General features: G+C 38.1%; 50 protein-coding genes (1 of these 50 running past the window's edge). 33 read left to right on the top strand and 17 right to left on the bottom strand.

The genetic code is table 11. From position 1 onward, the window contains the following. The 5 genes from IW22_RS15325 to IW22_RS15305 form a co-directional block, all read right to left on the bottom strand. A protein-coding gene (locus IW22_RS15325; RefSeq protein ID WP_034728032.1) for a glycoside hydrolase family 3 C-terminal domain-containing protein crosses the window boundary here: on the bottom strand, positions 1–407 show its 5' end (the start). Its footprint begins 1,855 nt before the window's first position; the window shows 407 of its 2,262 coding nt (coding positions 1–407); it begins with the start codon at positions 405–407; the stop codon falls past the left edge of the window. A gap of 370 nt (positions 408–777) precedes the next feature. After that, the gene (gene metQ, locus IW22_RS15320) at positions 778–1,596 is read right to left on the bottom strand and encodes a methionine ABC transporter substrate-binding lipoprotein MetQ (protein WP_034728030.1); all 819 of its coding nucleotides are present in this window, start codon (positions 1,594–1,596) and stop codon (positions 778–780) included. Between the two features lie 87 nt (positions 1,597–1,683). After that, positions 1,684–2,340: a methionine ABC transporter permease MetI gene (metI, locus tag IW22_RS15315; RefSeq protein WP_034728027.1), complete on the bottom strand. Its 657-nt coding sequence runs from the start codon at positions 2,338–2,340 to the stop codon at positions 1,684–1,686. After that, positions 2,333–3,361 (bottom strand): methionine ABC transporter ATP-binding protein, encoded by a 1,029-nt coding sequence (locus IW22_RS15310; protein ID WP_034728024.1) that lies wholly within the window; start codon positions 3,359–3,361, stop codon positions 2,333–2,335. Before IW22_RS15310 ends, metI begins: the two co-directional genes overlap by 8 nt. 21 nt (positions 3,362–3,382) lie before the next feature. Beyond that, positions 3,383–4,378 carry an EamA family transporter gene (locus IW22_RS15305; protein ID WP_051891259.1) on the bottom strand — a complete coding sequence of 332 codons (996 nt, stop codon included), beginning with the start codon at positions 4,376–4,378 and terminating at the stop codon, positions 3,383–3,385. A 544-nt stretch (positions 4,379–4,922) separates the two neighbouring features. Between IW22_RS15305 and IW22_RS15300 the strand changes: the two genes are divergently transcribed. The 7 genes from IW22_RS15300 (at position 4,923) to IW22_RS15270 (ending at position 12,511) form a co-directional block, all read left to right on the top strand. Next, on the top strand, positions 4,923–5,216 hold the full coding sequence (locus IW22_RS15300) for a GNAT family N-acetyltransferase (RefSeq protein WP_034728021.1): 294 nt from the start codon (positions 4,923–4,925) through the stop codon (positions 5,214–5,216). 231 nt (positions 5,217–5,447) lie between these two features. Beyond that, the gene (locus tag IW22_RS15295) at positions 5,448–7,058 is read left to right on the top strand and encodes a Na+/H+ antiporter (RefSeq protein WP_034728019.1); all 1,611 of its coding nucleotides are present in this window, start codon (positions 5,448–5,450) and stop codon (positions 7,056–7,058) included. Between the two features lie 40 nt (positions 7,059–7,098). Continuing rightward, entirely contained in the window at positions 7,099–7,410 is a 312-nt protein-coding gene (locus IW22_RS15290) for a hypothetical protein (protein ID WP_034728016.1), read from the top strand. 9 nt (positions 7,411–7,419) lie between these two features. Further along, positions 7,420–8,004: a Crp/Fnr family transcriptional regulator gene (locus IW22_RS15285; protein WP_034728013.1), complete on the top strand. Its 585-nt coding sequence runs from the start codon at positions 7,420–7,422 to the stop codon at positions 8,002–8,004. Positions 8,005–8,491: 487 nt separating this feature from the next. After that, the gene (locus IW22_RS15280) at positions 8,492–9,367 is read left to right on the top strand and encodes a pirin family protein (protein WP_034728011.1); all 876 of its coding nucleotides are present in this window, start codon (positions 8,492–8,494) and stop codon (positions 9,365–9,367) included. Positions 9,368–9,392: 25 nt separating this feature from the next. Beyond that, positions 9,393–10,091 carry a M17 family peptidase N-terminal domain-containing protein gene (locus IW22_RS15275; protein WP_034728008.1) on the top strand — a complete coding sequence of 233 codons (699 nt, stop codon included), beginning with the start codon at positions 9,393–9,395 and terminating at the stop codon, positions 10,089–10,091. A 293-nt stretch (positions 10,092–10,384) separates the two neighbouring features. Further along, positions 10,385–12,511, top strand: coding sequence for a type IA DNA topoisomerase (locus tag IW22_RS15270; protein ID WP_034728006.1), 2,127 nt, complete (start codon positions 10,385–10,387; stop codon positions 12,509–12,511). A 3-nt stretch (positions 12,512–12,514) separates the two neighbouring features. Here the strand turns inward: IW22_RS15270 and IW22_RS15265 are convergent, their stop codons facing one another. Beyond that, positions 12,515–12,958, bottom strand: coding sequence for a hypothetical protein (locus IW22_RS15265; protein ID WP_228384054.1), 444 nt, complete (start codon positions 12,956–12,958; stop codon positions 12,515–12,517). A gap of 537 nt (positions 12,959–13,495) precedes the next feature. Between IW22_RS15265 and IW22_RS15260 the strand changes: the two genes are divergently transcribed. Both IW22_RS15260 and IW22_RS15255 read left to right on the top strand, forming a co-directional pair. After that, the gene (locus tag IW22_RS15260) at positions 13,496–13,918 is read left to right on the top strand and encodes a PaaI family thioesterase (protein ID WP_034728002.1); all 423 of its coding nucleotides are present in this window, start codon (positions 13,496–13,498) and stop codon (positions 13,916–13,918) included. Between the two features lie 112 nt (positions 13,919–14,030). Beyond that, entirely contained in the window at positions 14,031–14,375 is a 345-nt protein-coding gene (locus IW22_RS15255; RefSeq protein ID WP_034728000.1) for a phage holin family protein, read from the top strand. A 56-nt stretch (positions 14,376–14,431) separates the two neighbouring features. On the opposite strand, the gene IW22_RS15250 is transcribed toward IW22_RS15255, so the two are convergent. Continuing rightward, a complete protein-coding gene (locus IW22_RS15250; protein WP_034727997.1) occupies positions 14,432–14,686 on the bottom strand; it encodes a hypothetical protein in 255 nt (84 codons plus the stop codon). A gap of 314 nt (positions 14,687–15,000) precedes the next feature. On the opposite strand from IW22_RS15250, the gene IW22_RS15245 reads away from it, so the two are divergent. Both IW22_RS15245 and IW22_RS15240 read left to right on the top strand, forming a co-directional pair. Next, positions 15,001–16,995 carry a S9 family peptidase gene (locus IW22_RS15245; protein WP_034727995.1) on the top strand — a complete coding sequence of 665 codons (1,995 nt, stop codon included), beginning with the start codon at positions 15,001–15,003 and terminating at the stop codon, positions 16,993–16,995. A 168-nt stretch (positions 16,996–17,163) separates the two neighbouring features. After that, positions 17,164–17,655, top strand: a complete 492-nt coding sequence (locus tag IW22_RS15240; RefSeq protein WP_034727994.1) for a DNA-deoxyinosine glycosylase — start codon at positions 17,164–17,166, stop codon at positions 17,653–17,655. Positions 17,656–17,878: 223 nt separating this feature from the next. On the opposite strand, the gene IW22_RS15235 is transcribed toward IW22_RS15240, so the two are convergent. From IW22_RS15235 to IW22_RS15220, 4 genes are all read right to left on the bottom strand, one after another. Next, positions 17,879–18,913: a phosphotransferase enzyme family protein gene (locus IW22_RS15235; RefSeq protein ID WP_051891258.1), complete on the bottom strand. Its 1,035-nt coding sequence runs from the start codon at positions 18,911–18,913 to the stop codon at positions 17,879–17,881. After that, positions 18,904–19,809, bottom strand: a complete 906-nt coding sequence (locus IW22_RS15230) for a sugar phosphate nucleotidyltransferase (RefSeq protein ID WP_034727991.1) — start codon at positions 19,807–19,809, stop codon at positions 18,904–18,906. Before IW22_RS15230 ends, IW22_RS15235 begins: the two co-directional genes overlap by 10 nt. Continuing rightward, positions 19,799–21,196 (bottom strand): Gfo/Idh/MocA family protein, encoded by a 1,398-nt coding sequence (locus IW22_RS15225; protein ID WP_034727988.1) that lies wholly within the window; start codon positions 21,194–21,196, stop codon positions 19,799–19,801. The genes IW22_RS15230 and IW22_RS15225 overlap by 11 nt, the downstream gene beginning before the upstream one ends. Before the next feature lie 184 nt (positions 21,197–21,380). Continuing rightward, a complete protein-coding gene (locus IW22_RS15220; protein ID WP_034727986.1) occupies positions 21,381–22,073 on the bottom strand; it encodes an AIM24 family protein in 693 nt (230 codons plus the stop codon). Between the two features lie 182 nt (positions 22,074–22,255). On the opposite strand from IW22_RS15220, the gene queA reads away from it, so the two are divergent. From queA to IW22_RS15195, 5 genes are all read left to right on the top strand, one after another. Next, a complete protein-coding gene (queA, locus tag IW22_RS15215) occupies positions 22,256–23,305 on the top strand; it encodes a tRNA preQ1(34) S-adenosylmethionine ribosyltransferase-isomerase QueA (RefSeq protein WP_034727984.1) in 1,050 nt (349 codons plus the stop codon). Between the two features lie 77 nt (positions 23,306–23,382). Further along, positions 23,383–24,417, top strand: a complete 1,035-nt coding sequence (gene rlmN, locus IW22_RS15210; protein WP_034727982.1) for a 23S rRNA (adenine(2503)-C(2))-methyltransferase RlmN — start codon at positions 23,383–23,385, stop codon at positions 24,415–24,417. A gap of 77 nt (positions 24,418–24,494) precedes the next feature. Continuing rightward, on the top strand, positions 24,495–25,433 hold the full coding sequence (locus IW22_RS15205) for a sterol desaturase family protein (RefSeq protein ID WP_117616588.1): 939 nt from the start codon (positions 24,495–24,497) through the stop codon (positions 25,431–25,433). A gap of 480 nt (positions 25,434–25,913) precedes the next feature. Continuing rightward, complete coding sequence (locus IW22_RS15200; protein ID WP_034727978.1) at positions 25,914–26,792, top strand: hypothetical protein; 879 nt, start codon at positions 25,914–25,916, stop codon at positions 26,790–26,792. Between the two features lie 73 nt (positions 26,793–26,865). Next, a complete protein-coding gene (locus tag IW22_RS15195) occupies positions 26,866–27,843 on the top strand; it encodes a polyprenyl synthetase family protein (RefSeq protein ID WP_034727975.1) in 978 nt (325 codons plus the stop codon). Between the two features lie 74 nt (positions 27,844–27,917). On the opposite strand, the gene IW22_RS23705 is transcribed toward IW22_RS15195, so the two are convergent. Beyond that, on the bottom strand, positions 27,918–28,706 hold the full coding sequence (locus tag IW22_RS23705; RefSeq protein ID WP_051891257.1) for a hypothetical protein: 789 nt from the start codon (positions 28,704–28,706) through the stop codon (positions 27,918–27,920). Positions 28,707–29,213: 507 nt separating this feature from the next. Next, positions 29,214–29,510: a hypothetical protein gene (locus IW22_RS15185; RefSeq protein ID WP_228384053.1), complete on the bottom strand. Its 297-nt coding sequence runs from the start codon at positions 29,508–29,510 to the stop codon at positions 29,214–29,216. A gap of 134 nt (positions 29,511–29,644) precedes the next feature. On the opposite strand from IW22_RS15185, the gene IW22_RS15180 reads away from it, so the two are divergent. Continuing rightward, positions 29,645–32,077, top strand: a complete 2,433-nt coding sequence (locus IW22_RS15180) for a thiamine pyrophosphate-dependent enzyme (protein ID WP_034727974.1) — start codon at positions 29,645–29,647, stop codon at positions 32,075–32,077. Between the two features lie 89 nt (positions 32,078–32,166). On the opposite strand, the gene IW22_RS15175 is transcribed toward IW22_RS15180, so the two are convergent. Then, positions 32,167–32,553: a winged helix-turn-helix transcriptional regulator gene (locus tag IW22_RS15175; protein WP_034727972.1), complete on the bottom strand. Its 387-nt coding sequence runs from the start codon at positions 32,551–32,553 to the stop codon at positions 32,167–32,169. 124 nt (positions 32,554–32,677) lie between these two features. On the opposite strand from IW22_RS15175, the gene IW22_RS15170 reads away from it, so the two are divergent. Beyond that, the gene (locus tag IW22_RS15170; protein WP_034727971.1) at positions 32,678–33,739 is read left to right on the top strand and encodes an NADH:flavin oxidoreductase; all 1,062 of its coding nucleotides are present in this window, start codon (positions 32,678–32,680) and stop codon (positions 33,737–33,739) included. Between the two features lie 211 nt (positions 33,740–33,950). Here the strand turns inward: IW22_RS15170 and IW22_RS24435 are convergent, their stop codons facing one another. The 3 genes from IW22_RS24435 to IW22_RS15165 all read right to left on the bottom strand — a co-directional run bounded on the left by IW22_RS24435 (position 33,951) and on the right by IW22_RS15165 (position 35,676). Continuing rightward, positions 33,951–34,112: a bacteriocin-like protein gene (locus IW22_RS24435; RefSeq protein ID WP_165571895.1), complete on the bottom strand. Its 162-nt coding sequence runs from the start codon at positions 34,110–34,112 to the stop codon at positions 33,951–33,953. Between the two features lie 28 nt (positions 34,113–34,140). Continuing rightward, complete coding sequence (locus IW22_RS24720) at positions 34,141–34,299, bottom strand: bacteriocin-like protein (RefSeq protein ID WP_410492856.1); 159 nt, start codon at positions 34,297–34,299, stop codon at positions 34,141–34,143. A gap of 174 nt (positions 34,300–34,473) precedes the next feature. Then, a complete protein-coding gene (locus IW22_RS15165; RefSeq protein WP_034727969.1) occupies positions 34,474–35,676 on the bottom strand; it encodes an aminopeptidase C in 1,203 nt (400 codons plus the stop codon). 221 nt (positions 35,677–35,897) lie between these two features. On the opposite strand from IW22_RS15165, the gene IW22_RS15160 reads away from it, so the two are divergent. The 15 genes from IW22_RS15160 (at position 35,898) to IW22_RS15085 (ending at position 57,207) form a co-directional block, all read left to right on the top strand. Beyond that, positions 35,898–36,416, top strand: coding sequence for an RNA polymerase sigma factor (locus IW22_RS15160; RefSeq protein WP_034727966.1), 519 nt, complete (start codon positions 35,898–35,900; stop codon positions 36,414–36,416). Between the two features lie 10 nt (positions 36,417–36,426). Continuing rightward, positions 36,427–38,706, top strand: a complete 2,280-nt coding sequence (locus IW22_RS23700; protein ID WP_051891256.1) for a TonB-dependent receptor plug domain-containing protein — start codon at positions 36,427–36,429, stop codon at positions 38,704–38,706. A 67-nt stretch (positions 38,707–38,773) separates the two neighbouring features. Further along, positions 38,774–41,545 (top strand): hypothetical protein, encoded by a 2,772-nt coding sequence (locus IW22_RS15145; RefSeq protein WP_034727963.1) that lies wholly within the window; start codon positions 38,774–38,776, stop codon positions 41,543–41,545. Between the two features lie 3 nt (positions 41,546–41,548). After that, positions 41,549–46,117 carry a TonB-dependent receptor plug domain-containing protein gene (locus IW22_RS15140; protein WP_034727960.1) on the top strand — a complete coding sequence of 1,523 codons (4,569 nt, stop codon included), beginning with the start codon at positions 41,549–41,551 and terminating at the stop codon, positions 46,115–46,117. A gap of 379 nt (positions 46,118–46,496) precedes the next feature. Beyond that, the gene (locus IW22_RS15135; protein ID WP_034727958.1) at positions 46,497–47,930 is read left to right on the top strand and encodes an MBOAT family O-acyltransferase; all 1,434 of its coding nucleotides are present in this window, start codon (positions 46,497–46,499) and stop codon (positions 47,928–47,930) included. Further along, entirely contained in the window at positions 47,930–48,850 is a 921-nt protein-coding gene (locus tag IW22_RS15130; RefSeq protein WP_034727955.1) for a hypothetical protein, read from the top strand. Before IW22_RS15135 ends, IW22_RS15130 begins: the two co-directional genes overlap by 1 nt. 151 nt (positions 48,851–49,001) lie before the next feature. Further along, complete coding sequence (locus IW22_RS15125; protein ID WP_034727952.1) at positions 49,002–49,505, top strand: GbsR/MarR family transcriptional regulator; 504 nt, start codon at positions 49,002–49,004, stop codon at positions 49,503–49,505. Between the two features lie 68 nt (positions 49,506–49,573). Next, a complete protein-coding gene (locus IW22_RS15120; protein ID WP_034727949.1) occupies positions 49,574–49,918 on the top strand; it encodes a hypothetical protein in 345 nt (114 codons plus the stop codon). Between the two features lie 7 nt (positions 49,919–49,925). After that, positions 49,926–50,327 carry a hypothetical protein gene (locus IW22_RS15115; RefSeq protein WP_034727946.1) on the top strand — a complete coding sequence of 134 codons (402 nt, stop codon included), beginning with the start codon at positions 49,926–49,928 and terminating at the stop codon, positions 50,325–50,327. A gap of 78 nt (positions 50,328–50,405) precedes the next feature. Continuing rightward, positions 50,406–50,765, top strand: a complete 360-nt coding sequence (locus tag IW22_RS15110; RefSeq protein WP_034727944.1) for a hypothetical protein — start codon at positions 50,406–50,408, stop codon at positions 50,763–50,765. 26 nt (positions 50,766–50,791) lie between these two features. Continuing rightward, positions 50,792–51,253 carry an SRPBCC family protein gene (locus IW22_RS15105; protein ID WP_034727941.1) on the top strand — a complete coding sequence of 154 codons (462 nt, stop codon included), beginning with the start codon at positions 50,792–50,794 and terminating at the stop codon, positions 51,251–51,253. Positions 51,254–51,423: 170 nt separating this feature from the next. Beyond that, entirely contained in the window at positions 51,424–52,128 is a 705-nt protein-coding gene (locus IW22_RS15100) for a YqjF family protein (RefSeq protein WP_034727939.1), read from the top strand. 577 nt (positions 52,129–52,705) lie between these two features. Beyond that, positions 52,706–54,148, top strand: coding sequence for an alpha-L-fucosidase (locus IW22_RS15095; RefSeq protein ID WP_034727937.1), 1,443 nt, complete (start codon positions 52,706–52,708; stop codon positions 54,146–54,148). Beyond that, on the top strand, positions 54,148–56,811 hold the full coding sequence (locus tag IW22_RS15090) for a glycoside hydrolase family 3 N-terminal domain-containing protein (RefSeq protein WP_034727936.1): 2,664 nt from the start codon (positions 54,148–54,150) through the stop codon (positions 56,809–56,811). The genes IW22_RS15095 and IW22_RS15090 overlap by 1 nt, the downstream gene beginning before the upstream one ends. A gap of 141 nt (positions 56,812–56,952) precedes the next feature. Next, on the top strand, positions 56,953–57,207 hold the full coding sequence (locus IW22_RS15085; RefSeq protein WP_034728262.1) for a hypothetical protein: 255 nt from the start codon (positions 56,953–56,955) through the stop codon (positions 57,205–57,207). Positions 57,208–57,671 lie beyond the last annotated feature (464 nt).

The following is a 57,671-nucleotide window of genomic DNA, read 5'->3' as shown; positions in this document are numbered from 1 at the left end:
TTTTTTCTGTATCGGGCTTCTTCGCCTAAAGCTTTTCCGTAATTCCAGGACATTTTTTTGTTCCATGTTGCAGAAAGTGCCGTCAGGGCAGGGTAGGCAATGATCGAATCATTCGTCCATCCGGCCTGGTCCCATTCATCCCACATCACTTCCGGACGTACCCCGTGAGGTCCGTCTGTAGTCCAGAATTCAGGAATTCCCAGTCTTGGAACGCCGGGCGAACTGAACTTGGACTGTGCATGCAGCATAGCCACTTTTTCTTCCACGGTCATTCTCGAAAGAGCATCCTGAATACGTTGCTCTACAGGTTTTGATTCATCTAAATAAACGGGTTGAGTATGAGTCTGAGCCATATACGAAGCAGCAATAAAAGTGAATAAACTTACAATGGCGGTTTTCTTGAACATAAAATGCCTTTTTATTGATTAACAACAAAAGTAAGTAAAATTTTTATTATCTCAAATTGAGAAAATAAATTTTAATCAATAAATAGTTGATCCCGAGTTCTGAAGTTTGAGAGTCGGAGAGTTTTAGGGTTTAAGCGTTGCGGAGTTTAAGTTCTGAGGTTAAATGTTTAAAGTAGTAAAGAGAGAAAAAACATTGAATGACAAATACCCTGGCGGCTGAGGCTCCCGAAGCCACCAGTCCTGTCTCTATATCTGAAAAAAGTAAATCTATATTATGGTATCTACCCCAAAACACGAAATTCGTACCCTGCAACAAACTCATCCCTTATCATTTATAACTCATTCCCTATTACTAATTGCTCATTACTTATTACTCATGCTCCTCCCATCCCTTCACCGCACCACCTTTGAAGATCTCTTCAGCTTTTTTAGCCACTTCATCAGATTGGTAGGCCTTTACAAAGTTTTTTACTTTGTCTGAATTTTTATTGTCATGGGTAGCAACAATGACGTTGACATATGGAGAATCTTTATCCTCACTGAAAACGCCTTGTTTAGCAGGATCCAATCCGGCCTGTGATGCAAAATTATTGTTGATAATAGCGATAACCACTTCTTTATCATCCAGAACTCGTGGAAGCTGTGGAGCCTCGATTTCGAGAATCTTCAACTGTTTTGGATTGTCAGTGATGTCGGTGACTTTTGGAAGAAGTCCGACACCTTCTTTTAATTTTAAAAGTCCGTTTTTCTGCAGGAGCAGGAGAGAACGTCCCTCATTGGTGGGATCATTCGGAATAACGATTGTGCTTCCATTCTGAAGCTGGCTGATTGTTCTGATCTTTTTTGAATAAGCAACGATAGGATAGACAAAAGTATTTCCTACCACGGCCAGTTTGTATCCTCTCTGCTTCGACTGTTCGTTCAGATAAGGAACGTGCTGGAAAGCATTGGCTTCAATATCTCCGTTGTTTAAAGCCTCATTAGGAACTACATAATCATTGAAGGGAATCAGTTCCACATCAAGATTGTATTTTTCTTTAGCTACTTTTTTGGCAGCTTCAGCAATTTCCAGTTCCGGACCGTAAGTAATTCCCACTACGATGTGATTTGGATCATCTTTCTTTCCTGAACATGCATTGAACAGGAGAAGTCCGGCTGCTAAAACGGCTATGGTTTTTATCTTTTTCATTAGAATTTTTTATGAGTAAAAGGTGACTTCGAGTGAATCAGCCACCTTTTTATTATTAGATTTATATATTAACTTTCTGTCTTTGACTTACCTGTGATCGAATTTCTTTGCTAATCTGTCGCCCGCAAACTGTATGATAAATACCAGTGCTACCAAAAGCACCAATACCACATTCATAATCACAGCATCATAGCCGATATAACCGTACTGGTAGCCAATCTGTCCCAATCCGCCGGCTCCAAGAGCTCCACCCATCGCAGAATACCCCACCAAAGTGATCAGAGTGATTGCAGCGTTATTGATCAGGGAAGGAAGTGCTTCCGGAAGCAGTACTTTCTGAATAATCTGTAAAGGAGATGCTCCCAAAGCTCTGGCTGTTTCTATCAAACCATGAGGAACCTCAAGAAGGCTGTTTTCCACCAGTCGGGCAATAAAAGGAGCTGCTCCGACACTTAACGGAACCAAAGCGGCATTCATACCGATGGACGTTCCAATGATTACCCTTGTGAAAGGAATCATCCAGACAATTAAAATAATAAAAGGAATAGACCTGAAAATATTAACTAAAATAGAAATAATCCTGTAATAAATTTTGTTTTCCAGCAGCTGTCCTTTTCTTGTTAAAAACAGTAAAATTCCTACCGGAAGACCTAAAACAAATCCAAAAAATCCTGAAACAAACGTCATGTAAACTGTTTCCCAAAGTCCCTTTCCCAAAAGAGCAATTACCGAGTCACTAAGCATATCCTTTTACTGTATTTTGAATTTTATTCTGGTTTAAATAATAGATCGCCTTCTGGTTTTCCTCGGTTTCGCCTTGCAAATGAAGCAGAAGTTTCCCGAAGTTGGAATTGCCGAGATATTCTACATCAGCTTTCAGAAGTCGGTAAGGGATTTTATATTGGTCATAAAGCGTTGAAAGCAGTTTTTCAACACTGATATGTTCATTGAGTTCTATTTCAACCAGCGGAAATAAACCAGCCTGTGGCTCTTTCTGCAGTTTTTTATTGAGTTCCTGGGGAATCGTCATGATATCTGAATTTATAAATTGTCGGATCACCGGATTTTCTTTATCCGAGATGATCTCGCTTAATGTTCCTTTTGCTAATAATTTTCCTTTGTCGATAACAGCCACGTGATTGCAGACTGCCTTGATGACTTCCATTTCATGCGTGATCAGCAGAATAGTAATCCCAAGTCTTTGATTGATATCCCTTAAAAGCTGCAGAATGGATTGTGTCGTCGCAGGATCCAGTGCGCTGGTAGCTTCGTCGCAGAGAAGGAGATACGGATCATTGGCCAGTGCCCTTGCAATCGCTACTCTCTGTTTTTGACCTCCGGAAAGACTTCTGGGATAATCGTTGGCTTTATCTTCCAGTCCTACAATTTTAAGCAGTTCATTGACTTTTCTGTTGATCTCATCTTTACTGACATGATCCAGTTCCAATGAAAGCGCGACATTATCAAAAACCGTTCTCGATGAAAGCAGATTGAAATGCTGGAAGATCATCCCGATTTTTTTTCGTTCGACAGCAAGCTGTTTTGAACTTAACTGAATAAAATCCTTTCCGTTGATAATGATCTGGCCTTCATCAGGTCTTTCGAGAAGATTTACGGTACGGATCAGGGTACTTTTTCCAGCTCCGGAAAATCCTATGATCCCCACAATATCTCCTTTCTCAATACTGAGACTCACCTGATCCAGTGCTTTGAAAGACTGCTTTTTCTGATGAAATGTCTTTGAAATGTTTTTGATCTCTATCATTTTTAATGTATAGTTTTAATTTTAAATAGGCTGATACGGTCGTACCGTCTTATTGACCAATCGCTTCAGTCTTCTTATTTTTACTTTTGAGCGTTTCGAAAGTCTGAAATATTTGGTGACGTTGGTTAATAAAACGCCCAATAGTATCACAGATAATCCATACAGCTGGCTTCCGTTAATGGTTTGTCCTGCTACGATCCAGCCTGCAAAGACTGTAACAATGGGGTTGATGTAGGTATGTGTACTTACCAAAGCCGCAGGTTTTACAGAAAGCAGCCATATATAAGATAAATAAGCGACGATCGATCCGAAGAACACCAGAAACAGTACACCAGCCCATGCCGATACAGGAACATTGGAGAATGAAAAACCGTGCCATTCCTGTCTGAATGATGCAATAATAAATGCAGCGACCCCCGCTGTGATCAGCTGTTGTGCAATATTCATAAAGGTAGACTGTGAAGCCGGATTTTTCTTTGAATATAAAGATCCCAACACCCAGGCCACTGAACTTAATGCCAGTACAATGAAGGCTGTGATTCTCAGGTTTCCATCTACTGCCGTGTGATGTGCGCTGGAAACACTTCCGTTCAGGAATAATATTAAACCTACAAAACCTATGATTAATCCAATTGGAATAAATTTATCTGAGAAATAATACTTCCAGTTTTTCTTATCAATCGCAATGAACCAGAACGGACCTGTTGCAATGGCAATTGCCGCTTCAGAAGCTGATACATACTGTTCTCCCCAGGCTACCAAACCCGTTCCACCAGTAAGAATTAATATTCCCGTGATGGCATTCTTTTTCCAATTGATTAGGGAATTGGCTTTTTCACCCTTAGCCAGCAGCCATCCGATCATCATCAGTCCAGCCGCCAGAAAACGGAATCCGGAAAGGATAAAAGGTGGAAATCCTTTCAGACCAAATGAAATGGCGAGGAATGTAATTCCCCAAATGACGTAAATATTGATAAATGCCACCGGCAGCAGCCAGCTGTTTTTAGAAGTGCTCATTCTGTATGTTTTTTGTGTGATGGGTAAAATAAAAAGGCCCTACAACGTGGTAAGGCCTCTGAAATATGTGATATAAAAGTAAGGTCAGCCACGGAATTTCTGATGCATAGGCATACAGTTGCACATCATCATAGTTTTGATGTTTTGTTTCTTAATGGATTGATGTTTAGATCCTTGTTTCATTTTATTTTCTTTTCCTGAATACGGTTGCAAATATAGGGCATATATTTTTATTAGTCCACTAAAAAGATAGACTTTTTAATATTTTTTATTTAAAAACTGTTTAATATATTGTTTTTCAGTTGGTTAATTTTAGTTGATTAATGACAGGAATAGATCTGATTACATTATTCACAAAGAATAAAATCACGAAAAATTGAATTTTGTTATTTTAAATCTGATATTACTAAAGAAAGAAGATTGTAAATTGTCAATAGAATTTCAGAATGATAAAATAACAAAGCTTTACCGAAATTATCATAGATCATTACTCAGTTTTACTAAAGAACCTAATTTTGAAATATTAATTTAAAAGAATAAAAAAATGGAAAGAACAGAAATAGTTTTAGGAAATGTAAGAGGAGAAATCCAGCTTTTCTCAGACGACCAGAAAGCAGGGAAAATGGACATTTCAGTGATCGGAAAAAAATTAACCGTTTACCATACGGAAGTTAATCCTGAACACGAAGGAAAAGGTTTTGCCAAAATATTGCTGGAAAGACTGGTTTCCTATGCAAGAGAAAATGATTTGAAAATCGTACCGCTTTGTCCATATGTTCACCTACAGTTCAAGCGTCATCCGGATGAATACAATGATGTCTGGCTGAAAGAAGATTAAGAAATTGTATAGTTTATTTTGCGTACAGTTAAAAATAGAATTGTATTTATACCAAAATATTAGCCGTATTAACCAAAAAATAAGATAAATATTCAATAGGAGCGGGCTTCAGCCCGCTTAAATTAGCCCAGCAATAAATCGGCTTTAGCCAAAACCAGGCGGCACCCCAAATATATCAAATGCCAACAAGCTCTAACTTCTAACATCTAACTTCTAATATCTAAACAAAAAATGCACGAACACCTCCTTTTAATACTTGGACTCCTACTCGTCGTCATGCTTCTGGTTATGCTGGCACAGCGCATCAAAATTGCCTATCCTATATTTCTGGTATTGGCTGGGTTGGGAATCAGTTTTATTCCTGGAGTTCCTGTTTTAAAATTAGATCCGGAAATTATCTTCCTGATATTTTTACCACCTCTTTTATATGAAGCGGCGTGGTACACTTCCTGGAATGATTTCTGGAAATGGAAACGGACCATTTCATTAATGGCTTTCGGATTGGTATTTTTGACCTCTATTGTTGTAGCTTTTGCTGCTCAGTCTATCATTCCGGGGTTCACACTAGCTTTAGGATTTTTGTTAGGTGGAATTGTTTCTCCACCCGATGCCGTTGCCGCAACTACGGTTTTAAAAGGTTTAAAAGTTCCGAAAAGAACCATTGCTATGCTGGAAGGAGAAAGTCTGATCAATGATGCTTCATCACTGATTGTTTTCAGATTTGCTTTAGCGGCGGTGATGACGGGCGTTTTTTCCATGCAGGAAGCTACAGGACAGTTTTTTCTTGTTGCGGGAATGGGAGTTGTGGTAGGTATCGTGGGCGCTCATATTTTTTACGCCATCCATCGGTTTCTACCGACTACCCCGGCGATTGATGCGGCATTGACTGTGATGACGCCCTATATTTTATTTTTGGGAGCGGAGCATTTTCACTTTTCCGGAGTAATGGCAGTAGTGAGCGGAGGATTATTTATGTCTTTCCGTGCCCATGAAATTTTTAAAACGGGAACCACGAGAATCAATATGACAGGAGTCTGGAACACATTGATTTTCGTGATGAATGCTTTGGTGTTTGTCTTAATCGGATTGGAACTTCCCGATATTATCAATGGTCTGGGTGAAACTTCTTTGATGGACGGTATAAAGTATGGTTTAATCATCAGTTTAATCGTGATTGTTGTCCGTTTGCTTTGGATTTATCCAGTGGCTCATATTCCGAGATGGCTGAGTAAAAAAGTACGCCAGGACCCAAGCCCGGGCTGGAAAAACCCTTTGATCATCGGTTGGGCAGGGATGCGAGGTGTAGTTTCATTAGCTACAGCGCTGTCAATTCCGGTAATGATGAATGACCAGGCTGAGTTTCCGTTAAGAAACTTAATTATTTTCATTACGTTCGTGGTTATTTTTGTGACATTGGTTTTTCAGGGTTTAACGCTTCCTTTGATTATTAAATTAACCAAAATTGGAGAGATTGATCCTATTTTACCGTCTCATGAGCAGCAGACAGGAATTCAGATCAGACTGGATCATTTGGCTGTTGACAGATTGAATGAAAAATATGAAAAAAGCTTAACCGGCAACAGTTTGGTCGGGAATTTAAAAGAAAACCTGCAAAATGATATCAAGCTTCATGAGAGCCACCTAAGTTCTCTGGAAATGTGTACCAACAGGCAGAATGACCTTAAAGAATATCATGAGATCATGTTGGATATTTTTGCCATACAACGGAAAGAACTGTTCAGGCTGAAAAGAGAAAAACTATTCAGTGATGATGAGATCCGAAAAGCAGAATCTCAATTGGATTTAAATGAATTAAAGATAACAGGAAACAGGCATCTTTAATTCTAAAGCTTAATACTCTTCACTTTTAATACAGAATACAATGAAAACATTACAATTTTTAGTCATTGGAAAGAATCAGGAAATTCTTGAAACCTTGAAAAGAATCATCGAAAATAATGAAGGCTGGAAAGCTGAAATCCAAAACGATGAAACCGCTTCCTACGATTATATCAGAGAAAATCAGGTTGATATTGTGCTTCTAAGTTCAGGTTTGGAAGAACAGTTCGAAAAAGACATTAAAATATTTTGCGAAAATTTAGATAAAGAGACTAAAGTAATCGATCATTACGGTGGCGGAAGCGGACTTTTAAAGAATGAAGTTTACAGCCTTTTCCCTAATTTGCAGCGATAAACTTTATAAATGTTTGAAAATATCATCCGGAACGTCAGCCGATTTATAGATCTTACCGAAGAAGAACAGAAAACCTTTACCGGTTTATTGAGCTGCCAGACATTTTCTAAAAAGGCCGTTTTGTTAAGGGAAGGAGAGATTTGCCAGTTTGAGGGATATATCCAGAAAGGCTGCGTAAGGCTGTACTGTCTGGATGATAACGGTACAGAAGTTACCCTTTTATTTGCCATTGAGGACTGGTGGATCAGTGATATTGCTTCATTTCAGGAACAGAAGCCTTCAAAAGTATACATTGAAGCCCTGGAAGATTCCGAAATCTATGTCCTGACTCCGGCTACTAAAGAAAAATTACTGCAAGAAATTCCAAAATTCGAAAGAGTTTTCAGAATGTTGGTGCAAAGAAATCTATCCACTCTTAAAAATCGTCTGGTGGATACCATTTCCAAAACGGCAACAGACCGTTATCTTGAATTCATTAAAATATATCCTTCCATTCCACAAAGAGTGGCCCAGTATTATATTGCTTCCTATCTTGGAGTATCGAAGGAATTTGTGAGCACCATAAGAAAGCGTCTTGCTTCCAAAGAAAAATAGATTTTGTCATGTGACTTTTTGTTTGATAGGCTGTTGAAAACTATTCTTTTAGTAATTTTTTTAACGCAAAGATTGATCATAAAGCCGTTTATTTAAGTCTGCAAAGGTGAGATCAATCTTCGATTGACCCGACTAAGCGCAAGTTTATCCATTCAGCTTCATCAACGATGCGGACAGGTCCATTTGCTTCCCTCAAAATATCCAATAGAATAAAAATATGCGTAATGATCTGTGTCAATCTGTGAAATCAGTGGTTAGAAATGTAACCTCTCGCAGATCCCACAGATTACGCTGATTATAGTCGTGTTATTTGTGAACTTATTTGTGAAATTTGTGTTTAAAAGCGAAATATTTCCCTGAAAAATAATTACACCTTATTCCCCTCAATTTTTTAATAAAAAAAGCAATTTATTAAACTAGTTAAATGCACAGCGATTTCAGTCTCCCTAAATTTGTTCTATCAAAATCAAACAAATAACGACAAGATATGGACAGAAAAGATTTTTTAAAGAAAGGTTTATTGGGAACCGGGATGTTTGTAGCATCTGCTTCTCTCGGAAATACCATGAAAAATGAGATCGATGAGATTGAGCCTTTAGAACCCATCGGATACAATCACTTACCCAATCCTGAGTCGAAAATTAAAGGTAATTCCGTGATTCATAAGGCGGATTCAAGAGGAAAGGCAGATCATGGTTGGCTGCTGAGCCAGCATACATTCAGTTTTGCCAATTATCACAATCCTGAAAGAATGCATTTTGGAGTGCTGAGAGTTTTAAATGATGACAGAGTAGAGGCGGGCAGGGGCTTTGGAACGCATCCTCATGATAATATGGAAATCATCAGTATCCCGCTGGATGGCGATCTTGAGCACAAAGACAATATGGGGAATACTACCGTGATCAAAAGTGGAGATATCCAGGTGATGAGCGCTGGAACAGGGGTAATGCACAGCGAATTTAATAAGAACAGCAATAAACTTGTCAAATTTCTGCAGATCTGGGTATATCCGAATAAGAGAAATGTAACGCCAAGATACGACCAGATCACCTTAGACAAAACAAAAAGCCACAATGCGTTTCAGCAAATCCTCTCTCCAAATGCTGATGATGAAGGCGTGTGGATTCATCAGGATGCCTGGTTTCATTTGGGACGGTTTGAAAACGGTGTGGAAACCAGTTACCAGATCAAAAAAAGTGGAAATGGAGTGTATGCTTTTATCCTTAAAGGAAGCGCAGAAATTGAAGGTCAGAAATTGGAAGAACGGGATGGATTCGGAGTCTGGGATATTAAAAACCTGAATATGAAATCTACCGCAGAACATACGGAAATCCTGCTAATGGAAGTTCCGATGGCCATGTAATCACGAACGGAAAAGATTTGAAACCATGAAAAATTTTATGCTATCATTTGCAGCGGGTTTATTATCCTTAACACTGACTGCTCAAAATACAACCCCTGTTGGCACTTCGAAAAACTGGGGATCCGTAGACGGAATCTCAATGATCGGCTTGGTTCAGGGACCTTCATCTGCAGATGCCCAATTACAGGTGGCCTGTGTGTTTGAATACACGGAAAATGATATCCACAGTGCTCAGGCTTTACCCGCCAATCTGAACGGTTTAGTGCATTTGGATGATGCATTAAAAGGTGAATTTACAAAAATCAGACAGTCGGGACAGTTTAAAGGACATTCGTTGGAAACCATTTTAATCACACCGCCCACTGGTTCTATGTCTGCCAAAAAACTATTACTGATCGGGTTGGGTGATCGCAATAATTTCACTCCCGAACTGATGACTTCCGTAGGTGAAGTGGCCGCCCGTGAAGCAATGAGATTAGGTGTAACGAACTTCGCGTTTGCCAGTGATCTGAAAGACGCCGGAATAGATTCTCCAACCGCTTTGGTAGCCGGAAATGTAGTGAAAGGGATTGTACTGGCCAATCGTTCTGAAACCTATCTAAAAGACCATCAACTTTCCCATACAAAGAAATTGAAAAAAGTATACCTTCTGGCAGGCCGATCTTTCTTTGAAGTAGCAGGTGGCGGAATTCAAGCTGCAATTGCCGAAGTGAATAGAAAATAATGAACCCGTTTTCATTAATATTGTGAAGGCTCTCCTTTTTTAAGGGGAGTTTTTTGTTACAATTATTAGTATGAGTGGAACGCTCGTACCCGCAACTAAAGTCCATCCGCAACAGATCTGCTACCATTCATTTAACCTTAATCCTAAACATTTATATTAACACAATCAAACCTCTTCCGTAGGAATAAACGTCGATGCTCATACCTATAATTTTCAAACATCAACTCTCAACTAAATTAGCTTAATCCAAAAAAAATCCCGACTTTTGTCCCCCTTCAATAATTCCGAAATTCATGAAACTTTGTATTGCCGAAAAGCCCAGTGTTGCCAGAGATATCGCCAAAGTATTAGGTGCTACCACGCCTAAACAGGGCTATATGGAGGGCAACGGATACTGTGTGACATGGACGTTCGGACACCTTTGTACCTTAAAAGAGCCTCACGATTATGGACCTCAGTACAAATCCTGGAATTTGTTTTTACTGCCGATCATTCCTGCCAGTTTTGGGATCAAATTAATTCCAAATAAAGGCGTTGAAAATCAGTTTAAAGTGATTGAAAGATTGGTGGAGGAATGTGATGAGGTCATTAACTGTGGTGATGCCGGGCAGGAGGGAGAGCTGATCCAGCGATGGGTTTTACAGAAAGCAAAATGCAACAAACCTGTTCAGCGTTTATGGATTTCGTCCCTTACCGAAGAAGCAATCAAAGAAGGTTTTGAGAACCTGAAACCTGCTGAGGATTATAAAAATCTTTATCTGGCAGGAAATGCAAGAGCAATCGGTGATTGGCTGCTGGGAATCAATGCGACAAGATTATTCACCAAAAAATTTGGAGGAAACAAAGCGGTTCTTTCCATCGGAAGGGTACAGACGCCTACTTTGGCTATGCTGGTTCAGCGGCAGAAAGAAATCGATGCATTTAATACTGAGGAATATTGGGAACTTAAAACCAAATACCGTGACGTCATTTTCAATGCAGCGATTGACCGTTTAAAAACCTTAGACCGCGCTGAAAAAGGACTTGAATATCTTAAGCTCAACCCATTTGAAATTGTTTCTTTTGAGATTAAAGAAGGAAAAGAAAAAAACCTCAGACTTTTCGATTTGACAGGACTTCAGGTGGAGGCCAACAAGAAATATGGCTATTCCGCAGAAAATACCTTACATTATATCCAAAGTCTGTACGAGAAAAAGCATGTGACTTATCCGCGTGTAGATACCACTTATCTATCCGAAAGTTTGTATCCTAAAATTGAAGGCATTCTCCGAAAAATGCATTTTTATCAGGATCTGGTTGCTCCATTATTGGAAGCGCCTATTCCTAAATCCAAAGCCGTTTTCGATGATGCGAAAGTAACTGATCACCACGCGATTATCCCGACAGAAGTTCCGCCTTCTCAGAATCTGAGCAGGGAAGAAAAACTGATCTATGATCTGGTGGCCAAACGTTTTATTTCTGCTTTTTATCCGGAATGTAAGATTTCAAATACATTAGTGGAAGGAAAAGTGGGAACCATTCCTTTTAAAACAAGCGGAAGACAGGTTCTGGAACCGGGATGGAGAGCCGTTTATGCAAAAGAACCGAAAGAAGAATCAACAGATAAAGAAAAAGAAAAGGAGGAAGAACAGACCATTCCTGAATTTACCGTAGGAGAAAGCGGACCGCATGATCCAATGATTCACCAGGGAAAAACGACTCCACCAAAGCCTTACACGGAAGCAACGCTGCTGAGAGCCATGGAAACTGCCGGAAAACAGGTAGAAGACGACGAGCTTCGCGAATTGCTTAAAAATAACGGGATCGGAAGACCTTCCACCCGTGCGAATATTATTGAGACCCTTTTCAAAAGGAAGTATATCGAGAAGAAAAGAAAAAATCTTATCGCTACCCAAACCGGAATTCAACTAATTGATACCATTGAAGACGAACTTCTGAAAAGTCCGGAACTGACCGGAGAATGGGAACAGAAACTCCGTAAAATTGAAAAAGGCGAGTACGAAGCCAACCAGTTTAAAGAAGAACTCATCCAGATGGTTTCCGAACTTACCCGAAAAGTGGTGGACGGAAAAGGAAAAGTGATCATGCTGCAGGAAGAAGAAAAAGAAGAGGTCAAAGAAAAGAAAAAGCGTGAACCTGCCGTAAAAAAAGAACTTCAGTCTTGGGAAGAAACCCAATGTCCGAAATGTAAAGAACACAATCTGATCAAAGGAAAAACTGCAGTAGGTTGCTCCGATTTCAAGAACTGTGGTTTCAAAATTACATTTGATATTTTCGGGAAGAAGCTTTCTGATAAACAGCTTTTAGATTTGGTTTTAAAAGGGAAAACTTCAAAACTGAAAGGATTCACGACTCACTCAGAAGCTTTGACGGAAGGAGTTCTGACACTTGAAGAAGGTTTTCAGGTACAGCTTGCTTAAAATTTACCGGAATAATTGATCATACCATCCACCAAGATCTTTCTTGATGGCATCGTGATTTTTACATAAAATCTGCGCCAGTTGCAGCTGTGATCTTTCAGATTTGTAAGGATTTAAAGTCAGGTAGCCGAAAAAATTTCCATCCTGATCCAGAATTACGGGAGGATACGAAGCATAATCGCTCCAAGGTGAATAGGTACTGTATGAACTTCCATAGTTTCCGGAACCATTCCATATAGATTTTGAACTGAGCAGATTTCCATAATCACCGTAAGGATTCCAGATCGAGTTTTTATCAAAAGTATCACAATTGATGCAGCCCAGGTACTGGTCTTCATTGGAACCGCCGTACAGATGCAGTGTCTGCGCTTGAAAAATACAGCACAGAAGCAGGCTTAGGAATGTGAAAATCTTTTTCAGAGGCATATGGATGTTTGTTTCCTGCAAAGCTAGTATTTTTTGTAAGTATTTTTGGAGACCACACCTTCAAAAATACTTCGAATTTTTGCCGCCGCGCCGGAGGTTGAGAATAATTTCCACCAATGAACAATATCATCATTAAAATCAGATTGAGTTGCTTTTTAGGGTAAGCTTTTAAACCATTAAGATGAGTGAAGAAGATGAGGATAGTTAAGAAAAATCAAATGATTTTTTAAGCCATATCACTAAAAAAAAGCGAAGCTGCTCTTAATATTCTTAAGAACTTAAATGCTCTTAATGTTTCAATTATTTAATAAACAGATTGTACCACAACGAATAAAAATCTTTGATTTTTTTTTAAAAGTTAAGTGTACTCTTTTGCAGTATGAATTTAAACTTCAAAATAAACTAAAGTGTTCAAAAGCTTTTGCCTCTTTTGTGGTTAAAGACTAGCCGTATTATTTAAAATTTCAGCATCAGTAAGTAAACTTATTCCCAATTTTCTGGTATTTCTGAAAAACATTGGTGTACTTTGTATTTACATTCAGATTAAAATACATATTCATGACTCCGGAAAAAAAGAAACTCATGACGGACAGCTTCGGCCGTTCAGAAACATTAAAATTTTACAATGCCGAACTCTTGGAAGTAGACACCGATTTTGTCTCCATTAAAATTCCAAAAATGGAAATGATGACGCGGAAAGCAGGAATGTTCAATGGTGCTATGATTGCTTCGCTGGTGGATGTTTCTTCAGGATATGCTTCAGTAAGTCATTATAAAGACGATTGCTATGTAGTGACTGTTGAGCTGAAGGTCAATTATCTTCGTCCCGCACTTGGGGATGCCCTGATATCGAGGTCTTACGTGATCAAAGGCGGTGCAAAAATCATTGTGGTAAGAACTGAAATTTATGTCATTGATGAAAGTACCGGTTCGGAAAGTCATGTGGCGACTTCACTGGTCACCATGATGAGGATCAAATAAATAGAACTTCATCAATCAAAATATTCGGTAAATAGAGCGATTACGGGTCTTTTTCCGGATGAAATGGAACAGGATTTGCAACGTAAACACCATAACATTAAAAAATAATAATATGAACTTAATTATCAGGCTGTTCATTACAGCAATCGTTGCCTACCTTTTGACTAAGGTGCTTCCCGGTGTACATTTCGAAGGATTTTCTTCGGCTATTATTTTTGCCATCGTACTGGGGGTATTAAATATTTTTGTAAAACCTATTTTAGGACTTTTAGGGCTTCCGCTTACAATTATCACATTGGGATTATTTGCCTTGGTGATCAATGCTGTGATTATTCTGATTGCAGATTATTTTATAGACAGTATGGTAGTAAGTGGTTTCTGGTGGGCACTGATCTTTAGTGTACTGCTGTCCTTTGTAACTTCACTGGCGAATTCCATGTTTTCAGATGGAGAATAAATAACAACACATATCGCAAAATAAAAGAGGCTGTCCGGATAGGACAGCCTCTTGTTTTAACAGTATTTCTCAATCCATTTTATGCATTGTTCGTACGTCATTTTCTGATTGGGGGTAGTCATATAACGTGCATTGATGGGTTCGTTTTCGGCAATTTTTGCCATAATCTGTTCAAGGGTTTTGCCTGCAAAATTAACCCTTGTGTCAGTATCTTTACCATATTTTAAATGGTTCTCGTGGATGTGCCAAAGGTTAGGTGCGCCTGCATCTACCGATGTTCCTTTAAAATTTCCTGTTTCTGGTGTACTCATGATGTAAATTTTTAAATGGTTTTAATTAATATATGGGACGGTTGATTTGTTTCGATGGTAAAGATGTTATTTTGATGATTTCGTTGAAGTAAAATTCAGGTTTTGAGGGGTAAGAAAAAAGAGGGAAAGTACCCATCTTTAAAAAACAGGGGTTTTCCTGTAAGACAAATCCCGGCTTGTGAAATGGAATTTTCTTGTTAATTCTTTCGTTCATTGGTATTTTAAGTACTAACTTTGGGGATCTTTGAATTAAATAAAAGGAATTAATGAAATCGGCGTGATTTCATATTTCCGTTAAAAATGAATATCAACATATGAAGCTTAAGTACAGTCTGCTTGCTCTGGCAGCTCCTCTCTTAATGAATGCACAACAGTTAATGACACCTGAAATCCTCTGGACTTTGAAAAAAGTGGGAGTACAGGCAGTTTCACCGGATCAGTCTTCACTTATTTATAAAGTGGGACAGGTAGATCTGAAAACAGAAAAAACAAAAAGCGAGAACTACTTTCTCAATGTTCTTAATAACCAGTCTTCGAAAATAGATTTCGGTAAAAAAGCCCTTATTCAGTGGGATAAAAACGGAATTTATGCACAGGAAGGAGATAAAATCTACCTTTCAAAAGACAGCGGGAAAACCTGGTCTGAATTTTATACCATCGGGGAAGCTGATAATATCGTGATCTCTCCGGACGGTAAGAAAATCGCGTTCAGTAAGCAGGTTCTGGTAGAGAAATTGATGGGGAAAGACAAATACAGCGATACGCCTAAAACTACGGCTCAGGTGTATACTGATCTGAACCACAGACACTGGGACTATTTCAATGAAGGAAAATACAACCACGTATTTGTAGTCAATACCACAGACAAAGCAGAGTCTGCAAAAGATTTATTGGAAGGTAAAACTTGGGATTCTCCTCAAAGACCTTTCGGTGGAGCAGAAGACTTCATCTGGAGCCCGGATTCTACTCAGCTTTTATACGTTACAAAACCTAAAAGCGGAAAAGAATATTCCACAAGTACGAACACAGACATTTTTGCCTACGATCTTGCTTCAGGAACAACAAAAAATTTAACAGAATCCAATAAAGGATACGATGTTAATCCAAAATTCAGTCCTGACGGAAAATCCCTGATCTGGCAGAGTATGGCCAGAGACGGTTATGAAGCGGATAAAAATGATGTGAAAATCATGGATTGGAAGTCCGGTAAAACCACAAACCTTACGGCTGGCTGGGATGAAAGTGTTTCCGGAGATGTATTCTGGAGCGGAGATTCCAAAGCGATCTATTTTACAGCTGCGTTCAGAGGAACAAAACAGCTTTTCTCTTTAGATCCGAAAGCAGCAAAAGTTCAGCAGATCACAAAAGGTGATTTTGACGTTAATGAAATCTTTACGGATAATAAATCTTCACTTTTAGTAGGAAGAACAGACGTGAACCATGCAACGGAATTATTCTCTGTCAATGTGAAAAACGGAGAAATGAAGCAGGTAACCGAAGCCAACAAGGAAGCTTATGCTAAGCTGGCACAAGGGAAATCTGAACTGAAGATGGTGAAAACAACGGATGGAAAAGAAATGGGTGTATGGTTCCACTATCCACCAAACTTTGACCCGAATAAAAAATACCCTACACTGGTATACTGTCAGGGAGGACCACAATCTGCATTGACACAATTTTTCAGCACAAGATGGAACTTCTCTCTAATGGCAGCCAACGGATATATCGTAGTGGCTCCAAACAGAAGAGGAATGCCAGGCTGGGGAACAAAATGGAACGAAGAAATTTCCAAAGACTGGGGCGGACAGCCGATGAGAGACTATCTGGCTGCAACAGATTTTGCGAAAACATTACCTTATGTAGACGGAGAAAGAGTAGCGGCAGTAGGAGCAAGCTACGGAGGTTACAGTGTATTCATGTTAGCCGGAATCCACGAAAACAGATTCAAAACCTTCATCGCACACGATGGATTATTTGATATGAAATCATGGTACCTTACTACGGAAGAACTTTGGTTTGCCAATTGGGATCTGGGTTCTCCATGGGAAAAACCACTTCCGAAAGCATACACAGAATTCAACCCAAGTAATTTTGTTGAAAAATGGAACAAGCCGATTATGATTTTCCAGGGAGGGATTGATTTCCGTGTGCCTTACGAGCAGGGTCAGGAAGCTTTCCAGGCAGCTAAATTAAGAGGCCTGAAATCTAAATTAGTTTATTTCCCGAACGAAAACCACTGGGTACTTCATCCTCAAAACGGATTGGTATGGCAGAGAGAATTCTTCGATTGGCTAAAAGAAACTTTGTAAACTAAAAATGAATAATTAAAATGAATTGAATTTCTTTTAATTATTTCTGAAAATATCAATAGAAACGGGCTTTAGCCCGTTTTTTTATGCATTCATCCGAAGGCTTTAGCCTGACTTTTCTCAACCTCAATCTTAATCTCAGCCTCAACATTTTTTATATATTTGAGTATGCAAAACAGAATTTCCTCGTTTCCACCCTTAATTGATGCTCAGTCTGAAATCTTAATTTTGGGTTCAATTCCCGGTGTCAAATCTTTGGAGAAGCAACAGTATTACGCTCATCCGCAAAATAAATTCTGGACGATTATTTTCAATTTGTTCAGTGAAGAATTTACAGATGATTATACTCAACGTTTAGATATTTTAAAGAAACATCACATAGCAGTCTGGGACGTCATCGATTCCTGCGAAAGAAAAGGAAGTCTGGATTCTGAAATCAAAAATGAAGAAGCCAACCAGATCGCTGAACTTTTGGATGAGCATCCCAATATCAAAGCGGTTTTCTGTAATGGTGGAAAATCGTACAAAAACCTGCAAAAGCTTTTAGGGAAAAATTACAGGGTACCAATTGTTCAGCTTCCTTCTACCAGTCCTCTGCATACGGTATCTTTTGATGTCAAATTGGAAGAATGGAAGAAGATTATGGAATTCCTGGTGTAAGGGGAAAACTTAATTGTGGGTTTCGGGGCGGGAGCTTCGCTCCCCGCCCCGAAACTACCCCCCAGTCATTGCGAGCGTAGCGAAGCAATCTCCAGAAAGAGTTGCATTGTGTCTCTGCCATTAAAAACTTATGTTAATTGAGATTGCTTCGTCGCTGTGCTCCTCGCAATGACAGTATGGTGCTTATTTGTGAAAAATTAGTGTTATTTGTGTTTAAAAAAATCTAATCCACACGCAAATACTCTCTCAGACCTTTCAACAGCTCCAACTGATTCCTGGTTCTGTCCAGATTATGTTCAGCATATTTCGTAGAATAGTAAGTACTCCCATTCAGATAATCAGTCAGAAAACGAACCGCCTGAATATAAATCACAGTCTGTGCCGCATAATCAAGGTTTTCCAGTTCTTCAAAAGTCAGTTTTTTCTTTAAAGAGAGCAGAAATCCGTCTTTCACAGTTCTGTAAATCTGGGGGTTGAAATTATTGTCAGCATTTCCATTATCCTCATCCAGAGTATTGGTGTAGGACCTTGCCATATCGCCGAAGTCATAGAGAATGGTAGAAATGGTTACGGTGTCCAGATCGATCACAGCAAGGGGCCTTGAAGTTTGGTCAAAAAGAATATTTCTGACATTGGGATCTCCATGGATAATTCTTTTAGGTAAAACACCTTCCTTTTCCATCTCAATCCATTTTTCAGGAAGGGAGATGAGTTCGTTCATTGCTTCTATTTCCGGCTCAGCATTGTCCAGTAGATCCGGACTTGCAGATTGTAAAGAAATCTGATAATCCGAGATTCTTTTTTCAAAATTAATAAAATCAGGAATTGGAGCCTGAATGTAAGGAAGATATTCAGGATTGACTGTATTTAAAAAAGATCCGACAGCTTTTGCCGATTCATAGGCGGTTTTTATATCAGGGATTTTAAAGAAGGTTTTAGTGTCCTCAATAAAGCTGAGCATTCTCCAGGATGCTCCATTTTCATCTTTAATAATGAAATTTCCAGATAAAGTTTCCTTGGGTTTTACCAGCTCTAACGGATAATTCCCGTCTTCCAGCAACCTATTGATCAGAATGTGATTATTAGTGATAATCTCCGGAAACGGAAAAACCTGAGTGTTGATCTTTTGAAGGATAAATTTTTCATCAGCATCATAGTCCACCACCAGATAGGTTGTATTGATCAGCCCGTTGGTAATGGGAGTGATCGTGCAATTTTCAGTTCCGGTAAATCCGGTAACGATTGTTTTTAATTCCATAGATCCTCGGGATATCTGTTTTTTTTGATCTCTGATGTCAGGAAATCTTTTATACTGCTTTTGTCATCTGCATAGGTAACACCCATCCATTGTGATGGAGAGGCTTTCACCAACACCTTTACCTTTTTCTCGTCAATCATTCTTTGTACGGCAGAAGGAATATAAAATTCCTGCGATGGCTTCGGTTCCGATTGCAAGAAGTCATTAAAATACACTTCAAGCGCATCAAAAACGTTCGGATGAAAAATAAAGAAATTCATAGATACCAACGCATCAGAAGTAAGTTTAATATCATTTCCGTTCTCGGTATAAACAATTGAATCTCCTTTTTGGTGGATCGAAGTCTGTTCTTCTACTTTTATCAGATAATTTTCTGCATCTAAGGTACATATTCCGCGGGCAACATTTCCGTTTCCACTCAAAGTAGATCCTACGGGATAGGCAGCCATTCCAAACTGTGACCCTGAAATGTGAAGATCAATTTCTTCAGAAGCCAGTTGATATGCCTCTTTTCCATAAAAATCATCGGCATTGATCATGACAAAAGGCGCCTGTACGGCATTTTTTGCACAAAGGACAGCATGACCGGTTCCCCATGGTTTTTCACGTTGTGAGAAGTCGTAGTCCTTTGGTAGAAAGCTCTCCTTTTCCTGATATACCCAGTGAAGTTCAAAATTGTTTTCTTCGGATATAGCATTTAATCTTTCCATATAGCTTTGAGGAATCAACCTGTTTACAATGATGACAACCTTGGTGAAACCCGCTTCCAGTGCATCATAAATAGAGTATTCCAGAATCGGTGAACCGTTATCCAGAATTCCGTCTATCTGTTTCAGACCTTTGTAGCGGCTTCCCAAGCCTCCTGCTAATATGAGTAATGTTTTTTTAGAATTCATCCGTCATTCCAAATACAGGTTTACGGGTTTTCCATTTTCCGTTGGTGAAATCTGGGATATCTACCGCCTGACCGCCTTTAGCAATCGATTCTTCGCTTAATGGCGTGATAGAATACCACAAGGCCAGATCATACACATCCATCGGGAATTCTATATTTCGCTTGATACATTCGATGAAGGTATTCATGACAAAGAAATCCATCCCGCCGTGGCCTGCACCTGCAGCCGTACTTTCAAATTTCTTCCAGATAGGATGGTCATAATCTTTCATCCACTTTTCCGTATTTTCCCAACGGTGGGTGTGATTCATTGTTTTTTCAAAATAAATATGTCCCTGGTTAAAATCTCCCCAGCCGAAATCCTGCCACAGACCTTCCGTTCCCTGTACCCTGAATCCAAGATCATAAGGACGCTGCAAACTCGTATCATGGGTTAAAAGAATCGTCTCACCATTGGCACAGGCAATCTGTGTAGTGACTATATCTCCCTGATTGAATTTTACTTTGGCGTTAGGATGATTTTCCCCGCCCTTCGCATGTTCCACAATATATTTATGAAGTCCCACAGACTTTGATGACAATGATGAAAGCCTTGTCAGGCGGTTTCCACGGTTGATATCCATCATCACTGCTACCGGGCCTAATCCATGCGTAGGATAGAGCTCACCGTTGCGTTTTACGTAATGCTCCGTTCTCCAGTGCGCCTCACTGAATCCTTTTTCTCCGAACTCAGCACCTGAATTGTATGGTGTAACCCCATCATTGAACAGAACGCCTCTTAAATCATGCTGATAACCGCCTCTTCCATGAACCAGTTCTCCGAACATTCCTTTGCGGACCATATTCAGAACAGCCATGATATCTCTGCGGTAACACACATTCTCCATCATGAAAATAGGAACTTTGGTTTCCTCGTATACTTTCACAAATTCCCAGCAATCCTGCAGTTTTATGGCTCCGGAAACTTCCATCCCTACGATTTTTTTCGCACGCATAGCTTCTGTCCCCTGTGGAAGATGCCATTCCCATGGAGTAGCAATCACCACAGCGTCAATGGTTTTTAATTTTAAAAGATTCCGGTAATCATAATCTCCGTTTGAAAATTCCTGAGCGGCAGATTTATTATTGTCTTTCAGTATTTTTTGTGAGGCAGCCAGCATTCTTTTGTCCGGATCCGCAAAAGCCACAATCTCTACGTCATTACGCTTGGCCAGCAGTTTTACATGTTCCTGTCCGCGGAGTCCTACGCCGATAAAACCGACACGTACTTTTTTATCTGATTTGAAATCACTGGAATAGGCAAACAGGGAATTGGGTAGAACCAATGCACCAAAGCTTGCCAGGGCTGCAGTTTTAATGAAATTTCTGCGTGAAGAGGTGTTGTCCATCGAAATTTTTTCTTAAATATATTAAAAAGTTGCGAGATGAGGGGGGATAAGTACGGGTTTCGGAGTTTGAGAGTAGAAGGGTTTGGGGTACGGGATGCAGGGTTTAAGGTTTTGAACGGAAATAAAAAAAACGGCCGCCCCTGATAGGAAGAGCAGCCGTTTTACAATCATCTGTTTCTATATATTATTTTTCTGTAAAATATACTTCTTCGTAAGGTTGAATAAGTACCCATCCGTTTCCTGAGAATTTCATCTGAAATTCTTCACCGCTTCCTCTTCCGATTAAGCTTTTGAAAGAAACATTCGTCTTCAGATCCGGACTTAGATTTCCTGACCATGCTACTGTAGCATTAGGATCTGTGAAAACCGGACTGTCAGGAGTTACCATCAGGGTTAATGGTTCACCGTGAGTTGTTATCGCAATATGTCCCGTTCCGGAAAGTTTTACCTGGAAAAGACCGCCGGCCATCATACCTGCAACACTTTTAAGCATGGTGATATCACTTTTTACACTCTGCTCATGCGCCAATACATCATTTCCGTTGACACATACTGATTCATTGTTCAGATAAAGGATACGTACTTTCTTCCCGGAATCAGCTACATACAGTTTGCCGGTTCCTTCTGCTTTCATCAGTTTTGTTCCTTCACCACTGATGGCTTTCTTTAAAAGGTTACCAATACCTCCGGCCAGCATTCCCTGTCTTTCGAAGTTGATACCTCCTACATAGCCTACCATACTTCCTCTTTTAGTCCATACAGCCTGATTGTTAAGGTTGATTTCCAGAAGATGTGGAGTTTCCAGTTCAAAATAATCTCTTTGTTGTGGATTTTCTTTTGTTTCGTTGACGAAAGCTTCCAATGAATATTTGCTCATACGTGTAAAAATTATTAATTTTTTTCAAAAATAATCTTTTTTTCCTTCATAAATCACCGTAGAATCACGGTTTTAAATTTGATTTTAAATAATACTTGACAAAGGGGTGTTCAATGTCGTATATTTGCACTCCGAAAATTACACTAGTAATTTTTATAATTTTTAAACCGTAATTTAAAAAAATGAAAACATCAGATTTTAATTTTGATCTTCCTGCGGAATTATTGGCAGAACACCCATCTGAACACAGAGACGAAGCTAGATTAATGGTTCTAAACAGAAAAACAGAAACCATTGAGCATAAACTGTTTAAAGATGTTGTGGATTATTTCGATGAGAAAGATCTATTCATTTTCAACAATACTAAGGTTTTCCCTGCACGTCTTTACGGAAATAAAGAAAAAACAGGTGCTAAAATTGAAGTTTTCCTTTTAAGAGAGCTTGACAAAGAAACCAGAGTATGGGACGTTCTTGTAGATCCTGCAAGAAAAATCAGAATCGGTAACAAATTATTCTTTACTGAAGATGAATCTTTGGTAGCTGAAGTTATTGATAACACTACTTCGAGAGGAAGAACATTAAGATTCTTGTTCGACGGTTCTTATGACGAATTCAGAACAAAACTGAAAGAATTAGGAGAAACTCCACTTCCAAAATATATCAAAAGAGCAGTAGAACCGGAAGATGCAGAAAGATACCAGACGATCTATGCAAAAATTGAAGGAGCGGTAGCAGCCCCTACAGCAGGTCTTCACTTCTCTAAGCATTTGATGAAGAAACTGGAGATCAAAGGAATCGATTTTGCTGAAGTAACCCTTCACGTTGGTTTAGGAACTTTCAACCCGATTGAGGTAGAAGATCTTTCCAAGCACAAAATGGAGTCTGAAGAAATCATCATCGATGAAAAAAATGCTGATATCATCAATAAAGCAGTAGATGCTCACAGAAGAGTCTGTGCAGTAGGGACTACAACGATGAGAGCATTGGAAACATCTGTTTCTTCAAACAAAAAGATCTCTGCATTCAACGGTTGGACAAACAAGTTCATTTATCCGCCTCACGATTTTGGAGTAGCGAATTCAATGATCACGAACTTCCACACGCCGAAATCTACATTACTGATGATGATCGCTGCATTTGCAGGTAGAGAATTCATCATGCATGCTTACGAAGAAGCCGTAAAAGAACAGTATAAATTTTATTCTTACGGTGACGCAATGTTAATCCTATAAAAAAGATAATAGGTAACAGGTTGCAGGTATTAGGTATCTGCAACCTGCCACCTAAGATCTGCAACCTATCATCTATAATGAAAGATATCCGAGTTTTATCACTAGACCAGCTTAAAGACTATTTTTTGACTTTAGGGGAAAAACCGTTTCGTGCGAAGCAGGTTTATGACTGGTTATGGAGTAAAAACCTCCATTCGATTGATGAAATGACGAATCTTTCGAAATCTCTCCGCGAAAGAATTTCCGAAGAGTACACCATCAATCCCGTTTCTGTGGATCAGCTTCAGAAAAGTACGGACGGAACCATCAAAAACGGCGTGAAACTTCATGACGGACTGCTGGTAGAGTCTGTTCTTATTCCTACAGAAACAAGAACCACAGCCTGCGTTTCTTCACAGGTGGGATGTTCATTAAACTGCGAATTCTGTGCAACGGCAAGACTCAAAAGAATGAGAAACCTTGAAGTAGCTGAAATCGTAGACCAGGTGGCACTGATCGACAGCCAAAGCAAAATGTACTTTAACAGACCGCTTTCCAATATCGTTTTTATGGGAATGGGAGAGCCGATGATGAATTACAAAAATGTCGTGGAAGCCATCAGAAAAATCACCCAACCGGAAGGTTTGGGAATGTCGCCGAGAAGAATTACCGTTTCTACATCCGGACTTCCGAAGATGATCAAAATGCTGGCAGACGATGAACTTCGTGTAAAACTGGCCCTTTCTCTTCACTCTGCTATTGAATCCAAACGTAACGAGATCATGCCTTTCTCTGATAAATTCCCTTTAACGGATATTATGGAGGCCCTTCAGTACTGGTACCAGAAAACTGGCTCTGTGATTACTTTTGAATACTGTGTATGGAAAGGAATCAATGACGGCGATGAAGATATCAAAGCTTTAATCAGATATTGTAAACAGGTTCCTTCCAAAGTGAATCTTATTCAGTATAATCCTATCGGGGACGGAAAATATGACCAGTGTAACAAGCAGGCGGAGGACAATTATGTACGTCAGCTGGAAAACGCCGGAATTACAGTGATGATCAGAAAAAGCCGTGGTGGAGACATCGATGCAGCCTGCGGACAGCTTGCCAATAAAGCAACTGATTAAAATTTCCTTAAAAAACTCAAAATTTTTCTTAAAAATTTCCTAAAACCCTACCTTTACATAAAGCAAAAAAGTTTATTATGGACTTCTTTATGGGCGCGGACGGGCTGGAAAACGTTTATGCATGGTCTATTCCGGTTCATGCTGCCGTTATATTGGCAGAAATGATTTACAGTCACGTTTCTGAAGCTAAACTGTACAACGGAAAAGATGTGGCAACTAGCATTTATCTCGCTCTGATGAACTTCGGTCTGGACCTGATCATGAAGGCTTTTGCCATGGGAGTGATGTTTTTCTTCTACAACCATAGGCTTTTCTCATGGGATTTTACAGTTTGGTACTGGCTCATTTGCTTTGTGATTACAGATTTTGCCTATTATGTGCTGCATTATGTGGATCATCATTCAAGGGCGTTTTGGGCGGTTCATATTACCCATCACAATTCAGAATATTTCAACTTAACCACAGGATTTAGAAGTCCCGTACTTCAACCGCTGTACAGATATCTTTATTTTTCACCGCTTGCTTTTTTAGGTTTCAATCCGTGGCATATTATGGTGGTTTATGCGATAGGGCAGGTATACGGAACATGGGTGCACACGCAGACCGTGAAAACCATGGGTATTCTGGAATATATTCTAGTAACCCCTTCCCATCACAGGGTGCATCATGCCTGCAATATCAAGTATCTGGACAGGAATATGGGAATGTGTCTGATTATCTGGGATAAAATCTTCGGCACCTTTGAAAAAGAAGACCCAAATGTACCCGTTAAATATGGAATATATCCGAAAATGCCTGACAATAAACCGGACACCGTTCTTCTGTATGAATGGAGAAAGATCTGGAAAGATATCAAACAGCCGGGCTTAAAAATTTCTGACAGGATTAATTATATCTTCAATTCTCCGGGCTGGAGACATGATGGTACCGGAAAAACGGTGAGACAATATCAGAAAGACCATTTAAAGAAGCAGGCTAAAAGGCAGGAGCAGAAGCAAAAAATGAAATCTGCATAATTCATGTTTTTTTAATTAAACCACAAAAGGCGCAAAAGTTTTCTAACACTTAAGTTGTTTTTTAGTTAATTGCTTTGCGTATAGGAAGTGTACTTAAGTTTTTACAAAAATCAAAGATTTTTATCCAGAATATGATTAATGAAAATCTGCGCCATCTGTGAAATCCGCGGGAAATAAAGAGATTGAACCATTAAGGTTAATTTAAGTTTTTAAGAATATTAAGGAGAGCTTCGCTTTTTTAAGAGATATGTCTAAAAAAATCATTTGATTTTTCTTAACTATTCTTATCATCTTCATTGCTCTTAATGGTTAAAAAGCTTAAATTTTCTACATCTGATTTTCGTGATAAGTACTATTGAATGGATGACCAGTCCCATCCTCTGAAGGGTGGCGAAAATCAAAGAATTTTTGACGAGTGGTTCCCAAAAACAAAACACTTCCAATTTTTTTCAATTCCCCTTAAACCCTTATTTTTGTTCTATGAAAAAACTCATTCTTCTTGCTGCCGTTGTTATTTTTCAATCGTCGTTCTCACAAAAGACGGAGTCATTGAAAATAAGAAAATTCAGAATCGGCTATTTAGATGACAAGATTCAGGAAACGTCAGGACTGAGTATTTTGAATGGTAAATTGTATACGTTCAATGACAGCGGAAATGATCCGGAACTTTTTGAACTGGATGAAACTTCCGGCACTATCAAAAATACATTGACCATCAATGCTAAAAATAAAGACTGGGAAGCTCTAACCAATGACGGAAAGAATTTCTACATTGGAGATTTTGGAAATAATGGAGGAACCAGAAGAGACCTGGAGATCTATAAACTTCCTTTTGAAAACAGTAAAGCCAAGAATGATTCCATTGCAAAAATTTCTTTTTACTATCCGGAACAAACGGAATTTATCCCACAATATACCAACAATGACTTTGATGCAGAAGCTATGATCTATCTCAACGGAAAACTGCATCTGTTTTCCAAAGAATGGAAATCAAAAGCAACCTCTCATTATATCATCGATCCTGCAATCACTGAAAAGCAGAAAGCAGAGAAAATAGAATCTTATAAGACGAATTTCGTAGTAACGGATGCGGCTTATTTTGAAAAGAAATTATATCTGGTAGGGTACACGAAAAGAACAGAGGTTTTTCTGAATGTTTTTACAGAAACAGAACCCGGGATCTTTTTTAAAGAAACTCCGAAGCATTATTATCTGGGAAGTGCTTTGGCTGTAGGACAGATTGAAGGTATTGCTGTCAATGGTAAAGGAATCTATATTTCAGGAGAGAAATTCAAATCGGCACTGGGAAGTTCAAAGCCTGCACTGTATTTTATTCCCAAAGAGGAACTCAAAGATTAATTTTGTCTTAAAATTGCGTGAAAAAAATTATCTTTGTCATAATTAATAATTATTTACCTTTCATTCACAGATTTTGGCAAACATCGTAGAAGAAATCAAACGACCGATCAATGAGGAAATGAAGCTTTTCGAGCAGAAGTTTTATGAATCGATGCAGAGTAAAGTGCCTTTATTGGATAAGGTAACCCGTTTTATTGTTACGACCAAAGGTAAGCAGATGCGTCCTATGTTCGTATTTCTCTGCGCAAAACTGGTAGGAGAGGTCACAGAGAAAACGTACCGTGGAGCTTCCATGATCGAGCTGATCCATACCGCCACTCTGGTACATGATGATGTAGTAGATGAAAGCTTTAAACGCCGTAATTTCTTTTCAATCAATGCTTTGTGGAAGAACAAGATTGCAGTATTGGTTGGAGATTACCTTCTTTCAAAATCAGTATTACTTTCTACAGACCATAAAGATTATGACCTTTTGGGTGTGATATCAAGAACCATCCGTGAAATGTCCGAGGGTGAACTTCTTCAGCTTGAAAAGGCCAGAAAGCTTGATATTACCGAAGATGTTTACTATGAAATCATCCGTCAGAAAACAGCAACACTGATTGCGGCATGCTGCGAAATAGGTGTTCTTTCGAATAATGCCGATGAAGATCTTGCCAAAAAAATGATGAACTTCGGAACTTACACCGGAATGGCGTTCCAGATTAAGGACGACCTTTTTGATTACTTAAGTTCCAATGTTATCGGAAAACCTGTAGGGATTGATATTAAGGAGCAGAAAATGACGCTTCCTTTAATCCATACTTTAAAAATGGCGGGTGAAAAAGAAAGAAAATATTATTTCAATACCATCAAACGCTACAATAATGACCCGAAACGTGTGAAGGAGCTTATAGACTTCGTTAAAAACTCGGGAGGCATGGATTATGCGATTCAGGTGATGAAAGATTTCCAACAGAAGGCTAAAGATATTCTTAATGAATTTCCAGACTCGGAAGCTAAAAAATCACTTCACAGTATGCTGGATTATGTAATTGAACGAAAATTTTAGAACCACAAATTACCATACATAAAAAATCTGAGCGCCACAAAGCACTCAGATTTTTTTTGATATCAACAGAAAATTTATATTTTCTGTATGGTGACATTGGTAACATTTCCGCTTCCCGTACTTCCCGTTTCAGTAGCCAGAACAGTGGCACTTTGATTGGGTGCTGCAGTGAAACGGACCTGATAACCTGCTGTTGGTATGATCAGTAATGTTGTATAATTCATTAATTCTCCAATACTTCCTGAATTAGTAGAGGCATTATAATGACTGCCCCTTCCCAGATAATCCGCATCCGGAACAGGTCTTACTCCTAGTAGTAGTTGCGTTCCTGCTGCCATATTCGTGAAACTGGCCTGTAAAGTCACCAAATAATTTCCTGCCTGATTAAAGGTTAAGACACCTGTTGAAGTATTATAGCTATAATAAGGGGATGTGGCTAAAGGAGTTGAAAATACTAAAGTAGTAATGCTTAAGGTGGAGATATTTTGGCTGGCAGCTAATCGGGCATGAAATAAAGAATACGAATTAAAGTTAATAGTCTTTAAAACACCTGTAGCATCGGCTACTACAACTCGGTCAGTACCACCAATCCCTACGTTGGTATTGATGTTCCGGATACGTGCATTTCCGGTGATGATATCCAGTTTTTCAGTGGGAGCGGTTGTTCCAATCCCTACATTGCCTGTATTGGTAACAGCAAAGTCGTTGGTCTGCTGAGTGGAAGAAGGAACTCCGGAAGTTGGGTTGTCTTTTGCACCATCTATATGGAAACTTGCCTGAGGATTACTGGTATGAATCCCGATCTGTGATGAGTATGTTGTGAAAATCATGAAAATCAACACAACAATAGTAATTTTTTTCATAAGACTTTTATTTTAATTCAACATGAAGTGATTTTTATCAATATTAAATTTATAGAATAAAGTTCAATTATGAATAATTATTAATTAATTCGCTATTTGTTTATTTGTATTTGTTGTTTTTGGCTAAATTAATATTTATTTTGTTTTATTTTGGTTTAAATTTTAAAATAACTATACTTTGATTTTGTCTATTTTTGCTGTTTTTTACTTAAAAATAGTTTAATGATTGTAAAATGAATAGGTTTTAAATTAAATGTTGCAGTAATTAGAATATAATATTTACAATGTAGTGTTTTTAAGAAAATGTAAAATCGTATTTTGGATATATTGATCTGTTTTTAGCAGAAAAAATTCCTTGGAATAGTGCTCTTCATGAGATTTTTAAGGGTACGAGTTAGAAATCTCATTCCGTATTTTATTTAAGTTTGGAGATTATTTTATTAAAATTATTTTTGAAGCCTTTCAGAATTCGGAAATTTGGCATTTTGTTTCAAAATATAAATCGGCTTAGATTATTTTAACGGTTACAATTATAACAGCCAGAACTATACAAAATAAAGCAGTTAAAAATAAATAATCCGCAATAGTCTCATATTTTGTTTCCCGCCTTTCATTTTTCGTACGTATCGCCAGAAAGGAAAAAAAGCAGCTGCATGCAAAGAGCAGGCAGGAAAGACCTGCAAATTCATCCAGATGTGTATGGGCACTGATTTTAGTGATTTTAAGCGAGGTAATGATAATCAGGGAAAAACCTAAAAGGTTGCTCGATGCATTAAGGATATGGGGTGATTTTTTTTCCATCATTTACAATTTTTTACAATATAAAGCACTATTTTTTTATTATCAAATTTTTAATAAAGATTATTGAAAATTAAAATTAATTTAAAAATTGTATATTAGCGCAATACTTGAAGAATAAAAAACTTTTATATCTAGCTATGCAGACAACCTATATTGAAACACAGCAAATTTCTTTCCAGGACTTTAAAAATCAGATACTTGAAGATTATAGATTAGGAAGGATATCACGCGAGATGTCTTATCTTGGAAGAAGAGAAGTGCTTACAGGAAAAGCTAAATTCGGAATTTTTGGGGACGGTAAAGAACTTCCTCAGCTTGCGATGGCGAAAGTTTTCAGAAATGGAGACTTCCGTTCAGGATATTACAGGGATCAGACTTTTGCATTGGCAGCAGATGCTTTAACGGTTGAAAGCTTTTTCGCACAGCTTTATGCAGATACGAGCGTGGAAAGAGAGCCGGCATCCGCTGGAAGACAGATGAACGGACACTTCGCTACCAGAAGTTTAAATGAAGACGGAAGCTGGAAAGATCTTATGGCACAGAAAAATATCTCTTCAGATATTTCTCCTACTGCCGGACAGATGCCTAGATTATTAGGTCTGGCTCAGGCTTCTAAAGTGTATAAAAGTGTAAAATTCGAAGGTTCTGAAAAGTTCTCTAAAGAAGGTAATGAAATTGCTTTCGGAACTATTGGTGATGCGTCTACAGCAGAAGGACATTTCTGGGAAACACTGAATGCAGCTTGCGCGCTTCAGGTTCCTATGATTGTTTCTATCTGGGATGACGGGTACGGAATTTCTGTTCCTACTAAAAATCAGAGAGCAAAAGCTGACATTGCAGAAATGTTAAGCGGTTTCCAAAGAAAAGAAGGTGAGAACCAGGGATGTGAAATTATTCAGGTGAAAGCTTGGGATTATCCTGCATTATTGGATGCTTATGCAAGAGCAGAGCAGTTTGCAAGAATGGAGAGCGTTCCTGTGGTGGTTCATGTCATTGAAGTGACACAGCCTCAGGGTCACTCTACTTCAGGATCTCACGAGAGATATAAAAATGAAGAGCGTTTGTCATGGGAATCTCAGTTTGACGGATTGGTAAAATTCAGAGAATGGGTTTTAAATTATTCAATTGAAATTGAAGGAAAAGAAGAAATTATTGCTTCTGTTGAAGAATTGGATGCCATTGATGAAGAAGCAAAAAAAATAGTAAAAGCAGGGCAGAAAAGTGCCTGGGAAAATTATCAGAAGACTATTACCGATTTGATTCAGTCTGTTCTTCCTTTAGTAGAAAACCTTAAAGGTCAGAATGCTGAAATTGAAGGATATATCAGTCAGTTCAACAAATTGGTTTCTAAAGCCAAAAAAGATGTTTTCCACCTGATAAGAAAAGCTTTATTGGCCACAAGAGGAACGAATTCTGCGGAAAGAACCCAATTGATGCAGAAATACAATGAAGTTTTTGAAATAGAAAAAGACAACTATTCTTCCCACTTATATTCTCAGTCTCAGTGGAAAGCTGAAAACGTAAAAGAGATCGCTCCTGTTTTCTCAGAAAATTCTGAAGAAGTAGACGGAAGAGTGGTGGTAAGAAATAATTTTGACAAAATTTTCGAAAAATATCCTGAAACTTTAGTATTTGGTGAAGATGCCGGAAATATCGGGGACGTCAACCAGGGGCTGGAAGGAATGCAGGAAAAATATGGTGATGTACGTGTAGCAGATACCGGAATCCGTGAAGCTACTATTCTTGGCCAAGGTATTGGTATGGCGATGAGAGGTTTGAGACCTATCGCTGAGATCCAGTACTTAGATTATATTTTATACTGTTTACAGGGAATGAGTGATGACTTAGCAACTGTTCAATACAGAACAAAAGGAGGTCAGAAAGCACCTGTAATCATCAGAACAAGAGGTCACAGACTGGAAGGTGTATGGCATTCAGGTTCTCCAATGGCAGGTATTCTGAACCTTTCTAAAGGGATCTTGGTATTGGTACCAAGAAACTTAACGAAAGCTGCCGGATTCTACAATACAATGCTTCAAAGTGATGATCCTGCCGTGATTGTTGAGTGTCTGAACGGATACAGATTAAAAGAAAAGCAGCCTGATAACTTAGGTGAGTTCACTGTTCCTGTCGGGAAAATTGAAGTAACGAAAGAAGGAAAAGATGTTACTTTAGTGACTTACGGTTCTACATGGAGAATTGTAATGGACGCAGCGGAAGAACTTGAAAAATTAGGAATCTCTGCAGAAGTTATTGACGTTCAGTCTTTAATTCCATTCGATTTAACCAACGAAATTGCTGAAAGCGTGAAGAGAACCAACAGATTAGTCGTGATCGACGAAGATGTGGAAGGAGGTACTTCAGCGTTTATTCTTCAGCAGATCCTTGAGAAGCAGAAAGCATTCAGATACCTGGATTCAGATCCGTTGACGATTGCAGCCAACGATCACAGACCTGCTTATGCAAGTGATGGAGATTACTTCAGCAAGCCATCTTCAGATGATATGGTAGAAAGAATCTACGCCATGTTCAATGAAACAAACCCTCAGAAATATCCTGCGATATTCTAATTGGGATTTTAGATAAAATGAAACCGCTTTCAGAACTTCTGGAAGCGGTTTTTATATTTATTTTTTATACTCATAAATGGAAAATAAAATCAGGCTTCAGCAGCTTTTTTCATTTTACTGTCAAGCACATTACAATCCTTATCATACTGCACCTCCTTATTGTCAAACTTCGCCTCCCATTCTTCCAAAAGGTATAAAATCGGCAATAACGCCAATCCCTTTTCTGTCAATGAATATTCAACCCTCGGAGGAAGTTCTTTGAACTCTTCTCTTATGATCAGTCCGTCATTTTGCATTTCTTTTAACTGATCGGTCAGTACTTTTCTCGAGATTACGTTAATCCGTACGGCAAGTTCTCCAAATCGAAGTTTACGGTCTTTGATCACCAATACAATAATTGGTTTCCATTTGCTTCCTAATGCAGACATTGCTTTGCCCAGAGGACAGCTGTATTTCATCAATTCACTCTTTACCATACGTTGTTACTTTTAAGTTACTAATGTAAGTTACTGCGAAGTTACCACTTTTTTCTGACAAGAGATACAAATACGAACTATTATTAGTTACTTTGTGTAACAATTATAAAATACCCATTTAAAAATGAGCACAGAATCATTATTTAAACCTTTTGTTTACAAAAACCTGGAACTTAAAAACAGAATCGTAATGGCGCCTATGACCAGAGCACAGTCTGATAATGGAGTTCCTACTCAAAATATCGCAGAATATTATGCAAGAAGAGCCGCTTCCGACGTTGGATTAATTCTTTCTGAAGGAACCGTGATCAACAGAACAGCTTCTAAAAATATGCAGAACATCCCGGACTTCTACGGAAATGAAGCACTGGCAGGCTGGAAAAACGTGATCAATGCTGTTCATCAGCATGGTGGAAAAATGGGACCTCAGATCTGGCACGTAGGAGATACGAGATCGTCTGAAGACTATCCGTTGGCTCCTATGGAGAAAGCTTCTACCATGACTTTAGAAGATATTCAGGATACGATTGCACAGTTTGCAGCTTCTGCAAAATCCGCAAAAGATCTTGGTTTCGACTGTCTTGAAATTCATGGCGCGCACGGTTACCTTATCGATCAGTTCTTTTGGGAAGTAACCAATACCAGAACCGATGAATACGGTGGAAAAACCATCAAAGAAAGAAACCGTTTCGCAGTGGATGTGGTTAAAGCCATCAGAGCTGCAGTAGGAGAGGATTTCACAATTATTCTTCGTCTTTCCCAATGGAAGCAGCAGGATTACAGCAGCAGATTAACCGCCAATCCAGCAGAAATGGAAGAATGGTTATTGCCGTTAAAAGAAGCCGGAGTGGATATTTTCCACTGTTCACAACGCCGTTTCTGGGAACCGGAATTTGAAGGTTCTGACTTAAATTTTGCAGGTTGGGCTAAAAAAATTACAGGACAGCCAACAATCACGGTAGGGTCTGTAGGATTGAAAGGAGATTTTATGAGTGCCTTCGCAGGACAGGGAACAGAGAAAGCAGACCTTACGGAACTGATCAGAAGACTGGACAATCAGGAATTTGATCTTGTAGCCGTAGGACGTGCACTTCTACAGGATCCACAATGGGTTCAAAAAATAAAAACCGGAAATACAGAAGAGCTTTTGGATTTTTCAGCGGAAAGCATGGCGAAACTGTATTAAAAGGTGAATGGTCAATTGTGAATTCGCTTCGATGTCAATTTTTAATTTTATAAAAGAATTGGCGGGGGTATCATTCACTTGCGTAGCAAAATTGACCATTGACCACTCACTTTTAAACAATACAAATTTTCTTTAATTTATATTTAATTTTCACCTATTTATTTAAAAGAAACCCGCTTTCAGAACTTCTGGAAGCGGGTTTTGATTGGTGTTAATCAGGACATTCCTCAGTAACAGGAGTGCATCTCCAACGTACTGGAAATCCATTTTTAGGGGGTATAAGACAGGCAATAGTTCCTTCCGGACATTCCGGTGCATTTCCGCCATTAATTTCCTTTAAATCTGATTTTTTTAATTTCTTTAGATTTTTCATACTTTAATTTGTTGATTCTACGTGTGTACTATTTAGGACATCCTACGCCTGGTTCACATGACCAGTAACTTGGAATATCACCGTTACGGCGATGATAACATGGTGTAGTTCCTTCCGGGCATTCTGGTGCATTTCCACCATTAATTTTCTTCAATTCTGACTTGGCTAATTTTTTTAAATTTTTCATACGTAATAATTTGTTGAATATTAAAAGTAAAATATTTTCACCACACAGCGAAATATTTGCATGAAAAAATATGATTACTAGAAAAAACAACCGCGCTCCAAAAATTTTGGAGCGCGGTTTTAACAGATTTAAATATCTAAAATTACCGCAGTGAACGGTAACAGTGATTTTGTATTATAAACCAATATTTTTAGTAGGCTTCAGCTGCTTAAGAATACTTTTTGGAACCGCATTCTTATGGATCAGGATCGCAGTTGATTTGTATTCTACATAAGGTCTGGTTACATAAAGATAACCCTCGAAATCATTGGTTACACCCCAGGAGTTTTTAACCATATAATATTCTTTTCCGGTCTGATCTTTCGCCAATCCTACGATATGCATACCGTGATCATCCGTGGTAGAAAGGTTGTTAAGCGCTTTCTGACGCATATCTTCGGTAATAGTTTTATCTTTCTTAGGCTCAGTGAAAAGTGTTTGCTTGTTTTCAGGAGTGATCCCGTTCAAATCCACATCAGGAACATAAGCTACCCCGTTTTTGTATGAGAAATAAGGCTCAGAAACGTCTGTAGCCCATCCTACGGAATATCCTTTGTTTACAGCATTGTCAATGATTGCTGTCAAATCTTTCATCGGAACATTCCAGTCAGAATCATGGCTCCAGTTATCAGGAATCGGAACTACGAATTTCTGGTAGTACGGGTAATCTTTGTATGAAGAAATTTCTATATAATCTTCAGGATTGATGCCTACAACTTCCTTAGCGAATGTTTTAGGCGTATAATTTTTTCCTTCGTAGGTAAAATTAGCTGGCACTTTTCCAAGATATTCATCCAGAATTGAATCTACAGAATCCATCCAGTTATCCGAAAGTTTTCCTTTTGAACTTGCCTGAACAAGACTGTCCAGAACTGTTTTTAATTTCCCCTGCATTTCCTTAAAGTTATTAAGGCTCTGTCCGGATTTTAATCCTGTATACACATCCTGAGGTACCGCACCGTATTTTTTGTACATATTGATCACGTCGTGCAGTTCGCCTCCGTCACCCCAGCTGATCGCTCCGCCGTTAAGGACAAATAATTTAGCTTTATCGTGGTAAGAATTTCTTGCCGTGAAAATTTCAGCCAGATCTACAGGTTTTTTACCCATCCTCTGCATTTCAGATTCAAGGAAAGAGTTCCCTGAATAGCTCCAGCAGGTTCCGGATGATCCCTGGTTTTTTACTGAAGTCGCTCCTACGTCTTTTAACGCGGTGAACTGAAAATTAGCATTTTGTGATTGATTGTTCTTTAATTTGTTGATCAAGTCATCTTGGGCAAACATCATACTTCCTGCAGACAAAACAAAAAGTAATGAGGCAATTTTGGTATTTTTCATTACTATAAAAAGATTATTTATACGAATAGTCGTTCCTATTAAAGATTTGTTACAAAGGGAAAAGTTAAATTTGGAAGTGAAAAAAAGTTGAAAAAAAAGAAATTAAACGAAGCTGTTTGGGTATCAGTTTATTCACTATTTTGCCTTTTTACAAAAAAATATTTAAAATGTTTCCAACCTGTCTCAAAGTTGATGCATCTATAAGAGTATAAAGCCTGACTATGGAAAGAGAATTACTAATAGAATGCCAACGTAACAGCCGCAGTGCACAGCGGAAGGTCTACGAGAAAATGGCGGGCAAGCTGTACTCAGTCTGCAGACGCTACCTGAAAAATGATGAAGATATTGAAGAAGTATTGGCCGATACATTCTACAAAATATTCACAAAGATCAGCCAACTCCAGAATGTGGACACTTTTGAAGGTTGGGCCAGAAAAATTGCTGTCAATGAATGCCTTCAGAAACTGAGAGCTACGAAAACACAGTTCGTCTCTATGGATGACAGTTTTGCAGAAACATCCGGAACCTTATCCGAAAGCATTTCGTTTGAGAAAGATATCCTGAGCCTGCTGAACTTTCTTCCGGAAGGCTGCAGAGCCATATTCAACCTGTTTGCGATTGAAGGATATCCGCATAAGGAAATTGCTTCAATGCTTTCTATAAGCGAGGGAACTTCTAAATCCCAGCTCAATTTTGCAAGGAAAAAACTACAGGAACTTTTGGTTAATCAGAACATTTAAATTTTAGGCAATGGAAAACAATCACGACATAGATAAAAAATTCAATGATGCTTCTAAGCTTTCAGAAGAACCGACCGTTTTTCCGGGTTTTGATAAAGTCTGGGCAAAAGTTGAAGAAAATTTAGATAAAAAAGAAGAGAAAAAAAGAGTACTGCCGGTGTGGTTTCCTTATGGAATCGCGGCAAGTTTAATCATTGGATTGGGGGCGTTTTATTTTATCAGTAAAGATAAAACTGCTGAAAACCCGAAACCTGTAATCGTAGAAAACAGGACTGAAAATCGTTCTGAAAAGAATAATATCCAGACAGTAGACAGTACAGTAAAAGCCAATATAGAAAAAGAAATAGAACTAAAACCTGTGCAGCCCGTACTTGCTTATGAACCCGTAGCGCCCATAAGTTTAGACAACCCAAGAACCATTTCTTGCGAACTCCCTGAACCGCCAGAGGAGTATAAATATTCCGGACAGAGAAAAAGAGATACTTTAAGAGAAACAAGGATAGAAGAAGTCGTGATGACTGGTTCTATGGGGCTGAAAAAAAAGGTAAGCTCAGTAACTTCATCAAGTACGATGGTTGCTTCCAGGGAGATAGGAGCTGGAAGTTTGCCGGTAATGGCTTCTTTAAGTGGTAAAGTAGCCGGGCTATCTGTTTCATCAGGAAAACATTCAGAAATTCGTATAAGAGGGGCTAAAAGTATGAGCGTTGATAAAGCATTATTTGTGGTAGATGGAGTGGTATTTGGCGGAGAATCAAAAGTGCTTAACTCATTGGATCCCAGCAATATTAAGGAGATAAAAGTCTTAAAAGGATCGGCAGCTACAGCTTTATATGGCAGTAAAGCCAGCAATGGGGTCATTTTGGTGACAACCCGTGGCCTCTCGAAATCCGAATTGGAAAAACTTAAAGAAGAAGCCTCAAAAAAAACGGAAGAAGTTATTAAAGAAGAAGATAAAGATCTTCCGAAAGCAGGACTACTAACCGCCGGGGAAGTGAATGATTTCTCAAAATGGGAGTACTGGAAAGATATCGCAGTTCCTACGCTTGACGAATATAAAAATATATGGAAGTTCTTTCCTGACAGAAGGGTTTCCGTACAGCTAGTCAACAAAAACAGAAAACCGGTAATCGGAGAAAAAGTAAAGCTGTTGAACGATAAAAAAGAGGTCATCTGGGAAGCGGTTTCCAATAATTTAGGAAATGCAGAATTGTGGATAGAGCCTATGAAAGGCAGTAATTCAATTTTCGGAAAATATTATTTAGCGGACGGCTCAGGACAGATCATCAGTACGAATATCAGAGATTTTAAAAACGGACAGAACCTGGTGATGATGGACAGAGCCTGTGTTACCAAACGGAATCTGGATCTTGCATTTGTAGTGGATGCTACAGGTTCTATGGGAGACGAAATTTCATATCTGCAGTCTGAACTCCTTGATGTCTTAAAAAAGGTGGAACGCAATCTTAAAAATACAACGGTGCGGTACGGATCCGTCTTTTACAGAGACCAGGGTGACGACTATGTAACGAGAAAATTTGACTTTTCTGATAAAGCTGAAGAACTGGTCAGTTTCATTAAAAAACAAAATGCAGGTGGAGGCGGAGATACCCCTGAAGCGGTTGTGGAAGCCATGCAGGTGTCTATTGATGAACTGAAATGGAGCAATGAAAATTCAGCCAAAATCATGTTTTTGATTCTTGATGCACCTCCACACCATTCAGAGGAAAATATCAACAAACTATATGAGAAAATAAAACTGGCCTCCAAAAAAGGAATTACAGTAATTCCTCTGGCAGCAAGTGATACGGATAAACAGACGGAATATCTGATGAGAACATTTGCTTTACTGACGAACGGGACCTACACTTTTCTAACCAACGACAGTGGTATTGGTAATGACCATATAAAACCTACCATTGATTCCTATGAAGTAGAAAAGCTGAATGCACTGTTATTAAGATTGATTCTTCAGAGAGCAACACTTCCGGAATGCAACGACGGAATTTCAAATGATCATCTGAACAAAAAGCTCGAAACAGAAGTTAATAATCAACCGGAATCCAAAACGGTGATCTTCCCGAATCCTACCAAAGGGATCATCAATATAAAATCCAGATATGCCATAGACGAACTGTTCGTTTATGATCTGGCCGGAAAGATCATCATGAGAAAAGAGAAACTTGAAGAAGGTAAAAACACAATCGACATTACTTCCTATCCCCAGAGTATTTATCTCTTAAGATTGAGATCTGGAGATCAGTGGGAAACCTTTAAGGTGATTAAAAATTAATGTATTTGAAAAAGAAATTTCTTCGGGAATTTCTTTTTTTTCTCTATTTTTAGAAATATTAATAACGATGAAGAAAATTTATTTGGTGTTGTTGCCTTTTGCAGCCAACTTTCTGTTTTCGCAAAACTCTCAGCTGTACTATTCAGGAGTATTTTTAAATAAAAAAGATAAACCTCAGAATTTCCTTAAGGTTTATAATAAGAATAACGGAATATATGAACTTACCGATGGAAAAGGTTTTGCCATTATTGCCGCCAAAGAAAATGATACCCTGATCTGGAATGACGGAAAAAACAAACTTGTAGCCCGTGGACTTCGTGAGCTTAAGAGCATTTTAGAAAGCAGAACGGAGAAAGCAAGTGTCTGGACGTCCAGAAGCAGGGCCTACGACAGCTTAGTGACGAAAGAACTCAAAGATGAATTCAGCGTTGAAGATTCCAAAGAATACGTAACCGGAAAATCAGCTTATAATTTCTCTGCGGTCCGTAAGATCAAAAAAGTTACTGATAATACCTACTATTTAAAAGAACAGCCCAGGAAATTTATTGATTTTAGCGGAAGTTTTACAACCTCTTTTGACGTTAAAACGAGAAACTCTATTCCAAATACCCAAAACCGTTATGTTCAGGGACGTTCCCAAAACGGTCAGCTGGAGTGGAATGGACCCGAAACAGGTGAAATGTTCAGTTTCGGACCGGATATTTCTTCATTGGGATTTGATCATCATCCTTATGAATACGACTGGAATGGAAGACTGATTCCTGTTGGGACCGGAATTTTTCCGGCAAAAGCTTATAACAACGATATTTTCAAAACGGTTTTCAGCCACAACAATCAGCTGAGGCTGAACACTTCCCTGAACAAAGGGTATTATAGTGAACAGCTCAGGCTTTCCTTAGACTTGGGACAGCAGAAAGATCAGACTTATTTTGTGGATCAATACAATATTTTCAATACATTTAAAACAAAGCTGAGTTCTGAAATTCTGAAATTCTCTGTGAATCTGGGATTTAATTATGATGAAAATAAAGCAGTAAATTCTAACAGAGCAGGACTTTTCAACATGGTTTATCAAAATGCACTGCTTACACCCATTTCTTTTTCAAATGCACAGAATACACTTCTGGCAAACGGTTTACAGAGAAGCTATGGCCAGTATGCAGACAATCCTTACTTTTTACTGGAGCAGGAAAATAAATACAACTATCGCGACCGCAGGAGACAGTTCAGCTTTGGGCTGGAAAGAAACTTTTCCGATTTTAAATTGATCATCAATCAGTCCTACGAAAACGACCGTTTCCTGAATGTTGATTACCGCAACCCATCTGCATACGGCTTTACAAACGGTTTGTACAGTGAACGCAGCCAGCAGAACAAACTTTACAGTTCTAATGTTTCGGGATCCTATACTTTCGGGGAAAGCGACAGGAGAAGTGTCCTGAGCATGAATTTTCTCCTGAATGACAGGAAATCTGAAGTTTACAACAGCCTGACAAAAACAGAATATGTGTATCAGAGGACATCACAGGATTATATTTTAAACTATAAATATGATTATTCCGGCTACCGCAGTGACATCAGCGCAGGTTTTAATGTAGGGAATGCCTTCTACATATCAAATACATCTGCTAAAAACATGTACTGGCTTCCGAAAGTGAATGCCTATCTGACATTTCAGAATATTTTTAACTTGAACAGCGTAGATTTTAAAATTCTGGGAGCCTACACGGAAATAAGCTCAGAGCCTGAGATCACGAAATCTTATGCTTCTTATGCCACAACCTTGCTGAAGGCTCAGAATGCCCATCAGTATTTTCCGGTTTTAGAAGCTCAAACATTCCGGACCCTTTCCAATATCAACAGCAAGGAAGGAAAAGCAGGCTTTAGATTGAAGGCTGCTTACAACATGAGTTTGGAAGCCGAGTATTTTAATCGAAAAGTGATCAATGATGTTTTTCCGGTTTTTGAAAATAATCAATTGCAGCTGAAGAATCTGGCAGACCATTCATACAGTGGCTATGAAGTGAATTTTGCCTATGACAATATGTATTTGGGAACAGATTTCAAGATGAGTAATAAGGTTTCCTTTTTTAAATACAAAGACGTAGTAGATAGGGTAAATGCAGGATATAACAATCTTCCGATTGCGGGATTCAGTGATGTGTATAAGACTTTATCCGAAGGGCAAATTTTTGGTGCCGTGATGGGAAGTTATTTTGAAAGAAATGCTGCCGGAGAGCTGATCATTGATGAGTTCGGATATCCAAAAAAAGCAGATGGATTAAAAATTATTGCTGACCCTACCCCTGATTTTGTCGTTAAATTTAATCATACCATCAATTATAAAATGTTTTCTCTGGATATCAACTGGGAATGGAAAAAAGGCGGTCAGATCTGGAATGGAACCAAAGCGGTACTGGATTACTACGGACGTTCTCAAAATTCAGGCGATGAAAGAAATATCAAAAACTATGTGTTTCAGGGAGTAAGTTCAAACGGAACTCCTAATCAGATTCCGGTCGATTTTTACAATCCGGCACAGAATGTTTCACAGAACAGATGGACAAGATACGGTTATACAGGCGTGGCAGAAGATTATGTGCAGAAGGCAGATTATGTAAGGATCAACAATATTTCACTAACAGGAAAATTTGATGTTGGCCGATTTAAAAGAGGCTTGGGAATTACCTTCTACGTCAATAATATTCTTCTCTGGCAGGCCAATCAGGGAGCAGATCCCAACCAGAATTTTTACGATCTGGACAGCGGAAAAGGGCTTGATTTCTTCAATCTCCCTTCTTACAAGACTTTTGGATGCATGGTTTCATTTCAATTTTAAGGTATGAATTTCAAGATAACAACTTATATTTTACTCTTTGCTTTAGTGTTTTCAAATATTGGATTGAAGGCACAAAATCACTTTAAAGATTTCGAAAAAGAAAAAACGTATATACAAACCAGCCATGTTTTTTATAAGCCTGGTGAAGAAATGTACTTTAAAATTTACGTCGTGAAAGCCGAAAATAATCTTCCGGCGGATCAGAGCAGGGTTGTCAACTTTGAACTGATTGATCCAAGCGGAAGTGTGATTAAAAAAGCCAAATACGAGATTGAAAAAGGGTATGCAGAAGGATATTTCTATTTCAGTGATGAGATGAAGGGCGGAATTTACAAAATCAGAGCCTTTACGAACTGGATGCAGAATGAGGAAGGAAAAAATGCCTTTGAAAAAGAAATCACCTTACAGAAAGTAGTTTCACCCAGAATTCTGATGAAGCTTGAGTTTCCTAAAAAAGGATATGGCCCGGGTGATGAGGTTTTGGCAGATTTTTCAATGCGAAGCCTAAGCAATCAGGTGATTCCTTTCTATGAAGCAGATTATACGGTGATGCACAATGGGGAGATCATTTCAGAAGGAAAACTGCTCACCGATAATGAAGGCAAAAAACAGCTTAAATTCAATCTTCCGAAGGTTTTGAAATCTTCTGATGCTTTGCTGAATATTAAAGTGAATTTTGATGGTTTTACAGAATCTGTTTCCAGAAATATTCCTATTGTTCTGAATCATCTTGATGTGAAATTTATGCCGGAAGGAGGAACTTTTATCAATGGAATTGAGCAGAATGTAGCATTTAAAATTGTAGATGAATATGAAAAACCTGTTGATGCCGTTTTGGAAATTTTTAATCAGAACAACCAAAAAGTAGCAGAAACTTCAGCCTATAATTTTGGAATGGGGAGTTTTCTCTTTACTCCTAAAAAAGGAGAAACGTATTACGCAAAAGTCCTTAAACCTGAAAATATTTCCCAAACATACCCGCTTCCTGAGGCTAAAGATGAAGGTGTGGTTTTTAATATGCATAAAGAAAACCAAAAGATCTACGCAAAGATCAAATCTACAGGAGCAAAAACAATTATTTTAAAAGGAAGCTTCCGGGAAAAAGAGATCTATAATCAGACATTTTCATTACAGAAAGGTTTTAATCAGTTTGAAATTTCTGAAAAAGAACTTCCCGCCGGTATTTGCAGATTTACTGTTTTTAAAGGAGAAATTCCCCTTGCAGAACGTATTGTTTTTGCCCATGGAAACAGACAGATGAATGTGAAAATTAAGCCTGTAAAACAACAGTATCTTCCAAGGGAAAAAGTAGTACTGGACATTGAAACCACGGATGAAAACGGACTTCCTGTTCCTGCCAATCTTGCTATGAGCGTTGTAGATGATAAACTCTGGACCTATGCGGATGACAAACAGAATAATATCATTTCCTGGCTCCTGATGGATTCGGAATTGAAAGGAAAAGTGGAAAGACCACAGTTTTATTTTGATAAAAAAGAAGAAAAGGCAGCTAAGAGTCTTGATCTTTTGATGCTTACCAATGGCTACAGGTATTTTGAGATGGTTCCCGAAGTCATTACAAATCAAAAATATAAATACCTTCCTGAAAAAAAGAATCCCATTTATGGAATTGTAGAAGATGAGAATGGGAAACCTGTCAAAGCCGACGTTTACCTCATCGAAGGATACAAAACTCTTAAACAGACGACTTCTGAAGAGGGAACATTCTATTTCTCGGATCTTAAAAAAGATAATTCCTACAAACTTGTTGCTAAATCTTTTCAACCTAAACAGGAGGTGAAGATCAGAATTCTATCTTACAGGCTTCCGGTAAATCCGCTGGCGAAAAAATCACTGAATAATGTGAATGTACAGGAAATCGTTAAAGAAGCTGTAAAAGAAACCGGAAAGATAGAAATGCGAAAAGATCCTGAAAAAAAGATTATAGAGCAGGAAAAGACAAAGTATGTTCCTGAAAGCCGTACAAAAAGATCATCCGAAAGCAGAGGAAATACGAAAAGTGACACTATAAAGTCAGATAGAATTGAAGAAGTGGTCGTAATGGCTTATAGAATCAAAAAAAATGGTTTAGCATCAGCAACAACTGTTTCAAAGGAAGAAGGATTGCAGAATCCGGATGTTGCATCTGTATTAACAGGAAAAGTCTCCGGAGTTATGGTCAACAGAGCCAGTGGACAGCCCGGAAGTAATGTTGTGATAAGAGGATCGGTTTCTGTATCAAACAAAACTCCGCTGTATGTTGTTGATGGAGTGCTGGTCGAAAATTTCAAAACAACAATCAATCCAAGTGATATCAGCAGTATAACGGTTTTGAAAGATGCTGCTGCCACATCTCTTTATGGAAGTTTGGGGGTTAATGGAGTCATTCTTATTAATTCTGTCAAAAACTCGCGTTCACAACTGAGAATTGACGTTACTCCAAAATCTTATTATGCAGTGATGGCAGTTCCGAATGACAGCCTTGTTACCTATTCTTACAGCAGAAATTTTCAGTATCCTGTCTATCAGAGTACCAATACTTCATACCGTTTTGACTACAGGGAAAACATCTACTGGAATCCTGTGTTAGAAACTGATAAAAAAGGAAAAGCGCAGGTTGAATTTTATAATTCCGATGCCAATACTGCTTTCAGAATCATAACCGAAGGTATTTCCGGGAAAGGCCAGATAGGAAGGGATGAAACGGTATATGCTGCTCAGAGCCTCATCTCCATTGATGCTAAAATTCCTCAGTACCTGACGAGGGCAGATCAGATGACGATTCCGGTAGTCATTAAAAACAACTCCGCAGAAACCCGGAAAATGATCATGGATGTCATTGTTCCGAATAGAGTTAAACTAATAAAATTTGACAGTATCATTACCCTGAAACCATTGGAATCGGGAAGGTTGTTTGTGACCATGCAGACTGATGATGTAATAAGTTCTAATATCCAGTTTTCAATACAGTCAGGAGACTTCAGAGAAGCGGCTATTTTTCCTTTTAATGTTGAAGAAAAAGGATTTCCGCACCATTATTCTGTCATCAATAATTCTTCTGAAAACATAAAGGCCAACATTCCGGAATACATCAACGGAAGTTTCTCATCTTCGTATTACGTGTATCAAAATACGGCTCTTCAGCTGTTTGATGACATGGAAAGATTGAAACGCCAACCTCACGGATGTTTTGAGCAGCTTTCATCTACGGTGTATCCAAATATTTTCATTCTTGATTATTTAAAATCAATTAAAAAGATCACGCCCGAGACGGAAAGTTTTGTGATCAGAAATATGAGAAAGGGCTACCAGAAAATGCTTAGCTATAAAAATAAGGATGGAGGTTTCGGATATTTCAATGCTTCGGAATCTGATGCTTCGGTGTCAGCTTTTGCCTTACTGGAATTCAGGGATCTTAAGAAATATGTGGACATTGATCCTAAGCTGATCCAGAATCTGACCTCTTTCATTTTATCCAGGAAAAATCAGAACGGAACTTTTGAAGTAAGAAAAAGTTTTGAAATGAAGAGTCCTTTCTCCAATTATGCCTGGTCGAGAAATATGTATGTGATCTATGCTCTGTCAAAAATCGGGTTAAAAAATGAATTGGAAGAACCATATAAAAATGCATTGAATAAAGTATTAGCCACAAAAGATTCTTACCAGCTCACCCTGATGGCCAATGCATCTGCCTATCTTGGAAAAGCAAAAGAATATCAACAGCTTATGACACTACTGAATCAGCAGTATGAAAGTAAAACTGAAAAAACGGAGGTCACTTTTACAGGCTCCGGAGGGGTCTCAGCCAATGCAGAAACGCTGTCGCTTTACATCATGGCCCTTCAGAAGGATGAAAAAATCAATCAGCTGAAAATCGCAGAAGCAGCAGATCAATTGATCAATTATAACGGATATTATAGTTTTGGCTCCACGCAGGCTACTATATTAGCCTTGGAAGCGATGTCTGATTTCTTTGCTAAAAATGAAAAGCTGTACGGAACCGAAAAGCCAAAAATTAAAATAAACAATGTAGAAGTAGCCCCTGATGTAAGCCTGAGTTCAGCATACAGGACCGGAGAGAACGAAATAGACATTGAATATGCCGGAGACATCCCAAAAGGATTGCCATATAAGCTGGATTATCAGTATTACACTTTACAGGCTCCGGAAAGTAAGGATATTCCTGTGACACTGGAGACCACGCTGAAATCTGCAAAGGCGAAAGTAGGGGAGACCAACAGAATGACGGTTACGGTAAAAAATAAAATCAACGGACCTTTACAGATGGTCACTGCTAAAATCGGAATTCCAGCCGGGCTGACTCTCCAAAATGCTCTGTTGAAAGATCTTATTGACAAAAAGCAAGTCGCTTATTATGAAATATTCGACAATTATCTGGTGTTGTACTGGGAACATTTTGATGCTGAGGAAACAAAGGTGATCAATCTTGATCTTAAAGTTGAATTTGCAGGAGAATATACCGGAAAAGCCAGCAATGTATATCTTTATTATATGCCTGAAGCGAAGTCTTGGAATGAGGGAATCAGTACCAGAATTATGAGTAATGAGTAATGAATAATGGGAGTGTTTTAAAGAATATTATTTAAATAAAAAATAGAAGATAGAGGTATTGTTTTAAGCATTACCTCTTTTTTATTTTATAAACAAACACTAGTCACGAAGTTCTAACTAGCAAAAAAACAAACACATTTAAAATCCATACATACAATTGCTATCAATTTTATAAGATAAAATAAACATTTATATACTACAATTAAGGTAAACAGTTATTTATGATTAAATAAATTCATATAAATGCCGGGTAATGGGGTGTTTTGTATTTAGTAATATATTCTTAATTATTTTATATTTGTTTAATTAAATTAATGTTATTGTTAATAAATATGTATTATTTCTTTTTTATATTTGCGAAACAAATTTGAAAATATAAATGTTATTTAATTCCCTTTCATTTGCCCTGTTTTTCCCGGTTATATTCTGCATTTACTGGATGATAAATAAAAGTTTGAAATGGCAGAATATCTTACTTCTCATCGCAAGCTTTTATTTTTATTCCTGTTGGGACTGGAGGTTTCTGTTTCTTTTGATGTTCTCCATTGGACTGGATTATTTCTCAGGCATTAAGATTGAAAACAGTAAGAATAATAGGGAAGCTAAATTCTGGCTGACATTAAGTATTGTCATTAATTTAGGATTTCTGGGCTTTTTTAAATACTACAATTTCTTTATTGAAAGCTTTGCCGATTTTCTGTCAAATTTCGGCTTCAAAGTCAATATCTGGCTTCTTAATGTCATACTTCCCGTGGGGATTTCATTTTATACATTTCATGGTCTTTCATATGTGATTGATATTTATAAGAAAAGAATAAAGGCTGAGCGCAATTTTGTAGACTATAGCTTATTTGTAAGCTTTTTCCCTTTACTGGTAGCCGGTCCTATTGAAAGAGCGACCCACTTACTGCCTCAGATCAAAATTCAGAGAACGTTCGGTTATGAAAATGCATTAAGCGGATTACGGCAGATCCTTTGGGGACTGTTTAAAAAAATTGTAATTGCTGATCAGTGCGCCATTTATGTAAATGATATTTTTGGTCATCACCAGGGATTGTATGGAAGTACGTTGGCTGTTGGTGCTGTTCTCTTTGCATTTCAGATCTATGGAGATTTTTCCGGGTATTCAGACATTGCATTGGGGACGGCGAGACTTCTTGGGTTTGATTTATTGAAAAACTTCAATTATCCTTATTTTTCACGTGATATTGCAGAGTTTTGGAGACGTTGGCATATTTCACTTTCATCATGGTTCCGGGATTATCTTTATATTCCCTTAGGAGGAAGTAATGGGGGAAATTGGATGAGAATAAGGAATACATTTATTATTTTCCTCGTTTCCGGTTTCTGGCATGGAGCCAACTGGACCTTCATCGTTTGGGGATTTCTAAATGCTTTATTTATTATGCCTTCAATTATCTTTAAAACCAACAGGAATAATTTAAATGTTGTTGCTGAAAATTCCTTATTTCCCAATGTAAAAGAAATCCTGATGATGGGCTTTACGTTTGGACTTACCGTTTTCGCATGGATATTCTTCAGAGCTGACAGTGTGATGGATGCCTTGAAATACATTCGGAGAATCTGCAGCTATTCACTTTTAAAATATCCGCAAAAAGAAGTAAAATGGCTGGTGGCGATCATCCTGTTTTTTATGGCGGTAGAGTGGTTTGGAAGGAAAGATAATTTTGCCATTGAAAAGATGCATTTGGACCATAACCGATGGGTGAGATGGGGGTTTTATTACATCCTTATGGGTGGTATTATTTATTTCTCGGGTGAAGAACAAATTTTTATTTATTTTCAATTCTAATGAAAAAGCTGCTAAAAAATCTCGTTTACTTCATGATTCCGGTTGTCGCTGTTTTAGCCGCAATGGAGTATCTACTTGAACGTATTCCAAATGAGTACGCTATCAAAAGTGATTACTTGGATGAAAATTCAAACAGCGTAGAAGTGCTCTATCTGGGAAACTCGCATGTGTATTTTGGGATTAATCCGGATTTCGCGTTACATCAATCTTATAATGCATCCTATATATCGCAGTCTCTTAATCTGGACCATATGATTCTGGATAAATACCATTGGAAAAATCTGAAATATATTGTGATTCCTGCAGATTACGTTTCCATGTATTATACCTTGGAAACAGCGAATGATAAGTGGAGAATTAAAAACTACAATTTATACTATCATTTCGGTATAGGATATGACCCGATCAATTATACAGAGATTTTTAATGGAAAGATTCAGGATCAAATAAAAAAGATTGAAGATTATTATATTCAAAAAAAACATCATTCACTTAGCACCCGTCTGGGATTTGGAACAGCTTATCAATCACCTTCTCCGTTTGATATCAGTGAGTCGGCAAAAGTAGCAGCCAAAAGACATACTTTTAATATACAGTCAGAAGAATACCTACATAATTTTGAGATAAATAAAGAGATATTAAACAGGATGGTCAAATTTGCTGAAGAAAAGCAAATCAAGGTGGTTTTCCTTTCAAGTCCCGTCACTCTTAAATATTATCAGAATTGTAACCAATCTCAACTTGCCAATACGATGAATGTGTATGATTATTTATTAAAGAAATATCCACAAACATGCTGTCATATTGATTATATGCAAAGTTCTTACTTTAACATTTCTGATTTCTATGATGCAGATCATCTGAACAGTATCGGAGCAGAAAAGCTAACTAAACTGGTAGAAAAGAAACTCCCCAAATAATAAACTACTAAACAAACAGCCAGTCACGAAGTGACGATTTAATCGAGGATAGGATACCGTCCAATCAAATGGATAAAAATTAATTTTCAAAAATTATTGAAAATTCAAAAAATATAATTACATTTGTTATAGAAATTAAAGACAGAAAAAAATGAAACTATCAGAAGCAAAAGAAAAGTACATCCAAACATGGGGAACCTTCGCCACCAACTGGGGAATCAACCGTACGATGGCACAGGTTCATGCATTGCTTCTGGCCACTGGAAAACCACTTTCTACTGATGATGTGATGGAGCAGCTGGAGATTTCAAGAGGAAATGCCAATATGAACCTCCGTGCATTGATAGACTGGGGAATTGTAAAAAAAGAATTTGTAAAAGGAGACCGGAAAGAGTATTTCGTAGCAGAAAAAGATGTATGGTATCTGTTTAAGCAAATCACGAAAGAAAGAAGAAAAAGGGAAATAGAACCTGTCATTTCTTTTCTGGAAGAATTAAAGAATATAGAGGACAATGATTCCGATGAAGCGAAAGAATTTGTAAAGCTGATGGATGATTTCAGCTCCGTGACCGGGAAAATTAACAATATTATGGATCTGGCGATCAAAAGCGATGATCACTGGCTGGTAGGAAAAATTACCAACCTGCTAAAATAGAAGAGGATATGATCCTTTTTTATTTGAATTTAATTTTCAAAAATTACTGAAAATATAATATTTATAAGATGTTTAATATAGTCTCATATATCATTTTTCTTACGGTGAGTTCTTACATCACCATAGATGTCGGAAGGAGATGTTTTCAGACCGGAAAGGTTTATCTGGAATACCTGATTCATGATAGCGTGATGTGCCTTACCATCAACAGGATTCTTCTTGGGTGCTACTATCTGCTGAATCTGGGATACATTGCGGTCAATCTCGCATTCTGGGACCGGGTGAGTTCTTTGGAAGAAGTCATCGCGGTGACTGCCATCCGTATCGGATATATTGCCTTGATCCTTTGTGTACTGCATTTTATGAACATTTTTACCCTTTACTTTTTAAGAAACAAATTAACATTAAAATAATACAGCTATGACCACAACAGTTTTAACCACGACGTACAATTTCTCAGCGTACATGATTTATCTTCCTATTGTAATCGCTCTTACCGTGCTGGTGTCCCAGTTTCTGTTCAAAAACTCAAAAACATTCATGATTGATATTTTTCATCAGAAAAAAGACATCGCGATGGCAACGAATTCTCTCTTTAAGATTGGTTTTTATCTCCTGAATATCGGATTTGCTTTATGCATCATTGAATTTTTTCAGATTGAAACCATAGAAAGACTGGTTGTCGCTTTAAGTAAAAAAATCGGAGGTTTTTCTATCTATCTCGGCCTGATGATGCTTCTTAACCTCCTTCTGTTTCTGAAAGGCCGTAAACATGCTATGAACAAAGAAAAACTCATCGAAAATGAAAACACTCATCTTTAAAATCTGGATGTACATCACCTTCAGATCTAACAATAAAAGAACCAGAGGCGATTTCTTAACCTTTTAAAAGAAATAATCATGAGAACATTTGTAATAATCGACTTTTATATTCAGCTGATCATGCTGATGATTGGAATGGTCCTGGCAGGTTTTGGCGGCTATAATTTCCTTTTATTCTACTATGTGACGGGTGGCGCCCAGTTGATAAGCTTTCTGATCAGACTGTTTCTGCCCATAAAGAAATCAGTTTTTTATATCATCTACGGAATATTGATTATACCTGTTTGGACTTCAGTACTTTTGAAGTATACATCTGGTGCAGATTACGATGTTTCTCAAATTTTGATGTCCGTTTTATTTGCCTCTTTATTTTACAGCCCGGTGATGGCCATGATCTACATCTATGATTATTATAACGTTTACAAATCTTATCCATAAACCTGCATACATCTAAAAATAACAAAATGACTACAATTTATTTAGAAACAGCAATCAAAGCAGATATTCATAAAGTTTTTGATTTGGCAAGAGATATTGATCTGCATCAAAAATCAACTGGGAAAACCAATGAAAAGGCAATAGCAGGAAGAACTTCCGGACTTATTGAGAAAAATGAAACGGTGACCTGGCGCGCTAAACATTTAGGCGTTTATCAGACACTGACAACAAAAATTATAAGTATGGAGAAACCGGTCCAGTTCACAGATATAATGCTTAAAGGGGCATTTAAAACAATGAAACATCAGCATATTTTTAAAGAAAGAAACGGAAATACAGTCATGATTGATCTATTTGAATTCGAATCTCCTTTTGGAATAATCGGAACATTTTTCAACCATATTTTCCTTAAAGATTATATGAGAAAATTTCTATTAGAAAGAAACGAACTCATTAAGAAAATCGCGGAATCAATTAATACCCCGTAATAAACTACTACTTTTCGTTAAAATTAAAGAGTGATAATAAAAGATTATTGAATCAAAATATTCAAACGCAATAACCCGAATCCCGAACCCCACATCCCGAAACTCTAAAACCCTAAAACCCTAAAACACTCCAACACTCCAACTCATAACCCACCCAAAAAAACAACAAAATGAACTTCCTGCAAGCCGAATGGCGAAAACTGGCCATCATCAATTACGACATAGACCCTGAGGTTTTAGTCAAGTATCTTCCTGAAGGGACTGAGCTGGATTTTTATCAAGGAAAGTGTTATATAAGTCTGGTTGGATTTATGTTTTTAAACACGAAATTACTGGGACTTTCCATTCCTTTCTACCGGAATTTTGAAGAGGTTAATCTAAGATTTTACGTTAAAAAGAAAGAAAAAAATACATGGAAAAGAGGTGTGGTTTTTATTAAAGAGATTGTTCCTAAATATGCACTCAGCTTTGTAGCCAATTCATTTTACAAAGAAAATTATAAAACCATGCCAATGAATAATGAAATCAGATTGAATGATGATAAACTGACGGTAAAATACGAATGGAAAGATAAAAGCTGGCATTCCATCCAAATAACGGCTGATAGTACAGCTTTGCCGATGGAAGATGATTCAGAATTTGAATTCATTACCGAACATTATTTCGGATTCACCAAAAGAGAACATAAAACCTCCGAATATGAAGTCTGTCACCCGAAATGGGAATACTATCCGGTTAAAGATTACCAGCTGGATATTGAATTTAATGCACTCTACGGGAAAGACTTTCAGTTTCTTAATGAACAAAAACCGATTTCTGTCATGCTGGCAGAAGGCTCTGAAATTGAAGTGAAAACGAAGAAATACATCATGTGATCTTTTCACCACAAAAGAGACAAAAGTTTTTAAACACGTTTTAATTAAAGCTGAAAACTGAATCCATTAAAGTTCATATAAGTTGAAGAAATCATAAATGAGAAAATGTTGAATCTGCGTGAGAAAAATGAGCCACAACGTGGCGATTTATCCTAAGATAGGATGCAGTCCTATCAGAAGTATATCATAAATCTGCTAAACAGCCAGGCACAACGTGGCGATTTACCCGAAGATAGGATGCAGTCTTATCACAAGCATATCATAAAAATCTGCTGCATCTGTACAATCTGCGCGAGACAACCAGCCACAACGTGGCGATTTAACCCAGGATAGGATGCAGTCCTGTCAGAAGCATATCATAAAAATCTGCTGCATCTGCACAATCTGCGCGAGACAACCCAGCCACAACGTGGCGATTTAACCCAGGATAGGATGCAGTCCTATCAGAAATATATCATAAAAATCTGCGCGAGACAACCAGCCGATTTACCCCAAGATAGGATGCAATCCTATCACATCAAAATTAAGGTTTGCCGATTAAAGAAAGGATGTTTAAATTAGCAAAAACGAACCTTGTATGCTCATTAAACAGAAAACGAAAAGCCTTTTCCTGTCCACTTTTTTTATATCCTCAGCCTGTTTTTCGCAGGCACATAATGTTTCTGCAGGCTATCAAAAGCCGGACGATCCGCTCGTTGTTCAGAATCTGGAAGAGTGGCAGGACCTTAAATTCGGACTGTTTATGCATTGGGGAACCTACAGTCAGTGGGGAATTGTGGAAAGCTGGAGCCTGTGCCCGGAAGATGAGTCCTGGACACAGAGAAAACCGGAATATGGAAAATCTTACAATGAGTATGTAAAGAATTATGAAAATCTTCAGACAACTTTCAATCCGGTAGAATTTAATCCTCAAAAATGGGCTGATGCTGCTAAGAAAGCCGGAATGAAGTATGTGGTTTTTACGACAAAGCATCATGACGGTTTTACGATGTTTGATACCAAAGAATCCGATTATAAAATTACTTCTGCTAAAACTCCTTTCTCAAAAAATCCAAAAGCGGATGTTACCAAAGAAATCTTCAATACTTTTAGAAAAGATGGGTTTAAAATCGGAGCCTATTTTTCAAAACCTGACTGGCATTCTGAAAACTACTGGTGGCCATACTTTCCGCCAAAAGACAGAAATGTCAACTATGATCCGAAGAAATACCCTGAAAGATGGGAAAGCTTTAAAAAATTCACTTTTAATCAGCTGAACGAGATCACGTCCAACTATGGAAAAATTGATATTCTTTGGCTGGATGGAGGTTGGGTACGTCCTTTTAAAACCATCGATCCTTCTGTGGAATGGCAGAGAACCATTAAAGTGGAGCAGGATATTGATATGGATAAAATCGGGACCATGGCCAGGAAAAATCAACCGGGAATTATTGTGGTAGACCGTACCGTACCCGGAAAATGGGAGAATTATGTAACTCCTGAGCAGGCGGTGCCGGAACATGCCCTTTTTATTCCCTGGGAGAGCTGCATCACGATGGGAGACTCTTTTTCGTATGTTCCCAATGATCACTATAAATCTTCCCAGAAAATCATAGAAACCCTTATAAAAATTATCTCAAGAGGCGGAAACTATCTGATGAATATTGCTCCCGGTCCCAATGGAGATTATGACCCGATTGTGTATGAAAGATTAAAAGAAATTTCCAATTGGATGGACAAAAATCAGTCAGCGGTTTTCGCAACCAGAAGTGCAGAGCCGTATCACGATGGAAATTTTTATTATACCCAATCAAAAGACGCTAAAACATTGAATGTTTTCCATATCGATGATACTACAGAGTATAAAACGCCATCGGTACTCCATTTTACACTTCCGGAAAATTTTAAGCCAAAATCATTGAAAATTCTTGGCATGAGCTCAAAAATTCAATGGAAACAAACCGGAAACAGGATTGAAATAAAACTTCCTGAAGAAAGGACAAAACTCAAGTTGGCTACTGTAATTCAAATGACGAAATAATGAAGTTGATTAAAATTACGGTCATTGTATTGTCTTTCAGTTCTGTTTACTTGTATGCTCAAAAAGAAAAACGATTATACAAAGATTCAAAACAATCCACAGAAATCAGAGTTCAGGATCTGTTGAAAAGAATGACACCGGAAGAAAAATTCTGGCAGTGTTTTATGATTCCCGGAGATCTGGATAATGTTCCAAAAGATAAATACAGACACGGAATCTTCGGATTGCAGGTAAGTGCCGGAAACCAGGGCGGAGGTGCTGCCGGACAAATGCTCACATACAATGCTAACGAAGATGCTGAAAAGCTGGCAAAAAAAATCAATGCTATCCAAAAATACTTCGTTGAAGAATCCAGACTCGGAATTCCAATCATTCCTTTTGATGAAGCTCTGCATGGGTTGGTTCGCGAAGGGGCCACTGCATTTCCGCAGGCTATTGGTTTGGCAGCTTCTTTTAATCCAGATCTGATGAAGGAAGTATCCTCAGCTATAGCAAAAGAATCAAAACTCAGGGGAATTCGCCAGATTCTGACACCTGTAGTGAATCTTGCCAGCGATGTCAGATGGGGACGTACAGAGGAAACTTATGGAGAAGATCCTTTTTTAACGTCACTGATGGGCGTTAGCTTTGTAAGTTCTTTTGAAAATCAGGGAATCATTACCACTCCAAAACATTTTTTAGCCAATGTGGGCGAGGGTGGAAGAGATTCTTATCCGATCCACTGGAGTAAGCGGTATCTTGAAGAAACTCACCTCGTTCCTTTTGATAAAGCATTTACAACGGGAAAAAGCAGATCGGTCATGACTTCTTATAACCTGTTGGACGGAAGACCTTCAACGGCTAATCATTGGCTGCTCACAGAAAAATTAAAAAAAGAATGGAATTTCAAAGGCTTTGTGATCAGTGATGCCAGTGCGGTAGGAGGAGCGAATGTACTTCATTTTACGGCGAAGGATTATGATGATGCTTCGGCACAGGCCATCAATGCAGGATTGGATGTGATATTTCAGACAGACTATCAGCATTACAAACTTTTTATTCCACCATTTTTAGACGGAAGAATTTCACAAAATAGAATAGATGATGCTGTAGCAAGAGTGCTGAGAGCAAAATTTGAACTGGGACTTTTTGAAAATCCTTACATTTCGGGGAAAGACATACAGGAACTAAAAAAGATCAACCATAAACCATTGGCGGAAAAGGCCGCAGTTGAGTCTTTTGTTCTGCTGCAAAATAATAATGGAACGCTCCCAGTTTCCGGTGGCGTAAAAAGGATCGCAGTTATCGGAACAGATGCCACTGATGCAAGGTTGGGCGGATATTCCGGACCGGGAAATAATAAAGTGAATATTCTGCAGGGCATTAAAAATTTCACCAAAGATAAAAATATAGAAATCCTTTATGCAAAAGGAATTACATGGGATATGAAGGACTTTAAAACAGTTCCCGCCGACCTTTTATCATTTGGAAACAAAAAAGGATTACACGGAAGTTATTTTTCCAACAGTGTTTTGAAAGATACTCCGGCTTTTGAAAGGCAGGATGAACAGATCAACTTTAAATGGACACTGTATTCTCCGGATCCTGAAAAACTGCAGACAGATAATTACAGCATTCGGTGGACTGGAAAACTGAAAGCTCCGGAAAGTGGAAAATATCAGTTGGGATTGGGTGGAAATGATGGTTTCAGATTGTATTTAAACGGAAAACCGGTGATTGATCAATGGGAGAAACTGGGGTATTCTACCAAAACAGCAGTTGTGGATTTTGTGAAAGATCAACAGTATGATATCGTCGTTGAATTCCGTGAAAACAGGGGCGAAGCGAATATTGAACTGATCTGGAATTACGGTATAGACAATTATCAGAAAGACTTTGATGAGGCATTAAAAATGGCGCAGAATGCAGATCATATCATCATCACGGCAGGCATTCATGAAGGCGAATTTCAGGACCGTTCTTCACTGAGCCTTCCGGGAAATCAGGAAAAAATGATTCATGAAGTGTCAAAATTAAACAAACCTGTCACTGTAGTTTTGGTAGGCGGTTCTGCTATAAAAACAACGACCTGGAAAGATAAAGTAGGAGCTATTCTGGATGTTTGGTATCCCGGGGAAGAAGGAGGAAATGCGGTGGCAAAAGTGCTCTTCGGGGTTGAAAATCCATCCGGAAAACTTCCCATTACGTTTCCGGTGGAAGAGGGGCAGTTACCTTTGACCTACAATCATCACCCAACCGGAAGAGGAAATGACTATTACGATTTGAGTGGAGAGCCTTTGTACCCTTTCGGTTTTGGACTGAGCTATACGACGTTTGAAATGTCTGATTTGCAGTTAGACAAAACAAAATATTCAGACCATGAAACCATCACGGCAAAAGTTATGGTTAAAAATACAGGATCAAAAGCCGGTAGTGAAGTGATTCAGCTGTATGTGAAAGATCTGCTGGCATCAGTATCCCGACCTGTTATCGAATTGAAAGGATTAAAAAAAGTTCATCTGAATCCGGGAGAATCCAAACAGGTGACAATTGAAGTTCCTGTAAAAGACTTTCGGTTTTTGGATGAAAATATGAAATGGACCGTTGAAAAAGGAACCTACCGGATTATGGTTGGAAATTCTTCTAAAAACCTGCCTTTGAAAAGGAATATTGAGGTGGAATAATTTCCCTTTTTTGCGTTAAAAATTTGTGATATTTTAATTCAATGGATTGCGATGGTATGATATATGTAATATTTATAGAAACCTGAATGAATTTAAATGATAAAAATTGATTATTTAAACCATTCAAAAAAAATAAATCTCATGAGAAAGTTTTTGATATCAACAGTCGTGTTATTAGGCTTATCAATGAATGTTAATGCCCAGAAAAGACCACCTGCTCCTCCTACTAAAAGTGAATTGATTAATATCAAATCGCGTGAGCTGGACAAAAGATACAATACAGAGAAAAAACTCATTTTGAATCATCCGCTTGCCACTAAAAAAATGAAACGTGATCAGTTAAAAGCTTTGAATGAAAAATACCAGAGCCAGAAAAAATTACTAAGAAAAATGTAATCCCATTATATTGTAAAAATACCTCTAATAACTTAGGGGTATTTTTTGTTTTAAGTGGACCGTATTTTCAGGTATTGATGAAGTGAATATCAGTATGTTTTAAAAAATAAGAAAATATATAATGTGATATAATACGATATGTTCTGTCGCAATGAAGATCTGGATTGGTTCTATGAATATGAGTGATCTCATTTAATATTGAACGTTCATAAAATTCATATTAAATCTCAGTAAGGAGACTTGCAGGTGTGTTAAAAAATGTTAAATTTGCCGCATTATTTATAAAACTAATATTAACTTAAAAACTTAAATGGATGAAAAAAATATACTCCGGAGCACTGATGCTGTGCACACTTCTGGGACTGTCTGCCCAGGAAGTATTGTGGCAGAAAGACATCAGGTCTTCTACACAGAATTTTCTAAGCCAGGTGACCACGACTATTGATCAGCAATACCTTATTTCG

Origin of the sequence: Chryseobacterium sp. JM1 (assembly GCF_000737715.1) — a bacterium.
Classification (GTDB): domain Bacteria; phylum Bacteroidota; class Bacteroidia; order Flavobacteriales; family Weeksellaceae; genus Chryseobacterium.
Note: the sequence above shows the minus strand (reverse complement) of the source record. Positions and strands in the feature narration are given on the sequence as shown.

Excerpts from the sequence above, each read along its gene's own strand:
- metQ (WP_034728030.1), bottom strand. The coding sequence starts at position 1,596 with ATGAAAAAGATAAAAACCATAGCCGTTTTAGCAGCCGGACTTCTCCTG.
- metI (WP_034728027.1), bottom strand. The coding sequence starts at position 2,340 with ATGCTTAGTGACTCGGTAATTGCTCTTTTGGGAAAGGGACTTTGGGAA.
- IW22_RS15310 (WP_034728024.1), bottom strand. The coding sequence starts at position 3,361 with ATGATAGAGATCAAAAACATTTCAAAGACATTTCATCAGAAAAAGCAG.
- IW22_RS15305 (WP_051891259.1), bottom strand. The coding sequence starts at position 4,378 with ATGAGCACTTCTAAAAACAGCTGGCTGCTGCCGGTGGCATTTATCAAT.
- IW22_RS15300 (WP_034728021.1), top strand. The coding sequence starts at position 4,923 with ATGGAAAGAACAGAAATAGTTTTAGGAAATGTAAGAGGAGAAATCCAG.
- IW22_RS15295 (WP_034728019.1), top strand. The coding sequence starts at position 5,448 with ATGCACGAACACCTCCTTTTAATACTTGGACTCCTACTCGTCGTCATG.
- IW22_RS15290 (WP_034728016.1), top strand. The coding sequence starts at position 7,099 with ATGAAAACATTACAATTTTTAGTCATTGGAAAGAATCAGGAAATTCTT.
- IW22_RS15285 (WP_034728013.1), top strand. The coding sequence starts at position 7,420 with ATGTTTGAAAATATCATCCGGAACGTCAGCCGATTTATAGATCTTACC.
- IW22_RS15280 (WP_034728011.1), top strand. The coding sequence starts at position 8,492 with ATGGACAGAAAAGATTTTTTAAAGAAAGGTTTATTGGGAACCGGGATG.
- IW22_RS15275 (WP_034728008.1), top strand. The coding sequence starts at position 9,393 with ATGAAAAATTTTATGCTATCATTTGCAGCGGGTTTATTATCCTTAACA.
- IW22_RS15270 (WP_034728006.1), top strand. The coding sequence starts at position 10,385 with ATGAAACTTTGTATTGCCGAAAAGCCCAGTGTTGCCAGAGATATCGCC.
- IW22_RS15260 (WP_034728002.1), top strand. The coding sequence starts at position 13,496 with ATGACTCCGGAAAAAAAGAAACTCATGACGGACAGCTTCGGCCGTTCA.
- IW22_RS15255 (WP_034728000.1), top strand. The coding sequence starts at position 14,031 with ATGAACTTAATTATCAGGCTGTTCATTACAGCAATCGTTGCCTACCTT.
- IW22_RS15250 (WP_034727997.1), bottom strand. The coding sequence starts at position 14,686 with ATGAGTACACCAGAAACAGGAAATTTTAAAGGAACATCGGTAGATGCA.
- IW22_RS15245 (WP_034727995.1), top strand. The coding sequence starts at position 15,001 with ATGAAGCTTAAGTACAGTCTGCTTGCTCTGGCAGCTCCTCTCTTAATG.
- IW22_RS15240 (WP_034727994.1), top strand. The coding sequence starts at position 17,164 with ATGCAAAACAGAATTTCCTCGTTTCCACCCTTAATTGATGCTCAGTCT.
- IW22_RS15235 (WP_051891258.1), bottom strand. The coding sequence starts at position 18,913 with ATGGAATTAAAAACAATCGTTACCGGATTTACCGGAACTGAAAATTGC.
- IW22_RS15230 (WP_034727991.1), bottom strand. The coding sequence starts at position 19,809 with ATGAATTCTAAAAAAACATTACTCATATTAGCAGGAGGCTTGGGAAGC.
- IW22_RS15225 (WP_034727988.1), bottom strand. The coding sequence starts at position 21,196 with ATGGACAACACCTCTTCACGCAGAAATTTCATTAAAACTGCAGCCCTG.
- IW22_RS15220 (WP_034727986.1), bottom strand. The coding sequence starts at position 22,073 with ATGAGCAAATATTCATTGGAAGCTTTCGTCAACGAAACAAAAGAAAAT.
- queA (WP_034727984.1), top strand. The coding sequence starts at position 22,256 with ATGAAAACATCAGATTTTAATTTTGATCTTCCTGCGGAATTATTGGCA.
- rlmN (WP_034727982.1), top strand. The coding sequence starts at position 23,383 with ATGAAAGATATCCGAGTTTTATCACTAGACCAGCTTAAAGACTATTTT.
- IW22_RS15205 (WP_117616588.1), top strand. The coding sequence starts at position 24,495 with ATGGACTTCTTTATGGGCGCGGACGGGCTGGAAAACGTTTATGCATGG.
- IW22_RS15200 (WP_034727978.1), top strand. The coding sequence starts at position 25,914 with ATGAAAAAACTCATTCTTCTTGCTGCCGTTGTTATTTTTCAATCGTCG.
- IW22_RS23705 (WP_051891257.1), bottom strand. The coding sequence starts at position 28,706 with ATGAAAAAAATTACTATTGTTGTGTTGATTTTCATGATTTTCACAACA.
- IW22_RS15185 (WP_228384053.1), bottom strand. The coding sequence starts at position 29,510 with ATGATGGAAAAAAAATCACCCCATATCCTTAATGCATCGAGCAACCTT.
- IW22_RS15180 (WP_034727974.1), top strand. The coding sequence starts at position 29,645 with ATGCAGACAACCTATATTGAAACACAGCAAATTTCTTTCCAGGACTTT.
- IW22_RS15175 (WP_034727972.1), bottom strand. The coding sequence starts at position 32,553 with ATGGTAAAGAGTGAATTGATGAAATACAGCTGTCCTCTGGGCAAAGCA.
- IW22_RS15170 (WP_034727971.1), top strand. The coding sequence starts at position 32,678 with ATGAGCACAGAATCATTATTTAAACCTTTTGTTTACAAAAACCTGGAA.
- IW22_RS24435 (WP_165571895.1), bottom strand. The coding sequence starts at position 34,112 with ATGAAAAATCTAAAGAAATTAAAAAAATCAGATTTAAAGGAAATTAAT.
- IW22_RS24720 (WP_410492856.1), bottom strand. The coding sequence starts at position 34,299 with ATGAAAAATTTAAAAAAATTAGCCAAGTCAGAATTGAAGAAAATTAAT.
- IW22_RS15165 (WP_034727969.1), bottom strand. The coding sequence starts at position 35,676 with ATGAAAAATACCAAAATTGCCTCATTACTTTTTGTTTTGTCTGCAGGA.
- IW22_RS15160 (WP_034727966.1), top strand. The coding sequence starts at position 35,898 with ATGGAAAGAGAATTACTAATAGAATGCCAACGTAACAGCCGCAGTGCA.
- IW22_RS23700 (WP_051891256.1), top strand. The coding sequence starts at position 36,427 with ATGGAAAACAATCACGACATAGATAAAAAATTCAATGATGCTTCTAAG.
- IW22_RS15145 (WP_034727963.1), top strand. The coding sequence starts at position 38,774 with ATGAAGAAAATTTATTTGGTGTTGTTGCCTTTTGCAGCCAACTTTCTG.
- IW22_RS15140 (WP_034727960.1), top strand. The coding sequence starts at position 41,549 with ATGAATTTCAAGATAACAACTTATATTTTACTCTTTGCTTTAGTGTTT.
- IW22_RS15135 (WP_034727958.1), top strand. The coding sequence starts at position 46,497 with ATGTTATTTAATTCCCTTTCATTTGCCCTGTTTTTCCCGGTTATATTC.
- IW22_RS15130 (WP_034727955.1), top strand. The coding sequence starts at position 47,930 with ATGAAAAAGCTGCTAAAAAATCTCGTTTACTTCATGATTCCGGTTGTC.
- IW22_RS15125 (WP_034727952.1), top strand. The coding sequence starts at position 49,002 with ATGAAACTATCAGAAGCAAAAGAAAAGTACATCCAAACATGGGGAACC.
- IW22_RS15120 (WP_034727949.1), top strand. The coding sequence starts at position 49,574 with ATGTTTAATATAGTCTCATATATCATTTTTCTTACGGTGAGTTCTTAC.
- IW22_RS15115 (WP_034727946.1), top strand. The coding sequence starts at position 49,926 with ATGACCACAACAGTTTTAACCACGACGTACAATTTCTCAGCGTACATG.
- IW22_RS15110 (WP_034727944.1), top strand. The coding sequence starts at position 50,406 with ATGAGAACATTTGTAATAATCGACTTTTATATTCAGCTGATCATGCTG.
- IW22_RS15105 (WP_034727941.1), top strand. The coding sequence starts at position 50,792 with ATGACTACAATTTATTTAGAAACAGCAATCAAAGCAGATATTCATAAA.
- IW22_RS15100 (WP_034727939.1), top strand. The coding sequence starts at position 51,424 with ATGAACTTCCTGCAAGCCGAATGGCGAAAACTGGCCATCATCAATTAC.
- IW22_RS15095 (WP_034727937.1), top strand. The coding sequence starts at position 52,706 with ATGCTCATTAAACAGAAAACGAAAAGCCTTTTCCTGTCCACTTTTTTT.
- IW22_RS15090 (WP_034727936.1), top strand. The coding sequence starts at position 54,148 with ATGAAGTTGATTAAAATTACGGTCATTGTATTGTCTTTCAGTTCTGTT.
- IW22_RS15085 (WP_034728262.1), top strand. The coding sequence starts at position 56,953 with ATGAGAAAGTTTTTGATATCAACAGTCGTGTTATTAGGCTTATCAATG.